This window comes from Gleimia hominis (assembly GCF_002871945.2).
GTDB lineage: Bacteria > Actinomycetota > Actinomycetes > Actinomycetales > Actinomycetaceae > Gleimia > Gleimia hominis_A.
In genome coordinates this window covers 2075872-2133542 of sequence record NZ_CP126963.1, presented here as the reverse complement: position 1 = coordinate 2133542, position 57671 = coordinate 2075872, and the positions used below count along the sequence as shown (strand labels likewise).

Annotated in this window: 47 protein-coding genes (2 of these 47 only partly in view); 14 read left to right on the top strand and 33 right to left on the bottom strand. The window is 54.1% G+C overall.

Going from position 1 to position 57671, the window contains the following annotated elements; translation table 11 throughout:
* From CJ187_RS09275 to CJ187_RS09260, 4 genes are all read right to left on the bottom strand, one after another.
* Positions 1-83, bottom strand: the beginning of a protein-coding gene (locus tag CJ187_RS09275) for a DUF6318 family protein (protein ID WP_146003075.1). Its footprint begins 583 nt before the window's first position; only the first 83 of its 666 coding nucleotides appear in the window; its start codon is at positions 81-83; its stop codon lies beyond the left edge, outside the window.
* A gap of 617 nt (positions 84-700) precedes the next feature.
* Positions 701-1549, bottom strand: a complete 849-nt coding sequence (locus tag CJ187_RS09270) for a sulfite exporter TauE/SafE family protein (RefSeq protein ID WP_102216340.1) — start codon at positions 1547-1549, stop codon at positions 701-703.
* A 206-nt stretch (positions 1550-1755) separates the two neighbouring features.
* Positions 1756-2781, bottom strand: a complete 1026-nt coding sequence (gene fbaA, locus CJ187_RS09265) for a class II fructose-bisphosphate aldolase (protein ID WP_102216341.1) — start codon at positions 2779-2781, stop codon at positions 1756-1758.
* 236 nt (positions 2782-3017) lie between these two features.
* On the bottom strand, positions 3018-3647 hold the full coding sequence (locus tag CJ187_RS09260) for a TrmH family RNA methyltransferase (protein WP_102216342.1): 630 nt from the start codon (positions 3645-3647) through the stop codon (positions 3018-3020).
* 93 nt (positions 3648-3740) lie between these two features.
* Between CJ187_RS09260 and CJ187_RS09255 the strand changes: the two genes are divergently transcribed.
* Positions 3741-4598, top strand: a complete 858-nt coding sequence (locus CJ187_RS09255; protein WP_102216343.1) for an HAD-IIA family hydrolase — start codon at positions 3741-3743, stop codon at positions 4596-4598.
* A 512-nt stretch (positions 4599-5110) separates the two neighbouring features.
* Here the strand turns inward: CJ187_RS09255 and CJ187_RS09250 are convergent.
* Positions 5111-5872, bottom strand: coding sequence for an SDR family NAD(P)-dependent oxidoreductase (locus tag CJ187_RS09250; protein WP_102216344.1), 762 nt, complete (start codon positions 5870-5872; stop codon positions 5111-5113).
* A 47-nt stretch (positions 5873-5919) separates the two neighbouring features.
* Here CJ187_RS09250 and CJ187_RS09245 point away from each other — a divergent pair, with 47 nt between their 5' ends.
* The gene (locus tag CJ187_RS09245) at positions 5920-6690 is read left to right on the top strand and encodes an exodeoxyribonuclease III (protein WP_102216345.1); all 771 of its coding nucleotides are present in this window, start codon (positions 5920-5922) and stop codon (positions 6688-6690) included.
* A 191-nt stretch (positions 6691-6881) separates the two neighbouring features.
* Here the strand turns inward: CJ187_RS09245 and CJ187_RS09240 are convergent, their stop codons facing one another.
* From CJ187_RS09240 to CJ187_RS09220, 5 genes are all read right to left on the bottom strand, one after another.
* Positions 6882-7697, bottom strand: coding sequence for a serine hydrolase domain-containing protein (locus CJ187_RS09240; RefSeq protein WP_102216346.1), 816 nt, complete (start codon positions 7695-7697; stop codon positions 6882-6884).
* A gap of 423 nt (positions 7698-8120) precedes the next feature.
* Complete coding sequence (gene clpB, locus CJ187_RS09235; RefSeq protein ID WP_102216347.1) at positions 8121-10718, bottom strand: ATP-dependent chaperone ClpB; 2598 nt, start codon at positions 10716-10718, stop codon at positions 8121-8123.
* Positions 10719-10980: 262 nt separating this feature from the next.
* Positions 10981-11703, bottom strand: a complete 723-nt coding sequence (locus tag CJ187_RS09230; protein ID WP_102216348.1) for a type 1 glutamine amidotransferase — start codon at positions 11701-11703, stop codon at positions 10981-10983.
* Positions 11703-13016: a MurT ligase domain-containing protein gene (locus CJ187_RS09225; protein ID WP_350223581.1), complete on the bottom strand. Its 1314-nt coding sequence runs from the start codon at positions 13014-13016 to the stop codon at positions 11703-11705. The genes CJ187_RS09230 and CJ187_RS09225 overlap by 1 nt, the downstream gene beginning before the upstream one ends.
* A gap of 173 nt (positions 13017-13189) precedes the next feature.
* Positions 13190-13960 carry a hypothetical protein gene (locus tag CJ187_RS09220; RefSeq protein WP_146003076.1) on the bottom strand — a complete coding sequence of 257 codons (771 nt, stop codon included), beginning with the start codon at positions 13958-13960 and terminating at the stop codon, positions 13190-13192.
* A 641-nt stretch (positions 13961-14601) separates the two neighbouring features.
* Here CJ187_RS09220 and CJ187_RS09215 point away from each other — a divergent pair.
* Positions 14602-15186: a hypothetical protein gene (locus CJ187_RS09215; protein WP_146003077.1), complete on the top strand. Its 585-nt coding sequence runs from the start codon at positions 14602-14604 to the stop codon at positions 15184-15186.
* A 173-nt stretch (positions 15187-15359) separates the two neighbouring features.
* Here CJ187_RS09215 and CJ187_RS09210 read toward each other — a convergent pair whose 3' ends face one another.
* From CJ187_RS09210 to dnaK, 6 genes are all read right to left on the bottom strand, one after another.
* On the bottom strand, positions 15360-17480 hold the full coding sequence (locus tag CJ187_RS09210; protein WP_102216352.1) for a CocE/NonD family hydrolase: 2121 nt from the start codon (positions 17478-17480) through the stop codon (positions 15360-15362).
* 8 nt (positions 17481-17488) lie between these two features.
* Positions 17489-19018, bottom strand: a complete 1530-nt coding sequence (locus CJ187_RS09205) for a peptide MFS transporter (protein WP_102216600.1) — start codon at positions 19016-19018, stop codon at positions 17489-17491.
* Positions 19019-19450: 432 nt separating this feature from the next.
* Entirely contained in the window at positions 19451-19936 is a 486-nt protein-coding gene (locus CJ187_RS09200; RefSeq protein ID WP_102216353.1) for a heat shock protein transcriptional repressor HspR, read from the bottom strand.
* 243 nt (positions 19937-20179) lie between these two features.
* Positions 20180-21202, bottom strand: coding sequence for a DnaJ C-terminal domain-containing protein (locus CJ187_RS09195; RefSeq protein ID WP_102216354.1), 1023 nt, complete (start codon positions 21200-21202; stop codon positions 20180-20182).
* A gap of 36 nt (positions 21203-21238) precedes the next feature.
* Entirely contained in the window at positions 21239-21991 is a 753-nt protein-coding gene (locus CJ187_RS09190) for a nucleotide exchange factor GrpE (RefSeq protein ID WP_233187329.1), read from the bottom strand.
* A complete protein-coding gene (gene dnaK / locus CJ187_RS09185) occupies positions 21988-23868 on the bottom strand; it encodes a molecular chaperone DnaK (protein WP_102216355.1) in 1881 nt (626 codons plus the stop codon). The genes CJ187_RS09190 and dnaK overlap by 4 nt, the downstream gene beginning before the upstream one ends.
* Before the next feature lie 352 nt (positions 23869-24220).
* On the opposite strand from dnaK, the gene wrbA reads away from it, so the two are divergent.
* Positions 24221-24820, top strand: coding sequence for an NAD(P)H:quinone oxidoreductase (gene wrbA / locus CJ187_RS09180; RefSeq protein ID WP_102216356.1), 600 nt, complete (start codon positions 24221-24223; stop codon positions 24818-24820).
* Between the two features lie 108 nt (positions 24821-24928).
* On the opposite strand, the gene thrC is transcribed toward wrbA, so the two are convergent.
* Positions 24929-26362 (bottom strand): threonine synthase, encoded by a 1434-nt coding sequence (gene thrC / locus CJ187_RS09175; RefSeq protein ID WP_102216357.1) that lies wholly within the window; start codon positions 26360-26362, stop codon positions 24929-24931.
* A 222-nt stretch (positions 26363-26584) separates the two neighbouring features.
* On the opposite strand from thrC, the gene CJ187_RS09170 reads away from it, so the two are divergent.
* On the top strand, positions 26585-27016 hold the full coding sequence (locus tag CJ187_RS09170) for a GNAT family N-acetyltransferase (RefSeq protein WP_102216358.1): 432 nt from the start codon (positions 26585-26587) through the stop codon (positions 27014-27016).
* 181 nt (positions 27017-27197) lie between these two features.
* On the opposite strand, the gene CJ187_RS09165 is transcribed toward CJ187_RS09170, so the two are convergent.
* Entirely contained in the window at positions 27198-28049 is an 852-nt protein-coding gene (locus CJ187_RS09165; protein WP_102216359.1) for a hypothetical protein, read from the bottom strand.
* A 296-nt stretch (positions 28050-28345) separates the two neighbouring features.
* Here CJ187_RS09165 and CJ187_RS09160 point away from each other — a divergent pair, with 296 nt between their 5' ends.
* Complete coding sequence (locus CJ187_RS09160; protein WP_284667580.1) at positions 28346-29635, top strand: M18 family aminopeptidase; 1290 nt, start codon at positions 28346-28348, stop codon at positions 29633-29635.
* Between the two features lie 227 nt (positions 29636-29862).
* On the opposite strand, the gene CJ187_RS09155 is transcribed toward CJ187_RS09160, so the two are convergent.
* Entirely contained in the window at positions 29863-31434 is a 1572-nt protein-coding gene (locus CJ187_RS09155; protein ID WP_102216361.1) for an aspartate:alanine exchanger family transporter, read from the bottom strand.
* 52 nt (positions 31435-31486) lie between these two features.
* Between CJ187_RS09155 and CJ187_RS09150 the strand changes: the two genes are divergently transcribed.
* Positions 31487-31879 carry an RNA-binding S4 domain-containing protein gene (locus tag CJ187_RS09150; protein ID WP_102216362.1) on the top strand — a complete coding sequence of 131 codons (393 nt, stop codon included), beginning with the start codon at positions 31487-31489 and terminating at the stop codon, positions 31877-31879.
* Positions 31880-31895: 16 nt separating this feature from the next.
* Here CJ187_RS09150 and CJ187_RS09145 read toward each other — a convergent pair whose 3' ends face one another.
* On the bottom strand, positions 31896-32522 hold the full coding sequence (locus tag CJ187_RS09145; protein ID WP_102216363.1) for a hypothetical protein: 627 nt from the start codon (positions 32520-32522) through the stop codon (positions 31896-31898).
* Between the two features lie 1003 nt (positions 32523-33525).
* Here CJ187_RS09145 and CJ187_RS09140 point away from each other — a divergent pair.
* Entirely contained in the window at positions 33526-34374 is an 849-nt protein-coding gene (locus tag CJ187_RS09140; RefSeq protein ID WP_102216364.1) for an aldo/keto reductase, read from the top strand.
* Between the two features lie 292 nt (positions 34375-34666).
* On the opposite strand, the gene CJ187_RS09135 is transcribed toward CJ187_RS09140, so the two are convergent.
* Positions 34667-35092 carry an Hsp20/alpha crystallin family protein gene (locus CJ187_RS09135; protein ID WP_102216365.1) on the bottom strand — a complete coding sequence of 142 codons (426 nt, stop codon included), beginning with the start codon at positions 35090-35092 and terminating at the stop codon, positions 34667-34669.
* Between the two features lie 460 nt (positions 35093-35552).
* Here CJ187_RS09135 and CJ187_RS09130 point away from each other — a divergent pair, with 460 nt between their 5' ends.
* The 4 genes from CJ187_RS09130 (at position 35553) to CJ187_RS09115 (ending at position 38844) form a co-directional block, all read left to right on the top strand.
* On the top strand, positions 35553-35960 hold the full coding sequence (locus CJ187_RS09130; protein ID WP_102216366.1) for an ACT domain-containing protein: 408 nt from the start codon (positions 35553-35555) through the stop codon (positions 35958-35960).
* Positions 35961-36121: 161 nt separating this feature from the next.
* Entirely contained in the window at positions 36122-37438 is a 1317-nt protein-coding gene (locus CJ187_RS09125) for a DUF4921 family protein (protein WP_102216367.1), read from the top strand.
* Between the two features lie 52 nt (positions 37439-37490).
* Positions 37491-38420, top strand: coding sequence for an EamA family transporter RarD (rarD, locus tag CJ187_RS09120; RefSeq protein WP_102216368.1), 930 nt, complete (start codon positions 37491-37493; stop codon positions 38418-38420).
* A 181-nt stretch (positions 38421-38601) separates the two neighbouring features.
* Positions 38602-38844: a DUF4235 domain-containing protein gene (locus tag CJ187_RS09115; protein ID WP_102216369.1), complete on the top strand. Its 243-nt coding sequence runs from the start codon at positions 38602-38604 to the stop codon at positions 38842-38844.
* A 285-nt stretch (positions 38845-39129) separates the two neighbouring features.
* Here the strand turns inward: CJ187_RS09115 and CJ187_RS09110 are convergent, their stop codons facing one another.
* On the bottom strand, positions 39130-39387 hold the full coding sequence (locus tag CJ187_RS09110; RefSeq protein ID WP_102216370.1) for an HPr family phosphocarrier protein: 258 nt from the start codon (positions 39385-39387) through the stop codon (positions 39130-39132).
* Positions 39388-39551: 164 nt separating this feature from the next.
* Here CJ187_RS09110 and CJ187_RS09105 point away from each other — a divergent pair, with 164 nt between their 5' ends.
* A complete protein-coding gene (locus tag CJ187_RS09105; RefSeq protein WP_233187330.1) occupies positions 39552-41243 on the top strand; it encodes a phosphoenolpyruvate--protein phosphotransferase in 1692 nt (563 codons plus the stop codon).
* Positions 41244-41286: 43 nt separating this feature from the next.
* Here CJ187_RS09105 and CJ187_RS09100 read toward each other — a convergent pair whose 3' ends face one another.
* From CJ187_RS09100 to rlmB, 9 genes are all read right to left on the bottom strand, one after another.
* Positions 41287-41649 carry a sterol carrier family protein gene (locus tag CJ187_RS09100; protein WP_102216371.1) on the bottom strand — a complete coding sequence of 121 codons (363 nt, stop codon included), beginning with the start codon at positions 41647-41649 and terminating at the stop codon, positions 41287-41289.
* Positions 41650-41764: 115 nt separating this feature from the next.
* Positions 41765-43099: an NADP-specific glutamate dehydrogenase gene (gdhA, locus tag CJ187_RS09095; protein ID WP_102216372.1), complete on the bottom strand. Its 1335-nt coding sequence runs from the start codon at positions 43097-43099 to the stop codon at positions 41765-41767.
* Positions 43100-43659: 560 nt separating this feature from the next.
* Positions 43660-44592: a hypothetical protein gene (locus tag CJ187_RS09090; protein ID WP_146003078.1), complete on the bottom strand. Its 933-nt coding sequence runs from the start codon at positions 44590-44592 to the stop codon at positions 43660-43662.
* A 340-nt stretch (positions 44593-44932) separates the two neighbouring features.
* Positions 44933-46786: a phosphoenolpyruvate carboxykinase (GTP) gene (locus CJ187_RS09085; RefSeq protein WP_102216374.1), complete on the bottom strand. Its 1854-nt coding sequence runs from the start codon at positions 46784-46786 to the stop codon at positions 44933-44935.
* A 423-nt stretch (positions 46787-47209) separates the two neighbouring features.
* Entirely contained in the window at positions 47210-48496 is a 1287-nt protein-coding gene (locus CJ187_RS09080; RefSeq protein ID WP_102216375.1) for an adenylosuccinate synthase, read from the bottom strand.
* A 221-nt stretch (positions 48497-48717) separates the two neighbouring features.
* Positions 48718-52326, bottom strand: a complete 3609-nt coding sequence (locus CJ187_RS09075) for a proline dehydrogenase family protein (RefSeq protein ID WP_102216376.1) — start codon at positions 52324-52326, stop codon at positions 48718-48720.
* Between the two features lie 166 nt (positions 52327-52492).
* The gene (locus tag CJ187_RS09070; RefSeq protein ID WP_146003079.1) at positions 52493-52690 is read right to left on the bottom strand and encodes a hypothetical protein; all 198 of its coding nucleotides are present in this window, start codon (positions 52688-52690) and stop codon (positions 52493-52495) included.
* A 74-nt stretch (positions 52691-52764) separates the two neighbouring features.
* Entirely contained in the window at positions 52765-54252 is a 1488-nt protein-coding gene (gene putP / locus CJ187_RS09065; protein ID WP_102216377.1) for a sodium/proline symporter PutP, read from the bottom strand.
* Positions 54253-54526: 274 nt separating this feature from the next.
* Positions 54527-55510 (bottom strand): 23S rRNA (guanosine(2251)-2'-O)-methyltransferase RlmB, encoded by a 984-nt coding sequence (gene rlmB, locus CJ187_RS09060; RefSeq protein WP_102216378.1) that lies wholly within the window; start codon positions 55508-55510, stop codon positions 54527-54529.
* A 311-nt stretch (positions 55511-55821) separates the two neighbouring features.
* Between rlmB and fumC the strand changes: the two genes are divergently transcribed.
* Positions 55822-57231, top strand: coding sequence for a class II fumarate hydratase (gene fumC, locus CJ187_RS09055; RefSeq protein WP_102216379.1), 1410 nt, complete (start codon positions 55822-55824; stop codon positions 57229-57231).
* A gap of 78 nt (positions 57232-57309) precedes the next feature.
* On the opposite strand, the gene CJ187_RS09050 is transcribed toward fumC, so the two are convergent.
* Positions 57310-57531, bottom strand: coding sequence for a hypothetical protein (locus tag CJ187_RS09050; protein WP_102216380.1), 222 nt, complete (start codon positions 57529-57531; stop codon positions 57310-57312).
* A gap of 19 nt (positions 57532-57550) precedes the next feature.
* A protein-coding gene (locus CJ187_RS09045; protein ID WP_158237721.1) for a hypothetical protein crosses the window boundary here: on the bottom strand, positions 57551-57671 show its 3' portion. The gene runs 26 nt beyond the window's last position; the window shows 121 of its 147 coding nt (coding positions 27-147); its start codon lies beyond the right edge, outside the window — the gene reads right to left on this strand; its stop codon occupies positions 57551-57553.

Sequence of the window (57671 nt, the reverse complement as noted above, 5' to 3'; positions counted from 1 at the left end):
TCACCCGAACTCTTACCACCACAGGCAGAAACAGTAAGCACACAAGCCAACAACAAAACCAACACTAAAACTAGCCGAGACACACGATTACCAAAGAGGGTCCGCAACATCGAAAATCCTCAAACTCGCCTACACGAACAAGCCGCCAGCTAACAAAAACCAACCGCTAAAAAGAACAATAAACGAACCCCACAAATAAAACCAGAGCCCAAACCCAACTGTGGAAAACCTTCCTACAATCCGGACAAGACAACGCCGTCAATCCCAGGATTATAGGTATTTCCTAAATCAAAATAAGACGCGCATTCCATAACCAGCAGTTTAATCACCTAACAACAGGGGGCCTCAACACTGGACAGCACCAAGACGCCAGACAGGAATACAACTACATATTTCACATAAACACAAAAATGTTCACATGCAAATACGACATATACTGAACACACCGACTTATAGAGATTTATACAAGTTCACTCCGTTAATATGCTCAGTTAAGCTACTCGCATTCCTTTAAACTTTTAATAAGAGTGGTTCACTCCGCATTTATCTTGAGCCAAGGACCTCACACGAAAGAGGCTCTACTAGGAAAAACAAAATTGAGGGTACCTGGCGTGGTTGTGCCCACATGCTAAATCAAAACACAAAGACACCCAAACGAGTCAGAACGGTTTCTCCCCATATCCGAACATGCAAAACGGAACTACACAACGACCGATGCGAGACTAACTGCGCACACAATAAGAAGTAAGAATCCGAAAATGCGTTGAAGCATCACCGGGCGGATACGCGTCGACAGCGGTCCGCCCACGACCCCACCGACCATGGAACCCACCATGAAGAAAACCACCACGCTCCAGTCAACGTTCAGCGGCTGACCTATCCGAGCAATCAGGCCGAAAACTGAGGCAAGTGACATTACTATGAGCGAGGTCCCAGACGCCTCCCTAATCGGGTAATGCATGAGCAACGTTAAGACCGGCACGATCAAGAACCCGCCACCTACACCGAAGAATCCTGTCAGCAACCCCGTTATCAGCGCGGCAAAGAACAGTTTCCCCCCATTTCGCTTCCAGGTACCCCCAGGTATTTGTACCCCAGTCACATCGGTGGAGGCACTGTTTAGCTGCTGATCAGGACTACTTTCCGCGGGGGTACCTTGGGGGTTTGAAGATGCTTGTTCCGCACCGGCGCTAGACGCACGGGTTTTCACCAGCATCTGCACCCCAACGACCCCCACCATCAAACCGAAGAGCGTGAACAGCAACCAACCCGGCACAAACGCGGAAAGCCTCGCACCTACTACAGACCCAACCGCAGACAATAAGCCGAAGATAACACCTTCCTTAACCCGCGCCTCATGCCGATTAAACCTGTGCGGCAACGCAACTAAAGAAGTGGCAAGAACAATCAACAACGACCCGGCGGCCGCCCCATGCGGAGGCTGTCCCAACAGCAACGTCAACGCAGGTACCGCCAAAATACCACCGCCCGCCCCCAGCACTCCTACTACGAGTCCAACCAGCGCCCCCACCAGCAATGCAACGATCATACGGCTCCTAACTAAGTACCCTCTTCATCCTAAAGCTCCGCAGAATAACTCACAGACGCAGCTTAATTCCCCCTGCCGCTACTCTGCCCACGGCACGCACGCCACCGTTTCAGTCAGCTTCGCCCACAAGAAGTTTCGACCCACAAGAGAGGGTCCCAACTCGCTAAAGTTGGGACCCTGACCAGAAAACAGGTTAACGAAGAACCTTATTTCATCTTGGTACCGGTCGAACCGAGACGCTCACACGCCTCAACAACGCGGGCACGCATACCAGCTTCCGCAGCCTTACCCCATGAACGTGGATCGTAGGACTTCTTCACACCAACCTCACCGTCGATCTTCAGAACCTCGTCGTACTTACGCAGCATCCACTCCGCAACCGGGCGGGTAAACGCGTACTGCGTATCCGTATCAACGTTCATCTTAATAACACCGTTATCCACAGCCGTCTTGATCTCCTCGGCAGAAGACCCAGACCCACCGTGCATAACCAGGTCAAACGGACGATTGCCCTTGTCGAACTTAGCCCCAACCTCTTCCTGGATGGTCCCAAGAATCTCTGGGCGCAGCTTCACGTGACCCGGCTTGTACACACCGTGCACGTTACCGAACGTCAGCGCCGTCATGTAACGACCCTTTTCGCCGAATCCCAGAGCCTCAACCGTCTTAATACCATCTTCAGTGGTGGTGTACAGTTTCTCGTTGATCTCACCAACTACACCGTCTTCTTCACCACCCACAACACCGATCTCAACTTCCAGGATCGTGTTAGCCTTCTGAGAAAGATCCAACATCTTCTGCGCGATCTCGAGGTTCTCCTTCAACGGCACCGCGGAACCATCCCACATGTGCGACTGGAAGAACGGTTCACGCCCAGCCTTAACTTCCTTCTCCTCAAGTTCAAGCAGAGGAATAACCCAGCTGTCCAGATTCTGTTTAGCACAGTGATCCGTATGCAAAGCAACAGTCACGTCGTAATTCTTCGCAACCTCACGAGCATACGCGACCATAGCCAACGAACCTGCAACACGATCCTTGACTGTGGAGCCCGACCAGTACTCGGCACCTCCTACCGAAACCTGAATAATACCGTCGGACTCTGCCTCCGCGAACCCCTGAAGAGCCGCGGTCAGTGTCTGCGACGAAGTTACGTTAATCGCCGGGTAAGCGAACTTACCTTCCTTCGCCCGGTCCAGCATCTCGTTGTAAACTTCTGGAGTTGCAATAGCCACTTTCGATGACTCCTTCGATGTAGACGTCAGTGACCCTCTAATTATCCCACACTAGTACCCCAATATCACCGGGGACTTAGTCCCCCTCCCATCACCTGTTTCCTCACCATCTTTTTCTTGAGGGTACCTGGTGTCTCCATGCTAGGTGCCTGGGTACTCGGGGCGGGGGTACCTGGGTGATCTCAACGCGAGGGTACATGCAGGCTCAACGGCGGGGGTACCTGGGTTAAAGTGTGCTACCAGGAACGATTCTGAACACCCCACGCCCACATTGCGATCGCCGCCGCGTGCCCAACATTAATTGACCGCGTAGACCCAAACTGCGTTATGTGCAGCACCCGATTACACGCCGCCACCATCTCCGCAGATAAACCCGAAGACTCCTCCCCCATCACCAAAACCGTCTCCTTACGCAAGGAGGTACCCTCAAGTGAAACAGACCCCTCAGTATTATCCACACCAACCACTTCAAGCCCCCGGCCAGTCACATCCTCAAGAAACTCTTCAACACTCGGATGATGGACTACCTCAAGATAACGATCAGTCACCATCGCACCCCGCCGATTCCAACGTCGCTTCCCCACAATATGAACCCGACGTACCCCCATCCCATTCGCGGTACGCACAATAGATCCAATGTTGAAATCATGCCCCAGATTCTCAACCGCAACTTCTAACCCCAACGCCTCACGATCAAGCTGCTCCCGGATCGCGCTCATCCGCCAGTACCTAAACCGATCCTCCACGTTGCGCCTATCGCCGTCCCTCAAAAACTCAGGGTCATACCATGGTTCCTCAGGCCAATTCCCTTCACCACCCGGCCAAGGACCAACGCCCTTACGAACCGGCTCCACCTCTTCAGACAACCAGGTACCCCCAAACCATTTTCAGCTAAGTCAATACACAACCGCATCGCAGTTTACTATGCTCACAATAGAAGACACACAAACGGAGGAATAATGACCACCAGCGCATACACGCTCGACGAACTACCCCCAGTAAGATCCTGGCTAACCGACATGGACGGCGTACTCGTACACGAACAACACGCCATTCCAGGGGCCCAAGACTTCATCGACACACTCACCGACCTCGAAGTACCCTTCCTGGTACTCACTAACAACTCAATCTTCACCCCTCGCGACCTATCCGCACGGCTGCAAGACTCCGGGCTGCAAATACCAGAAGAACGCATCTGGACCTCAGCACTATCAACAGCAGCATTCCTATCGCAACAATCCCCGAACTCATCAGCATTCGTAATCGGAGAAGCAGGCTTAACCACAGCGCTACACGAAGCAGGGTACGTAATGACAGAAACGAACCCCGAATACGTGGTTCTAGGCGAAACCAGAAACTACTCATTCAACGCGATCACACAAGCAATCCGCTTCATCGAAAAAGGAGCGAAATTCATCGCCACCAACCCAGACGTGACCGGCCCATCAAAAGAAGGTACCCTCCCCGCAACCGGCTCTGTAGCAGCCATGATCACAAAAGCCACCGGGAAAACCCCCTACTTCGTCGGCAAACCTAACTCAATAATGCTGCGCACCGGACTGAACAAAATCGACGTCCACTCAGAAACCACAGCGCTGATAGGCGATCGGATGGACACGGACGTACAAGCTGGGATTGAAGCCGGACTACGCACCCACCTGGTACTAACCGGTTCAACCTCTGAAGAAGAAATCACAAAGTTCCCCTTCCGGCCGTGGCATGTGCACGACTCGATCGCAGACCTAGTAGACGTTGTCCGCGAGAACGCGCGCGCCTCATTCGAAAGAGACGAAGCTATCCAAGCAATGAAGAACTAACCTAGCGGCCCCGGCCTACCGGCTCACCGGACTGCAGGGCAAACAGGAATCAAAGGCTTGTAGGCCACAAAGCAAACAGGAATCGAAGGCTTCTACGCCTCAAAACAACCAGAGATCCAAGCATTGTACGTAGCAGAACGAACAAGATTCCAAGCCGTTTCAAGAAAATGGGCCTGTAAGCCAGATACTGGAACGACGGGGGCTATAGCCCGCAAGCCGTCTGATACGGCTACGGGGAAGCCCTCTAATTGAGAAAGAAGACCACGTGTTAAGCGTGGTCTTCTTACTATCCCATCAACACAGTGCGAGTAAGGTGCCGCTCAAAGCAACCACAAACTCTCCTCAAACAGGATTTCTTTCCTGAAGGTGATTAAATCTTACGAAACCACTCTGACTAATCCATGACACTGCCCTTGGAAAACGCTGAATGTATTACCGCACCTGCGCAATCTGTGTTGGCGCCTGAGGTACCCTCAGCTAACTCGAGCAGATCGGGGTCGTAAGAACCAGCCCTACACGTGCGGCAAATGCCGGGTCACGTAACGCACCATTCGGCGTGGAGATACCCGGCTGAGCGTGTCAGTGACCTTGTATTTTAATGAGGGTACCACCCACGTTTTTCCCCTACTAACAGCGCGCAAAGACTCCGACACAACCGTTTCTGCGCTCACCCAAACCACCGGGGGTACCTGGGAGGTATCAAGCACAAAATTATCGTGAAAATGCGTCCGAACCATACCGGGTACCACAGCCGTGCAGGTCACGTTAGTACCCTTCAGCTCCTCAGCTAATCCTTCAGAAAACGACCTCACCCAGGCTTTATGCGCCGAATAAGTACCCATTCCCGTTTCAGAAGCCACAGACGATACATTCAATATCGCTCCCCGACCTCGCCCAACCATTTCCCGCGCCGCAGTGTGACACAGCTCCATCACTGCGCGTACCATCACGTCAAGGCCATAGTTCTCGTCCTCCAGAGAGTTTTCAAGAAACGACGACCCCAAACCAAAACCAGCATTATTAACCAGCAGCCCAACGGGGTACCTGGAGGTGCGCAGACGGTGTTGCACTTTTTGGCGATCTTGCTTAGCACAAAGATCAGCCACAATGACCTCCGCGCGCACACCGCATGCCTGCTCGAGTTTATTCGCTAGCTGCTCAAGTTTCTCTCGGCGCCTTGCTACAAGCACCACGTTATGCTTTGCGGTAGCTAACTGCCACGCGAACTCTTCCCCAAGACCACTACTTGCACCTGTGATTAACGCTGTTCCCATACCTCCACATTAGCGAAAGTACCCCCTCAATCCGCTACCATCTAGGCATGAGACTTGTAACCTGGAATATCAACTCAATCCGCGCTCGCATCGACCGCGTGATCGCGTTCTTGGAGCGATCTAACACCGATGTCCTTGCTATGCAAGAACTAAAATGCAAGCCCGACCAATTCCCGTTCGACAGGTTCGAAGATGCCGGTTATGAAGTAAAAATGACTGGCATGAACCAGTGGAACGGTGTCGCTATAGCCTCTCGAGTCGGATTAAAAGACGTGGAAACCAATTTCCCCACGCAACCCACCTTCAAAGACAAGTTGGAGGCGCGTGCAATCAGCGCTGTTTGTGACGGGGTAAGGGTGTGGTCACTCTATATTCCAAACGGGCGGACCCTGCAGGACCCTCATTACCAATACAAGCTGGAATTCTTAAATAATCTCGCGAACTACACTCGAGGGTACCTGGAGAAATCCACTACCCCCCTAGCGTTAGTGGGAGATTGGAACGTAGCTCCTCTGGATGAAGACGTGTGGGATATCAGTGTTTTTGAGGGTGACACGCATGTTTCCGAACCTGAACGAACGGCGTTTAACCAATTCGCCAGCCTGGGGATGAAGGAACTAACCCGCGAATACGTCACAAACTACACGTACTGGGATTACCAAAAACTCCGCTTTCCCAAAAATGAGGGCATGCGAATTGACTTCGTTTACGCTTCTCCAGACCTCGCGGAACGCGCTATCGATGCGGACATCGACAGGAATGAGCGCAAAGGTAAAGGCGCTTCCGATCACGTTCCAGTTATTGTCGACTTCCAATAGCCTCACAAGAATGGCCTAGCGGCCGTAAGCGGTACTAATGCAAGACGCTGCTCTGCCAGCTACCGCATTCCGGCTGCTAGCTACAGGATTCCGGGCATGGTGACCAGCTTTCGGCTTTAGGATTCCGTCCACCAGCTTCCGGCTATAGGCTTCCGGACATGGTGACCATCATATGGGCGGAGTGGGGAAAACTAGTTCGCGCATTGCAGGAGATAATCGCCCAGCTGTTGCCAATGCTGCTGATGCCATTTGCCGAAAGGCTCATCTCCCAAGAACGCGCCCGCTGCACCCCGCGCAGGATCCACCCAAATAAAAGACCCTGATTGGCCAAAATGTCCGAAGGCGTTTTCTGAAGCTTGAGGCGGGAACCAAGTTCGCTGCTTATCCTTCTTTATTTCCACCCCGAGCCCCCACGCATTATCCCGATAGGAACCATACCCGGGAGTTATCCCGCGTATCCCGGGGTAAGTCTCAGTCAACATTTGATCATGCAAGTCAGTGGAAATCAGCGTTGGTTCTAAGAGCTCGTTCGCAAGCGCCATGAGATCTCGAAGCGAACCAGTTCCACTGTAAGCACAGGATCCGGTGATGCTCGTTTCGACCATTCCTAAAGGTTCAAGTACCTCGGTTTCTAACCAGTCGTTAAACGCCGTTCCCACATGTTCTTCGACCGCGTTTGCCATACGTTCAAACCCAAAATTTGAGTATATTCTGCGCGTTTCCGGTTCCGCTTGGCGTTCATTTTTGTCGAATGCTACCCCTGAGGCGTGAGCAAGCAAATGCTTGATGGTGACAGTTTCGCCGGCAACCTCAACGGGAGTACCTAACTCCAGGTGGCCGCGTTCAACTGCCACTAATACGCCAATAGCCGCGAAAACCTTGGTGACCGACATGTAGTCAAACACCTTTGTTTCATCACCAAAAACCATCTGCGCCCCACTCTTTTGCATGCACCCAATGGCACAGTCAAACGGTGGTTGCACCTCATCTGGTATTTCAAGCATCATCTACCTTTCGTTTCTATCTGAATACTAACCTAAACAAATTCGCGAACTACTCAGTGCCATACCGCGGTCTTCACGCCCCCTCAGCCTCGCCCCCTCCAGGTACCCGCTCCGGACTTTTGTGCGCCTCAGGTACCCCCTCCCCTTTCTCCGGGTACCCCTATTTCTTAGGGTGATTAACCCCCCGTCTTCCCCCTCACGGATGCCGCAGGTACCCTCTTTCGCCTTTTCGGCCACCGCGAGCAAGAGCTGATACAGCAACGCCCAACCGGCTACGAGGGGAACTAAGGAACTTATTCAGCGGGGGTACCTACGGTGAAAAGTCGCGAACGCAGCCAGGTATATCTGTAAAAAGAAGTGCGCGCCTTCCCAGTGGAAAAGCACGCACTTCAACAGATTCCCCCAGTTACGGACCGGGGGTACCTTCTACTCGGTTACCGCTAGCGACAAAACATCATCGCCTTCGGCGACCCCAACCTCAACAACACTTCCATCATCAACACCGCCGCTAAGAATCAGCTTCGCCAAGCGGTCCCCAATCTCTCGTTGCACCAGCCGACGAAGCGGACGCGCACCGAAAGCCGGGTCATAACCATGGTCAGCCAACCACGCTTTCGCCTCATCACTTACAACTAGCTCAATGCGGCGCGACGACAAACGTGCAGCCATCCGTGCAACCTGAATATCAACGATCTGAGCCAGCTCCTCACGAGTAAGCGGATCGAAAATCAGGATCTCATCAAGCCGATTCAAAAACTCCGGCTTAAAGGACTGCTTCACCATCGCCATAACTTGATTATGCTTCTGCTCATCACCTGAAGTCGGATCCGTCAAAAACTGCGATCCCAAGTTGGACGTCAACACCAAGATAGTGTTACGGAAATCAACAGTCCGTCCCTGACCATCAGTCAACCTGCCATCATCCAACACCTGCAGCAGAATGTTGAAAACCTCAGGGTGAGCTTTCTCCACCTCATCAAGCAGCACAACCGAGTAAGGCCGACGGCGGACCGCCTCCGTTAACTGACCCCCCTCATCGTACCCAACGTACCCTGGAGGAGCCCCAACCAAACGAGACACAGAGTGCTTCTCTGAATACTCACTCATATCGATGCGCACAATCGCATGCTCATCATCAAAAAGGAAATCAGCCAACGATTTCGCAAGCTCAGTCTTCCCAACCCCGGTAGGGCCAAGGAACAAGAACGAACCCGTAGGACGATTCGGGTCAGACACCCCGGCGCGTGAACGGCGAACAGCATCAGACACCGAAGTCACAGCAGCTCGCTGTCCAATTAGACGCTCACCAATCACATCCTCCATCGAAAGAAGCTTTTCCATCTCCCCCTGCAACAACCGCCCAGTAGGAATACCAGTCCAGGACTCAATCACCTCAGCAATTTCACCTGGCCCCACCTTCTCGGCAATCATCGGTTCGATGTCAGCAGTGTCTTCCTGCGCTTCAGCCTCCTCAATCTGCCTCTCGATCTGCGGGATCTCCCCGTTTTGCAATCGCCCCGCTTCCTCATACCGGCCCTCACGCATCGCAAGTTCTAACTGAGTACGCAACTCATCCAGACGTACCCTCAAATCACCAACGCGGTTACGCCCCGCTTTCTCCTGCTCCCACCGAGCAGTCAGAGCATTCAACTCTTCCTGCCGATCAGCCAGCTCAGAACGCACCTTCTCTAACTGATCCTGACTAGACTCATCCTCATTATTAGGATCCGACTCCGTCAGGTATGACTCCTCCATGCGCAACCGGTTGACCTGCCGCTGAAGCACGTCTATCTCCGTCGGCGACGAATCCAGCTCCATCCGAAGCCTAGACGCCGCCTCGTCAATTAAGTCAATAGCTTTATCCGGTAATTGGCGTCCAGAAATATACCTATCCGACAACTGCGCTGCCGCCAAAATCGCACCGTCAGAAATCGTTACCTTGTGATGGGCCTCGTACTTAGGGGCAATACCGCGCAAAATTGCAACAGTATCATCAACACTAGGTTCTCCCACATAAACCTGCTGGAACCGACGTTCGAGCGCAGGATCCTTCTCAACATGCTCCCGGTATTCGTCAAGAGTTGTTGCCCCCACGAGCCGCAATTCTCCCCTCGCCAACATGGGCTTGAGCATGTTACCCGCATCCATAGCACCGTCAGCACCACCACCAGCACCTACCACTGTGTGGAGCTCATCGATGAAAGTAATTACTTCCCCATCAGAGTTCTTAATCTCATTAAGTACCCCCTTGAAGCGTTCCTCAAATTCACCCCGGTACTTAGCGCCAGCAAGCATTGAAGCAATATCCAAGCTAATGAGCTTCTTATCCTTCAAGCTCTCTGGAACATCACCTGCGACAATACGCTGCGCTAACCCCTCAACAACAGCCGTTTTACCCACGCCAGGCTCACCAATCAGAACCGGGTTATTCTTTGTGCGGCGCGAGAGCACCTGAATAACTCTGCGGATCTCCGCATCACGACCAATGACAGGGTCCATCTGACCTTCCCGAGCCCGTTCCGTTAAATCTTGGCCGTATTTCTTCAACGCTTCGAACGTACCCTCAGGATTCGCTGACGCAACTGGTTCTGGCCGCAGCTCTTTCGTTACTTTCTCGAGGGTACCTGCGTCGGCACCCACGCTTTGAAGAAGCTCGCCAGCATCAGAGTTGGATTCAGCAACCCCCGTCAGCAGGTGCTCAGTCGACACGTACTGGTCGCCCATGCGCGAAGCAATCTCACCCGCTTCAGACAGGACGCCCATTAGTGCACGCGAGGACTGCGGTGTGCTAACAGAGGTACCCTGCGAGCTCGGTAAGGCTGTCAACGCCGCCCGGACCCTTGCCCCAACTGTTTTACGTGAGGCTCCCGTCGCCTCAAGTACCCTCAGCGCTATACCTTCTTCCTGGTTAAGTAGCGCATTCAGGAGGTGCATCGGCTCGACCTGCGGGTTGCCAGCAGCTGCAGCAGTTTGCAACGCGTCCGCCAACGCCTCCTGCGATTTTGTAGTGAAGTTATTGTTCACTTTCGTTTACCCCTTTTCGTTCAGTCTCTAAATGAGTAAACAAAACAAAGGTTGAGTCTATTCCACTCAACCCTCTTTTGTGAGTGTCATACATCACTACTTAGAGTAGTTTGAGTACCCCAAATCACAACAAACACAAACCCGCATCGTCTAATGCTGCAGTCCATTGAGGGGGTACCTGGGGGTACTTACAAAAAACATCCAAACTAATGCATCAAGGCGCCCCATGCTCAAGCGGTTCCGCCAACCTAAAACTTATGGATTAAGCTGCTCCAAGCTGATTTTTCAGCCGTTCTTTTCTAAGTCGATCGACGTGGGGCATTTCTAGCTCAGCACTGCAATCCACCCCGGCCTTAGTAAGAAGGTAATCAGCGAACTGCGGATTACGTGCCAACACGGGCCCATGCATATAAGTTGCAATAACAGAGCCCTGAACAACCCCCTCAACCCGATCTGCAGCTGAGCCACCACCATTGCCTACTCCACTAAGCACTTTGCCAAGAGGGCGTGCGTTCACCCCTATTTCAGTAACTCCCCCGTGGTTTTCAAACCCAGTTAGCGGTTCCGTCAATCCTGGTAGCAAGGGGGTACTAACAAGTTCACCAATGGCGCGTTTCCCACCGGGGAGGGTCACGCAATCAAGTACCCCCGCGCCCTCCACCTCACGCCCCTGCGCATCTGTGTAAGAACGCCCGAGAATCTGCATCCCAGCACAGATTGCTAGCACCGGGATCTTGCTTTCCAACATCTCAAAAAACACATTGTTCTTCCGCAAGTACTCCGCAGCAATCGCCTGAGCCGTGTCTTCACCGCCACCAATCGTAAAAAGATCCACTTCAGTAGGAATTGACTCACCGTGCGAAACTTTGACTATTTCAGCATCCACATTCCGCCATCTCGCCCGCTGAGCCAACACAAGAGCATTCCCACCATCACCGTACGTTCCAAGTACCTCCGGCAATAGGACACATATCCTCAGCCCCATTACTTCTCCTTCTTCCGCCCGGAACCTGCCTCAAGCTGACGTTTGAAATCACGGAAGGCCGTATAATTCGCGATCAGATCCACTCGTCCGCGTTCGCAATTAGCCACCGCAACCTGGGGGGTACCTTCAAGGTCTGAATCGATACCTGCATAATCCAACCGCACCGCCAAGTCAGCTCCTCGCTCTCCACAGGCAACTATCTTCGCTGACTTGGTCCGCAGTCCCTCAAAGTCAACATCCCATAACCAAGACAAATCGGTACCATCAGCTATTTGCCCATTGACAGCTATGACCACCGACTTCGCGTCCGAATCGATCATTGTTAAGGCCTCTTGCCACCCAGCTGGATTCTTCGCCAGCAACAATCTGACCTCACGCCCATTCACAGATACAACAGAGTACCTGCCGGCCACAGATTCAACCCCTCCGACCGCTGAAACAGCAGTGTCAAAATCCGCACCTAGCAGCAGCGCCGCAGAAACCGCTTGCGCAGCATTACCCCGATTTGCCCGCCCAGGAACCTGCAACCGCAAATCCCTGCGCAAAACCGTAGGTACCCCCACGCCTTTTTCGCTCCCCTTCTCCGCCTTGCATAGAGCATCACCATCGAGGTACCACTGGGGATCAGGACGCCTGTAGTCAGTACCAGGAACATACCAACTCCCGTTTTCCCGGACCACGGATTGCCCACCACGCGGAAACGTTGTGGAATCATCAAACCAAGACAACCCCGCAGCTACCCACGTAACATTCCGGCAATCCCAGGCAGCAGAAACAATTAACGGGTCATCACAGTTAGCCACCACCTGCGCCTGAGGGTACTTGGAAAGGGTTTCGCGGATATGCTTCTCAACACTTGCGGTCTCCCCCATCCTGTCAAGTTGATCACGCGACAGGTTCAGCAGAACAAACACATCTGGGGTTACCTGCTCTGAAACACTTCTCAGATACAGCTCATCCACTTCCAACACCGCAAACTCTGCCTGCGGTTTCCGCAACAAAGCTGTCAGCACGCCATCGGTCATATTGTCACCACGTTCATTAGTTGCAACATCCCCCAATGAACTTAACGCTGCACTAACCATCCGCGTCGTGGTTGATTTACCATTAGTGCCCGTAACCAGCACAACTGTCTTATCTTTCGCGGCCTTTCGCAATATATTCTTATCTAGCGATCTAGCGACGCGGCCGCCAATCATCCCTCCGGACCCCAAGCCAGACTTCTTCGAGACCCAGCCAGCAAACTTGCCTGCAACCGCTGCGATATCGCCATGTACCCCTAAGCTGAACGACCGCATTTTCTCCTCACTCAAACGTAGGTACCCTCAAACTAAAAACAGCGTTAGACAACCTCAAGATCTACGGCCTATTCATGACGCTATTATCCAAGCAATCTAACTAACGCGAACTAACACAATGGAAACCCTAACGACACAGCGGGTGTATCGTACCCCTACAAAACCGCTGACCGTCGGGTCGGGCATTATTACCAACCACGAGACGACTGAATCATTATTTCCCTGCGGCGCCGGTTCACTTTAACAAGTTTCACGATGCCCCAAATCAACACCGCCAAACCAATAATCTCAAGCACCACAAAGATGATGGCCGCCGACCCAAGGCCTTTGAACGCGTCATTTACCGATAGCTCTCGAAGCTTCGCATCATTGGGCAACCCATCACATTTCAAAGTGTACTTACCCGACAAGTCTGATCCGGAGAAAAAAGCGGCCTTATTGTCAGTCTCTGTGGATGTGGTTTTCTCGAGTTCATACTCAGTGCGGTCATTAACCAGCATGCACGTGGTTTCGTCGGACGCAGGCGTTACAGACAAGGCAAAAGATCCTAGATTTCCCGGCTCTACAGTCGAGCCGTTCTGCACATCCGAGCGCGACATGCCCGCACTATTAGAAACGACTGAAATCCCTGCGCCGACAAGCCCCGCTATCGGTGCAACCAACAACATCAACACTGCTCCAACTACAGTAAGTGTGATTGCTAGCCCCCTACTAGGAAGAGGCTGGGGCGCGTTCGGAGTGAAGCTACCATTTGGCGCTCCGGGATTCTGGCCCCGCCCCTGCCCGCTCTGATACTGCTGTTCGTAGGTACCCCACTCTTGCGAGGCACCGTAATTATTCTCCCCGAGGGGCTCGTCATTTTCTGGGCGTCGGCTTGGAGGCGTAAAACCCGGTTCATCTGCGGCACGGCGGCCATACCTGGGCTGTCCACTGTTCTGGGCGTCCGAAGGCGTCGTCACATTCTCTCCTTAAGAAGTAATAGACAAGCTACGTACACAAGTTTAAACTCATTCTTTCTGAACGCGCACCACCCATTCTCAGCCGGTCGGTGGGGGTACCTTGGTGGAATTCGCATTAACGCTGGCTATAGGAGGTGTTTACTCGCTGTGCACACAGGCAAAGTTATCAACAACCACGCGTTCCACCTTGGATCCCCGTTGCCTGTCACATAGAGAATCTAGGCATGTTGAACATTCTTCCGAAAATCGATAGTTCCTGGCTCATCCCCACGGTCCCATTCTGCGCGAGTCGTCATAGTTACAAAAGACAGCAGCCCAACATTACGCCGATCTCGCGAAATAAAGCGATCGAATCATCCGACCGTTTCCCACTTTGGGATATTGAGAAACGAATCCACCTGGTTCGCGCGCTAGAAAGTCAATCCAGATCAGCTCCGGACACCTACCTCACGGGGGTAACTGCGGCTCTTTGGTATGGGTTTTCGGTGTTGACTGCACGCACAGACATAGAGTTTCTAGTGACTTGTAAGCACCACCGCCGCAGCACTACAGCGGGGTCACACTGCCGATATTTCAAGGGGTGCTCCGTACATCGGCGGCGCCACCGTCTTCCCCGCGAGGCATACTCACAAGTCAAAGGCGTGCGGATTATAACTCCGAAATTCCTTCTTTTTGAGGTTCTGCAAGCCCCGAACGTATACAGTGCACTCGTCACGGGTGACTCCATTTTCCGCTTCCTGCTTAGGAAATATGGGGACCCTCGCACGCTGCTGGACAGCACGATAGAAAGGCTACGCAATTCGCTCTTGAGAGTTGCGCAGAGCCTCCCTCATAATGTGGATAAGAAACGCATTCTATCCCGTATTCACTTGCTGTCAGCGAAGTCTGAATCACCACTCGAAACGATTACGCGTTTGCGTCTTCGCGAAGCTGGTGTTCCAAAACCAAGGCAGCAGCGTTTCGTACGTGCAAATGGGCAGACATACTACGCAGACTTCGCTTGGGACCGCCAGAAAACCGTTCTGGAGGTAGATGGTAAAAGCAAGTACCGAGATAATCCTCAGCGGAAGATTACCCAGCAAAATGCGCGTGAGGAACAGATGACGGCAAAATACCCGTATCTGTACCGGTCCGGATGGCACGAGGTACTGAGCGATAGCTTTATTCAGCTCGTCAGGTCGTGGTTTCCCCAACGAGCACTCCGACCTCCTCGTGCCATCGAATGATCCACTGCAGCATACCTTTCCGCTACTTGACAGAGCGTTTTAGCATCCACCGGTAGCAGTTCGTCTCTGGCCTTTGTCGGGAACGCACGTTTCGAGTGTTGCAAAACGAGGCGTTCCTGTCGCCACCCCGAAGCGATACTTTCCCGACACCGGTTGGGCACGCTAGGGGCCGATCACGAGGCGTACCTAGGTATAGTTTCTTCCCAAGTCCTAGCGAAAATCTCTTCTGCACCTTCGTAGCAAGTGACACTAGATTTGGTGTAGAAATTTTCTTCATCGCAAGAAATCCACGTGTCGGCTTCCAAACTCGCGTCCCATTCCATGTCGGGTCGCGAGAGCCCCACTCGCCAAATAGATTCTGTTCGCGCGGACGTTGGATCGTCCCACTTTATCCAGTATCGTTCAACAGAGTCTTCATCAAAGTGAAGCCCATCAGGATACACGCGGGTACCTCCGTACGCCGGGTCCACCTGCAGCATCGTTTCCCGAGCAACCACATCAGTCGTAGTTAGTCGTTCAGGCCGCCTAGACCCAGCCTTCCCCTCCTGAGGGTACTTGACGGGCAACGCAGGAGGCTGCACGGGGTCACCAAACGTTACAGACTCATCTAACTGCCGCGCAGGTACCCCCTCTGGCGCAATCCGCCTCTCCGGCAGCGTAATCTCACAGGCTCCAACATCTAGTTTGAACCCCTCACCACCAGGTTGAGGCCAGATCCAAGGCCAATAGGCAGAAGAAATCGACACACGTACCCGGTGGCCTCGTGCGAAATGATAACCAGCGCCTGTCAACTGTAGGTGCACGTCAACCCACTCTCCGGTAGGCATGAGGACTCGTTTATCCCGCCCCTCGCGAGCAGAAAAGTTCAGGTTCCCACGCGTCACCAGCGTCGCCGCTCCATCAGGGGCTACATCCACCAGTCGAACGTACACCTGACCTTTGGGGGTACCTGATTGGATGCGTAGCTTAAGCTCCGCGTTCCCCAAAATCTCCAGCGGCTGCTCAACGGGGAAATCAAAAGTAACACTCCTCCCATCATCGGCACGCTGATCAGTAGGCAGATCAGCATCATTTCCGAAAGGAAAGTACCGCCCAGCATTCTGCCCAGTATCCTGCGGGGAATTCACGCTCAACACACCCCAAGAATCATTAGGTACCGCCGCAGAGTCTTCCGCAATGCATTCCTCTGCTTCCCCACAGCACCTCTCGTTTTCAACGCTGTAACCTTTAGCGTCAGTTAACTTCCACGTCGTAGGAGTGATATTCGGTGACGGCCATGACTCTTCCGCAACCCACCTGCCCGGTAACTCCACATAAACCGACGACGGTGGGATCGGATCCGTAATCCACGTTCGGAGCAAGGGCTCATTCATAACCCCGGTCTCCTCATCCTTAAGCCACTTATCCCACCAACGCAGTGTTTCACCCAGAAAATCTATGTGTGGACCGGGTTTGAGGTCTCGATCGGGGTACTGATGAGCCCACGGACCCAAGATACCCCTCACATTTTTCCCTAAGCTTGAAAGGTTCTTAACTAAACGCAGCACCGTGTCCCGGTAGGGGTCGTTCCAGCCACCAACCGCCATAACCGCCGCATTTATTTGCGAGTAATCCTCGCACACTGACCCGTGCTTCCAATACTCATCGCGAACCTGATGTTTCATCCAAGTATTCAAATACGGGTCCATCCGCTCCAAACGGTACAACCACTGGTCTCGCCATTTATCGCCCCACACCCGTTTGTCGGGCGGGCGAGACTCAAACGCAAGCATTGTCGCAGCCCAAGCATGCATGTCGACTGCCAGCATGGAACCACCGAAGTAGTGCACATCGTTGTCGTAGCGATCATCAGTTGAACACGTGGTGACAATTGCTTTCAATGGTTCGGGACTTAAAGCAGCTAGTTGTAACGAATTAAAACCTCCCCAGCTGATCCCAAACATACCGACTTTGCCCGTCGACCACGGTTGAGCTGCGAGCCAGTTGATTACTTCTACTCCGTCAGCGTGTTCTTGTTCAGAGTATTCATCCCCAGGTACCCCCTCAGAGTTACCGTGACCCCGAATGTCTACACGCACAGAAGCGTAACCGTGGCCTGCATAGTAAGGATGACGCTCATGATCACGAGGAGCTGTCCAATCCCCCGCCCGGTAAGGCAAGTACTCCAGGATTACCGGCACTTTCTCTGTTGTTACCGGCATCCAAGCTTTCATCCAAAGCTGGGTTCCGTCACTGAGGGGTACCCAGCCTTCGTTAACTTTCACCTCATAGGGGAACTTTGTTTGTATTCGCACCTACACTCCTAACCTACGATATTCATTTGCTTGTTCATCCAAGGGGTTAAAACCACTAGAAAAAGCCCGTAACCAGCGATAATGAGCCCTTGGATCCCGAAGTACTCTCCCGCGTTGGCAAGGTCAAAATACTTCACAATTTGTGCTTGAATGCCCTGAGATAGTGCCATCGCGGCGAACCAAAGTGCCATGGTTTGGGACGCGAACGCCCTTGGAGCCAGTTTTGTTGTGGCCGACATGCCAGATGTTTGCAAGATCAGATCTCCCAACCCCAAGCACACGTAGCACAAGATCATCCAACCAGCGGAAAGTAAACCACCATTCGGCGTTAGCGTTACTCCAAGTGCAACGGTTAGAAATGCCAGGCCACCGAGCATCGCCCCGATGCCCACTTTTGCAGATACATGCGGTTGCCGCTTACCGAGTTTTACCCAAAGCCACGCGAGCGCCGGCCCCATGACGATTTCAACTATCGCGGTTAAAGATATGTACCAGGTTGAGGGGTACGTGAAGCTACCGATTGAATTATTAGTTTTATCTAAGGCAAGGAAGTTCAGCGTGTTGCCCGTTTGGAAGTACGTGAGGTTATACATGACGAGAGCCACGAGCAGCAAAGAATAAGGAAACAAGTTCTTTTTCTCGGCTTGGGTGACTTGAGAAGATCGGCTCATCATCACTAGGTAAAAGAACGGCACGAGTATCGTCACAATAGTCACGAGGTTCACGAGGGTACCTAAGGAATCGCGTGAGGATACTGCGAAAACCACGGCTACTACCACCGCTGCGGCCACCAACCCGACAGTAGTAAAGAAGTGTTTATCCGCTCTGAAGGCAGCGCGGATTTCTTCTCCCTTTTTGCGCCCCGCTAGGTACTTACCTCCTGCGATGAACTGGATTACGCCTGCGATCATTCCTACTGCGGCAGCAGCAAATCCGTAGTGCCAGTTGTAGGTTTGGCCCAACCAACCGGCAATGAGTGGTCCTAAGAAAGCTCCGATGTTTATACCGGAGTAGTAGATGGAGAACCCCGCATCTCGGCGTTGATCACCTTTCTCGTAAAGCTCCCCCACCATTGTTGACACGTTCGGTTTAAGCAGGCCTGTTCCCACGATTATTAAAGCCAGCCCCACCCAGGTGAAAACTTCTGTAGGTACCCCCATCGCGATGTGTCCAGCTGCGATGATTATCCCGCCCCACAAAACGGCATGATGGGTACCGGACACTCGGTCTGCTATCCAGGCGCCTGCGATCGATAGTAAATACACCAGCGCCCCGTAGGCGGCGACGATTGATGAGGCCGTGGATTCTTCATATCCCAATCCACCCTGAGATATTGCGGACGCAAAGTAGAGCGCCAAAATTGCTTGAAACCCTAGGTAGGAGAAACGCTCCCACAGTTCTAGGTTGAAAAGTGTCGCTAAGCCGCGTGGATGGCCGAGAAACGCTCTGTCCGCGCGCGCTTGCGTATCCTTATTTTCGGCTCTGGTAGCTGAGCTGCTCGGTGAAATTGTTCTTCCTTCCGGTTTGGTTGCGTTCATCGGCGCTTGTTCGCCGCGAACCATTCACGGTCTCTCACCTGTTGGTTCTTCAGTGGGTATCTGCATCAGTTGATCTGTGTCTTAGAACTACCCACATGAAATCCTGCTGAATTTCTTACGCAGTCTTTACCTTAACCTCATGCAGCGGCTATCCGCGAACGCTACTTCATAACCGCACCGTAGCAACCAGCCAGTAAAACGTTCCAAGTACCCCACCTGATGCACCTTCTGATCGTCGAAGGTACCGCGTGGATATTAGAGTCATCGAAATCGATGGGGGTACCTGTGGGACAGCTGTTCAAAACAGTGGGGGCTGTTCAAAACAGTTGGGGAGGCAGATCACCAAAGTCTGTCAGAAAAATGGGGGTACGTACATTACTGCAACAAGCCTCCGGTAGATCACGCGTTAGATAACTACCGTCATAAACTTCGTCACGGTAGCCGTTCGTCGTTGAACCGTATAAGTGCTTTGTACCCTCGTTTCGGCACGTGCACCAGAGCTCCGGTTGCGGGTACTAAGGCACCTGCCTGTGCTCGTGGCCGTTTGCCACGCCGACTTTGAAAAACGTCGCCGCGCGGTGATGCCGTAAACACGCGATCGCGCCTAGCCTCAAAAGCGGAAAGCTTATTGCGCACGTTTTCCGCAACTGTCTGCAAGCGTTGCAGTTTCTCTTGAGTTTCGAGCAGCTCTTCACGCAACTGCAGGATCTGGCGCACGCCCTCAAGATTCACGCCTTCTTCTTGGGATAGGCGTTGTATTTCACGGAGTTTCTCAACATCCTGGTATGTGTATCTGCGTCCTCGTCCCTTGGTTCTTGCCGGGGTCACGAGTCCTAACCGGTCGTATTGGCGCAAGGTTTGTGGATGCATTCCAGCTAGTTCTGCCGCAACAGAAATAACAAACGTTGTTACTGCCATTTCCCTCCTCCTTTCCGCCAATTTATCGTTCCACCCGCGAGCGTTTATCAATGCGCACAGAGGCCCGACTGACAGCGCACTGATGCGTCACCGTTAAACACCTTCGCAGCTAAACAACCGTCATCGTTAGACACCTTCGCTGTTCAATACGAGGGGGTACCTTGATCATCAGGAACTGATGCAACCAAAGTACCCCCAAGTGGTTCACGTTCGCCAGCGAACCCGCGTTTCGCCTAGGCCAACTTAGCTTTGCCACACGTGGGCGTTAAGGTCCGCGCGCGGATCCCACCCTTGTGTCGCTTCGGAGAGTTTACGCACGGAGTCCTTGAATGCCTTCGAGGTTACGCTGGGGACAGCGATTTCCACCTCAATAATGAGGTCACCGCGCCGTTTACCGTCATCCACACCGCGTCGACGTACCCGCAGATGGGTGCCTCCCGAGGTACCCGGGGGTACTTTCACGGTTACGGTGGAACCATCCAGTAGCGGCACCTCAACTTTAGAGCCGAGCACTGCCTCAGGGTAAGAAACCGGCAATTTCATGTGCAGGTTCTTGCCACTAAGGGAAAATACGGGATCTTTCCGAACTCCGATTGTGACAACCAAGTCACCGGAAGCTCCGCCGTTAACGCCTGGACGGCCTTTCCCACGGATCCGGATTTTCTGCCCATCATTCACCCCAGCAGGTACCCGCACCGTCAGGGAACGTCCCTCAACGGTCATTTTCAACGTCGCCCCTTGCACGGCTTGTCGCAATGAAATCGTGGTGGATGCGGCTAAGTCAGCGCCCTTTGAGGGAGATTGGTAGTCCTGGTAAGAGTGTTGACCAAAACCACCGAACCCGCCCCTACCGGCGCCGCCGCCACCGTTGAAAATCCCGGATAAGATGTCGTCTAAGCCGCCGCCGGCGCCGCCTGAAGTGGAAAACCGTACTCGATGCCCGTTTCCGGAGCCTCCGAACATGGATCCGAATACGTCTTCGAAACCGGCGCCGGCCCCTCCAGGGCCCGCGGAAAATCTCGCCCCTCCGCCCGCCATGGCTCTGATCGCATCATATTGTTTCCGCTGTTCAGGGTCTGACAGAACGTTGTAGGCCTCACCGACCTCTTTGAACCGGCTTTCCGCTTTCTTGTCGCCCGGGTTCTTATCTGGGTGAAGTTTACGCGCGAGAGAACGGTATGCTTTCTTAATTTCACTTGCGCTCGCGTCTTTCGTAACGCCTAACACTTTGTAGAAATCTTTGTCCATCCAATCTTGGCCAGCCATGTTCCCTCACCTCCCTTCAACGTATTTTTCAGTCATTTATTGAGGGTTCGCCACGATTACTTTTGCCGGTCGGAGCACGCGCTCACCCACTCGGTAGCCTTTCTGCACGACCTGCTGAATCGTTGGGTGTTCCACACCTTCAGTTGGCACAGCCATGACTGCTTCATGGTGGGCGGGGTCAAATTCTTCCCCTTCCTCCCCGAACCGCGTTAGTTCGTAGCGGTTTTGCAGCGTAGTTTCCAGCTTCGTGACGATCGCGGTGAAGGGGGTACCTTCCTCCAGAGCACCGGCAGTTCGGGCTGCATCAATGTCGTCAAGTACTGGCATTAATGCTTCCACCACTTCCCCATGCCCGAGTTTGCGCGCGTCCGAAATGTCCTGCTTAGACCGCCGCACGTAGTTATTGTGCTGCTGCTGCAGGTTGTAGTGGTCCGCGCGGGCACGAGCGAGATCGTCACCGAGCTGAGCCATCTGCTCGCGCGCTGCGTCCAATTCGTTCGCGTCCGCACTCGTGTCAACGTCGGCGAGCTGTTCTTCCAGGTGTGAGATGTCCTCCGGGTCCACGGTTTCCTCGGTGCCATCAGTTTCTTCTTGAGGTTGTGCACCGGTTTCCGGGTTATCCCCCGCGGGGGTAGCTGCGGGTTCCGAAGGGGTGGGGCGGGGGGATTCCTCCGAGGTACCCCCCACTTCACCATCGGTTTGCGCGGATTCGGGGTTCACGCCCTGCTCACGCGTAACCTCCTCACGATCCTGGTTTTCAGGGTCATGATTCAGTTCTTCGTTACTCACTTATCTTCCTCATCATCAACGATTTCAGCATCTATGACGTCGTCATCGTCACCCGAGTTGGATTCCTGCTTCGGCTGCTCACCAGCCTCAGAAGCACCTGCTGCCTCTTCTTGCTGGCTGGCTGCGTAAACTTCCTGACCGATCTTCATGCTGGATTCGTTCAGTTTGTCCAAAGCAGTTTTGACCGCGTCTGAGTCATCTCCCTCAAGGGCTTTCTTAAGGGCATCCACATCCTCGCGAACGGTGTTAGCCGTTTCGTCTGAGATCTTCTCCGACTCGTCTTTCAGGATTTTCTCCATCGAGTACACGGTCTGCTCCGCAGTGTTGCGAACCTCCGCGTCTTCACGACGTTTCTTATCTTCCTCCGCGTGCGCTTCCGCTTCTTTCACCATCCGGTCGATCTCATCTTTAGGTAGTGCTGAACCACCCGTGATGGTCATCGATTGTTCCTTACCCGTACCGCGGTCCTTCGCAGAAACGTGGACGATACCGTTTGCGTCGATATCGAACGTCACTTCGATTTGAGGGACGCCGCGCGGTGCGGGAGCAATTCCGGTGAGTTCAAACGTTCCCAGTGGTTTGTTGTCGCGCGCGAACTCGCGTTCCCCTTGGAAAACCTGGATCAGCACGGATGGCTGGTTGTCTTCCGCGGTGGAGAACACTTCCGTGGACTTCGTGGGAATCGCCGTGTTGCGGTCGATTAGTTTCGTCATGAACCCACCCTTGGTTTCAATCCCGAGGGACAGGGGTGTCACGTCGATTAGCAGAACGTCTTTACGATCACCCTGCATTACACCGGCCTGCAGCGCGGCCCCCATGGCCACGACTTCGTCGGGGTTCACTGACTTCGAGGGTTCCTTACCACCGGTCAGTTTCTTAACAACTTCACCTACGGCGGGCATACGCGTTGAACCACCGACGAGAATCACGTGGTCAATGTCTTTAATGTCAACACCGGCGTCTCGGATTACTGCCTCAAACGGAGCCTTCGTACGTTCCAACAAGTCGGAAGTCATATCTTCGAAGTGTGCGCGCGTCAGCGTTTCGTCCAAGTGAACAGGTACCCCATCAACCATAGTTAGGTACTGCAGAGAAATGTTCGTTGACGTGGAGGACGACAGTTCCTTCTTCGCCTGCTCAGCAGCATCACGCAGACGCTGCATAGCAACCGGGTCCTTCGACAGGTCATTACCCGTCTTCGTCTTCACCTGCTCAACCAGCCATTTGACGATCGCGTTATCCCAGTCGTCACCGCCAAGGTGGTTGTCACCTGAGGTGGCGCGCACCTCGATGGTAGAGAACGTGTCTCCGTCGTCTGAATCTTTACCGATTTCCAGCAGTGAAACGTCGAAGGTACCCCCACCCAAGTCGAACACTAGGATGAGTTCATCTTCTTTACCTTTAGCTAAGCCGTACGCCAGAGCCGCTGCCGTTGGTTCGTTAACAATCCGCGACACGTTCAAACCCGCGATCTTACCCGCATCTTTAGTTGCCTGACGCTGCGCGTCGTTGAAGTATGCGGGAACAGTAATAACTGCGTCGGTTACGGATTCACCCAGGTACTCTTCCGCGTCTCGTTTCAGTTTCCCGAGGATCCGAGCGGAGATTTCCTGCGCCGTGTATTTCTTGTCATCAACAGCTACGTCCCAGTCGCTGCCCATGTGACGCTTGACCGACATGATTGTGCGATCAACGTTGGTCACTGCCTGGCGTTTTGCGATTTCACCTACCAGGACCTCTCCATTTTTGGAGAACGCAACTACGGAAGGGGTAGTGCGCGCACCTTCCGCGTTAGCGATAATAGTGGGCTCGCCGCCTTCGAGCGTGGCGATAGCCGAGTTTGTAGTGCCAAGGTCAATACCTACTGCACGTGCCATTGTGGCCTCCTTAAAAATCAATATTGAGTCTCTTGCACTCAAGTTTACTTTCACGCATCCACGTGTCAACTCGAATGCCTCAAACTTGAGTCTACTTAACTCAACGTTAGGGCCTTCATTTATATTCCAAACCCACCGCGAACCTCATGTGCATTACCTCACTTCCGTACGGTAAAGGTACCCTCAAGCGAAAAACAGGCGAACTAGAACACCAAAAGGCGAGTTTTATTCCCAAGTTGTTAGTGAGAATTAGCGCCCCGGGCCCTGTTGCAAACTGAAAACTTGCGTGCAATCGTTAAAGCAATCGACGAAAACGCAACGCTAAAAAGCGAGCCGACGAAAGGCATTCAAAATGACGAAACTTGCAGTTATTTACTACTCAGCAACAGGACATGGCACCAAAATGGCTAAAATCGTGGAAGAAGCCGCGAAAGAAGCCGGTGCGGACGTACGCGTGCGGCACATTAAAGAAACAGTGGACCCCGAGGTATTTGCCAACAACCCAGCGTGGACGGCGAACTACAACGCCACCAAGGATCTCCCACCCGCATCCGGAGAGGACATAGAGTGGGCAGACGCGGTAATCTTCGGCTCCCCCACCCGGTTCTCAAACGTGACCGGCCAGTTCCAATCTTTCTTGGATACGCTCGGCGGCTTGTGGGCAGAGGGAAAGCTGGCGGACAAGGTGTACGCAGCATTTACCTCATCGAGCACGCTGCACGGAGGCCAAGAAACCACCCTGATGAAAATGTACCAAAGCATTATTCACATGGGCGGCTACATTGTGGCACCAGGGTACACGGATCCGCTCAAGTTCACCGATGGAAACCCGTACGGCGTGGGGCACGTTACCGGAGTCAACAACGACAAAGATCTGCCAGAGTCCACGAAGGCAGCTCTCAAGCACATGGCCAAACGAGTTCTTAAGGTCGCCAACAAACTCGCACAGTAACCGCTACGCGCCCGAAAGGCGAGCGACGTGCCCGCTACAGGCCGGGCAAACTAGCAAGGTGACCTTCGAGGTCAGACGAGTTAGCGAAGTTATCGCTTAGGGGCGCCGCTACACGTCGACTATCTTCCGAATCAGATTCTTCACAGAATCAACACTTTTCGGCAGGTGAGTCACGTGTCGCGGCGCTTTTTCAATACCGACAAATCGACGGGGTACCTTTGGGGTGAATCCAACGGCTTGCTCAATGGTGTCCGCGAACTTCACGGGTAAGGCGGTTTCTAGCACAATCATTGGTTCCTCACCGAGGTGCTTCCTGCTGACGTTCCAAGCGTCCGCCGTGTGAGGGTCCATAAGTACCCCATGCTGGCGATGCACCTCCGCGATCCCCCTCAGCCGATCAGCATGCGTGGAGGAACCCGAGTAGAAACCAAACTCCTCCCGCGCACGCTCCACAGCCTCGTGGGCAGACAAATCGAAGTACCCCCTAGTGTTCAACTGGCTTCCAAACAGTTCCCGAACCTGGCCAGTATCGCGCCCAAGCAGATCGAACACGAAACGCTCAAAGTTCGACGCCTTGGAAATGTCCATTGAGGGACTAGACGTCTCTAAAGTCTCTGCGGATGAACGTACCCGGTACACTCCAGTGCGGAAAAACTCGTCCAGCACATCATTTTCGTTAGTTGCCACCACGAGTTTTTCAATAGGTACCCCCATGCTTCGCGCCACATGACCGGCACAGACATCACCAAAATTGCCCGTGGGGACAGAAAAAGACACCGGCTGCTTAGGGTCGCCGCTAACCTGAATCCACGCAGCAACGTAGTAAACCACTTGTGCGAGAAGCCGAGCCCAGTTAATCGAGTTCACAGCACCAATCGAGTATCTGCGTTTGAACCGCGCATCCGCCGATACCGCTTTAACTACATCCTGACAATCATCAAAAACACCATCTAAAGACACATTTATGATTCTCGGGTCGTCGATTCCAAACATTTGCGCTTGTTGAAAAGGCGTCATTCTCCCAGCAGGGGTGAGCATAAAAACACGGATATTTTTCTTCCCAAGCATGGCGTATTCAGCTGAAGACCCCGTGTCACCCGAGGTAGCACCAAGGATATTTAGCTCAGTCTCGTTTGCTGCCAGCACGTACTCAAATAACTGGCCCAGCATCTGCATTGCCATGTCTTTGAACGCTGCAGTTGGACCGTTCGACAGGTGGAGCATCCAGGTACCCTCATCAATTTTCGACACCGGAGCCACTTTTGCCGTCGAAAACTTCGCTTCCGAGTACGCCCTTACGCATAGACGCTGCAGTGCCTCATGTGGAATATCGTCAATGTACAACGACATTACTGCACAAGCCAGACCCGGGTACCCCCTGCGTTCAAAAACCGTTTTCAACGCAAGAAGGTCTTCTTCTGACAGATGCGGGTAGTGCTCCGGCATGTAAAGGCCGCCGTCGGGCGCAAGACCAGCCAACAGTATTTCCGTAAACGACAAAGAAGGGTCCTGGGGTTCACCACGGGTAGAACGGTATCTCATGGCTTAAGCCTACAGTTTTGCAAAAAAGTAGCATGAGGGTACTTAGCAAACAAGGGTGATTGCGGTACCCCCGCGAGCCAACGCTAGAAACAAACCGGCATCCCCCAAGTGTTTTTCCTTGAAAACCACATAATTTGGGTTGAGAACAGGTTTATTCGCACACTATTAACTGCTTAACGCGTACACTGAGGTGGAATTAGTCGTCCATTAAGGGGGGTACATATGCCCATTGAGCGAATCAAAACACCGACCGACGAGCTAAAACAAGCGATGGATCGTTTGATCCCCCAGCTTTCACGCTCATCAAAACCACTGGAAGCGGACGGACTCAAGCGTTTCCTAGATCAAGAGTGCGTCCATTTTCTTGTCTACCGCTCACCCGACACTGGAAATATTGAGGGGATGTTAACTCTCGTAATATTCGACATTCCCACCGGTAGGCGAGCCTGGATCGAAGATGTAGTTGTCTTAGATTCCACGCGTGGCAAAGGCGCAGGTCAGGGGCTGGTCGAAGCGGCGATTAAGGAAGCGGAAGAAAGCCAGTGCCGGACGATCGACCTGACGTCACGCCCTACCCGTGAAGCCGCTAACCGGCTTTACAAACGGTGCGGATTTGAGTTACGCGAAACCAACGTTTACCGGTATCGCGCATAGCAACTCGGCAAACCTCTCACAGCCCCGTCAGTTCTCTTTCACATAACCTCACATCAGTGGCACACAACCTAATAACAGTGGGCCGCGCAATGACGCGGTAACAAGGAGGGTACCTGCAGGTGCTGTCCTTGTTATCGCACCTACACTCCGCGCAGTTGGGTGGCAATACCGTCGGGGGTACTTAGACGGTGAGCCACGTCGCGTAAAAATGTGCCGCAACGTATGCCGTTGCTAAAGCGGTTATTAAGCACAGCGCCCATCCCGAAAGCCGTGCGTGCTTCAAAGTGATACTGGCGATGATGCTCATAGATTCTTTGAATCCCTTTTTTCGCGCCAGCACTGAGGTTACTAGCGCGGGCAGGTTTACACACGCACCGAAAACGAGAGCTCCCAGGATGCTCATGAAAAACGTCTGCGTGGAGAGCGATGCTGTGGCGGCTAAGAAGGATGGGTCCACGACTAGGATGCACGCGACCAGCAAGCATGCCAGCGGGGATACCCACGTTGAATTGGTGACAGCTCGTCCAATCGCGGTAACTGCACTACCCACTATGTCTTTAAGAATTCCTGAGGTTTTGGTTGCGTTGGCACTTGTTGCTTCGTCACCGCTTTCACCCACTTCTGTGCCGCTGTGGATGGGGGTACCTTGAGCGTGGGTCTGCTCCGACCCGCAGGTACCCCCGCCACTTTGGCCCTCAAAATCGCTGCTTACGCGTACGAGTCTACGAATGGTTCTGCCCGGGTACCTCAGTAAAATAAGCGTCGCGACCATCAAAAATGCAAATACCCCCGCCTCTAAAAACCCCACCCAGACTGGGGTTTCGTCACTTTCAGCAGAAATGTTCAAATGCCCAGCTATGAGTACGGCACGCAAACTGAGCATCACAAAAGCAGTGGCTGGGACCATTCCCCAAGCCAAGAAATGTAGCTTTCCATTTGATGCATTCGCATGCATACCCGCAACTATGACCAGCAGTATCGTTGCATCCACTTGCGACATGCCAAAAACCAGCATTTTAAACAACTCGTGCATGTACCTTAACGCCCTCCTCACGAGTTGTAGTAACAAGCACCGTTTTTACGATAGCGGATTCTTCCAACACTATTCGGCACTACTTCCAACTTCAGGCGACCTGATTGTCTCCGTTGTCACACAACGACAGTGCTCGTCTCGGCTTTCGAAGGAAGCTTCCGTATAACCTAATTTTCTAGTAACGGCACTACTTAAGCTAGGTTTCAGAAACCTATTCCCCGCATTCCCACGCCCACATCACTTCGCATGGCTATAACTACCCGTTTATGCTGTAGCGCCAAGGTACGATCGGAGTTATGAGTAATGATCAAACCCTTATTGACAAGAATGCAGCAGATTTTGCGCGATTTGTTGAGGACTCGCCATCTTCCTACCACGCGGCTAACGCGCTCGTTAATCGTTTCAAACAAGGTGGTTTCACTGAGGTAACTGAAGTTGAATCGTGGCAGTCCGAGCCCGGTAGTTACGTATTTTCCCGCGACGGCGCAGTATTGGCATGGCAGATTCCGGATACAACCAAGAAACCTCAGGGTTTCAGAATCGTTGGCTCACACACTGACTCCCCCACTTTTAAAGTGAAACCGTCGGGGTCTTCTGTAACTACTGACGGATGGGGGCAGATTGACGTCGAGGTTTACGGCGGGATGCTTACTAACTCTTGGCTTGATCGTGAGCTAGGGTTTGCCGGCCGGGTTGTTTCTGATGAGGGTACCCAGGTTCTGGTTCGCACCGATGCGGTGGCGCGCATTCCTCAATTGGCGATACATCTTGACCGGGGCGTTAATACCAATGGGTTGAAGTTAGACAATCAACGGCACCTGCATCCTGTTTGGACTCTCGATAAGGATCTGAATTTCTTAGACTATGTAGCTGACCAGGCAGGTTTGGGATCTCAAAAACAAATTCTGGGGCACGATTTAGTTGCGTATGTGACTCAGAAACCTGAGCGGTTCGGTAACGATAAACAGTTTTTGGCTTCAGGTCGGTTGGACAATCTCAGTTCTGTTCACCCTGCTTTGGTGGCGTTCCTTGATTTGGATATGTCACGGCACGAAGACATTTGTGTTTTTGTTGCTTTTGATCATGAGGAAATTGGTTCGGCCTCACGTTCGGGTGCTGCTGGCCCAATTCTTGAGGGTACTTTGCGGAGGTTGGCATCGCTTTTTGACGACTCCACACAGTATTATCAGCAGATGATTGCCCGCTCTTCGTGTGTTAGTGCAGATGCTTCACATGGGGTACATCCTAACTACTCGGAGTATCATGATCCTCAAACGCATCCAATCTTGGGTAAAGGCCCTGTGCTGAAGCTTAATGCGAATCAGCGTTACGCCACAGATGCGGTGGGGAGTGCTTTGTGGAACCGTGCGTGCGCGAGTGCCGAGGTACCTTCGCAGGCTTTTGTTTCTAATAACGCGATTCCGTGCGGCTCCACCATAGGCCCCATTACCGCTACTCGGCTGGGGATAACGACTGTGGATGTTGGGATCCCAATTCTTTCTATGCATTCCGCTAGAGAAATGTGTCATCTGGCAGATCTTCACTACCTGTCGCGCGGATTGCGTAGCTACTGGGAAGCTGCCTAGCGCCCGTTGCTTAACACCCCGAGTGCCCTAGGTACCCCCACCCAAAAACACCCCACCACGCCCAGGTACCCTCGCGCGAAGACTATGCGATTGCCCGCGGGCACCTTGGCAAGGAAGGGGAAACCGTCTAGACGTGCAAGGAACTGTTTCGACGTGCAAGGAAGCGTTTAGACGTGCGAGGAACTGTTTCGACGTGCGAGGAACTGTTTCGACGTGCGAGGCGCTGTTTAGAACGGTATCGCCATGGCGGGGACGAGCAGGATTTTCGTGATTATAGAAAACGCGAACAAACCAGCGTACGCAGCTTCAACGCGTTCGTCCGAAACTTTGGCACTCGCTTCTTGGTACACGGCGGGCTGGCCAAGGAACCCTGCTACCGCCCCAGCCGTGCGCGGCGCTGAAAGCTTTAGGAACCACCCGGCGAATACGATCAGGATCAATGAAGCCGCTACGGTTACGACCGCCAGGAGCACGGCCCGCCACCCCAAGGGGCTGGTGAGGATACCCCAGAATTCTGACCCAGCTCCAAGCCCTAGGGCTCCTAAGAAGAACAGTAGTCCTAGCTGACGGATGGTCAGATTCGCCGCTTCCGGCATGGACCACACCAGCACCCCGGTGCGGCGTAAACCGCCGAGCACCATCCCAACGATTAGTGGACCCGCAGCGGCCCCCAGACTGAAAGTACCCCCACCGGGCATCGGGAATGTCACCAGGCCTAGGAACATCCCTAAGACAAGTCCGAGGCCTAAAGCTAGCGCATCCACCTCACTAACTCGTTTTTCCGAGTCCCCTAGATAAGCGGACACGGCCCGTAATTCTGCGCTAGGTACCGCCACTGAAACCTGGTCTCCGGGCTGTAGTTGGAGCTCATCGGTAGCAAGTATTTCCAAGTCACCTCTACGTACCCTTGTGATAACCGCCCCAAATTTTACGGGCAAGTTTAAGTGAGCAATGGACCTACCGGCAACGTCGGGGTTTGAAACGGTGATGCGTTCAAAGTCAACATGGCGCCGGTCGTCAGCCAGGTGCTGCGCCGCCTCTTCCCCCACTTCCCGTATTGCAGCTTCCACTGCTTGAGGCGGGCCTACAATAACGATTTTATCGTCAGGTAGCAGATCTTCCCCTGGGACGACGACGCGCGTGCGGTCCGCGCGACGCAGGTATGACATGCGCACTCTGCCTTGTTTCCACGCGTTAACATCGCGGACGTTGACCTGTTGTTTGACGTGTGCCGTACGCGCTTCCAGCCTAGTCCCAGCCATTGAGGGGGTGTCTTTTTCACCTTTCCACTTAGCTACAGCTACCATGCTGACTGCTATGAGTCCGACGAGGACTCCGAAGGGGTACCCAACTGCGTATCCGGCGCTGGGAGCGGCTGTGTCAGTTAGTTGTAATGCCGTGTCTAACGCGGGCGCGGCGGTCAACGCTCCGGTGTAGAGCCCTGCAGTTAAATCAAATGGCACATTCAGGCTGAGAGCCACTAAGACCGCAACTACCGCACCTAATATCGAAGCCAGCGCCGCAGCTACCATAAGTGGTGTTTGCTGGCGAAGCTGCGACATGAATGTGGACCCAGCTGAAATTCCTACGGTGTAGACGAATAGTGCAAGCCCCATGCTTTGCAGCAGCGCCATGTTTTCCCCGAGTGCGGGATGTGCAGCCGACAGTGCGAGACCCACAAAAAGTGCTCCCGCGGCCCCAAACCGAAGCGGCCCAAACCGCACTTGCCCCAACGTGGCGCCAAGTGCGACAACCAGAAAGAACGTGAGCAGCGGGTGCTCGGTAAGTAGTTGAAACAATATTTCTCCCTCGCGGTGGTTACGGCTACGATTGCGCGGGTAGCATTGCGCTATGAGCGATGATACCGCGAGAGTAGATACGTGGCTGTGGAGTGTGCGCCAGGTCAAGTCTAGATCTAAGGCCTCTGCCGAGTGCCGTGCGGGACACGTTAAAGTCAATGGCAAGACCGCTAAACCGAGCCAGAAGGTTGCGGTGGGTGATACCGTGACGTACCGCGTTCAGGGATTTGACCGGGTTCTTGAGGTTCTTCAGGTACTAAAAACCCGAGTGGGAGCTCCGTTGGCGGTGCAGGCTTACGCGGATCACTCAGAGCCGCGACCGGAGCCGATGCGGTTGTTTATGCCTGTGCGTAGGTTACCGGGTAGTGGACGTCCGACGAAGCGGGAACGTCGTCAGCTTGACGCTCTGCGTGGTCGGGACACTAATGAGGGAAGGTTCCGCTAGCGTTCCCGGAGTGGTTTTACTCGTTTTCTCCGTAAGCTACCTCTAGCGCGTGTTTCCACGTGCCATAGATTTGGCGCATGGATGCGCCTGATGGTACCCGGTTATCGGATTCTCGGGCCCACTCGGTGTAGGCCGCGTAGGAGGCTACCTGATTCTGTTCTTCGCATTCATTGATGAAGGTTCTAAGAGCCTTGACGCGGTCTTCTGGTGAGAATGTGACGTTTGCACGGCCGAGTTTTCCGTCGGAGCCTGCGTCTAAACCGACTTGCTCGAGCGCTAGCGACCAGCGCCCGCCTAGACGAGCGATGATCGTCTGCGACGTTGGTGGCCACAGTTGTTTTCCTTTGGCAGATTGTAGCCGCAGGTCGCGCAGGACTAGTCGACGGACGGCATCGTAACGCGTTACGGAGAGTTTTCCACCTTCGGTTTGGATCATCGCGTAGGAGCGGTTAGCACGTTCGGTGATTTTGCCGGCTATCTCTTCGGCGTCGTTTACCCTCAGACGTTTCAGAACTTTAGTGAGCTCTTCTCCGTCGAACTTGTTTGAAGATGATGCGAGCTCGTCAGAGTTAACGCCATTTGCGTAGATGTAGCAAAGCGTTAGCAGTAGCAGCTCTTGCGAAAACGCCTGTTTTTGTATCATGGTCGATTTGATAGCTCCTGCATTCTAGTACGTCACGTGACCTAGAGGCTTACCTTACAGTCACGGGCCAACTTGTGTTATTTGAACCGATCGAATGTTAGCGGCCTGTTATGAAGAAGTGGAGCGAAAGATTCCCAGTCTTGCGTCTGTAGTTTCTCTAATACGGCTTTCAAAGCTGCCCTAAAAATTCTTTTGCCAGTAACCAGATGTTTCCAAATGTTTACCGGATATTAAAGATCACTTCACAAATTCGCAATCACTTTCTTTCTACCAAATAGGCCTCGTACATTCTTTCTATTTGCTTATAGTAGATCATTTTACGCAACGTTATGTTCCGAGTTTTAGCACCACTAACATTACGCATCAATGACGCCGAACAGAGCTGCTTTTCTCAGCACTTCCCACCCCACAAGAGCGTTCGCTTTTGAGAAAAGATTTCCATTCGCTGGCTCTAAGTTACCATATTGGCGAGCCACATCACACCCTACTTGAGTGCATTAACCCGGGTTTTTCAGCAAATTCCCAGGTTTGCATATTGGTGCTGCATTCACCGCCTCCTAACGTTATACCGTGGCTAATATTATGGACAGCACCATAGCGCTATTTAGGATTAATTGCGAGACATTTCTTGAAGCTGGGCATAGATTCTTTAAAAATGCTCGTTAGTGCGCAAAGAATTGTGTTAGCGCATTTACTTTTCAGCATTGCGGTTGACCGCTCACTATGGGTGGTGTTCACATTCAGAACAACCCATATGTTTGCGTTCGTAACAATCCCGGATAGGCTTCATGCCCGTTTGGTATCGTTGCGGTTTTCCGACCGCCTGAATCCGCTCACCGCTTGTTATCTAGACGCGGCTTGCCAACCACACGCCGCTTGCCGACCACCTACGCTCCCCCACTACTCCTTATCTCAACGCTGTTTGGCCGCAGTTTTCGCTTCTGAATAGGGATTGGGAGCTGTATAGACTAGGGGGTACTTAGAGATTGTCAAGGAGGCATCAATGACTGGACTGAATGTACCAACAATTACGCTGAATGATGGCCATAGGATTCCCCAGCTTGGTTTGGGTACGTATAAAGTTACGCCTGAGGATGCTGCACGTGTGGTTCGTGAGGGTGCTGGCCTCGGTTACCGTCATTTCGACACCGCCCAGATGTATCACAATGAGAAAGAGGTTGGTGAGGGTCTGAGGGCCGCCGGGCTTGAGCGTTCCGAGTTTTTTCTGACGACTAAGCTGAACAATAATAACCACGAACCCGATGACGCCCGTCGGAGTTTTGACCAGTCTTTGAAGGACTTGGGGGTGGACTATGTGGACTTGTTCCTCATTCACTGGCCACTTCCTACGCTTTATGATGGGGACTTCGTCAGCACTTGGAAGGTGTTGGAGGAATTCCACGCCGATGGCCGAGCGAAGTCGATAGGCGTGTCGAATTTCCAGGTTGACCACCTGCAAAAGGTTCTGGATGAGGGCAGCGTTAAGCCTGCGATTAACCAGATTGAGGTACATCCTTTCTTGCCGAACAACGAGGTGCGGGAGTTCTGCCAAAGTCACGATATTGCGATTGAGGCGTGGTCGCCTCTGGCACGTGGAAAAGTGATTGACGATCCGGTACTCACAGAGGTTGGGAAGGCGCACGGTAAGACAGCTGGGCAGGTGGCGTTGCGTTGGGCTATTGAGCGTGGCGACATCGTGTTCCCCAAATCCCTCAGGAAAGAGAGGATGGCGGAAAATGCGGACATTTTCGATTTCAAACTCACGGACAAGGACAAGCACATCATTGAAGGCTTGGACTTAGGTGAGGAGGGCCGGACAGGCTCACACCCGGACACGATGGATCGCCTGTAAGCCGGAACACGGTGAGTGCTCATAGCCAGAACCGTCAAGGTCCAATCGAGCAATGAGCTAGTACGTAGCAGGTAGGTACCACCTTAGTTGCAGACAAAAAAGGGGTCGCCCACGTTTTCTGTGGACGGCCCCTTTTGCTGAAAACAAGCTGTTTCTTATTCAAAAACAAGTTGTTCAAGAACAGGTTTCATAAGAAACCAGTTGTTCACAAACAGTTTCCTTAAGAGACAGGTTGTTCCAAATCGGGTTTGAGGCAGATGTGCGCCTCGTGACACTGTCTGACGCAATCGCGTTACTGATCGATAACTTTGTTATCGCCAGCGTTGTGCTGCACCTGGATCTTGCGAGGCTTTGCCTCCTCAGCAACCGGAATGGTCAGCGTCAATACGCCATCTTCGTACTTAGCACCGATCGCATCGAGCGCAACCCCGTAACCGAGTGTCAGTTGACGAGCAAACGTGCCGACCGGGCGCTCGCGAGTGAGCCACTCAACCTTCTCACCCTCAACTTCGGAACGTTCAGCACGCACAGTCAGCGTGCGGTCCTCAACATCAATATCAATGGACTTTGGATCCACACCTGGCAGATCCATCTGCGCATAGTACTTATCGCCATCGCGGTAAAGGTCGAGTGGCATTGCCGGCGACGTCGGCGTCTGGCGCAGCATCGCATCCATCATGCGGTTCATGTCGCGGAACGGTTCGTAATACCTAGCCATTTTTCTTCCTTTCTGTCTTGCAACACCTCCATTCTGGCACTCTTCCCCTTTGAGTGCCAAGCAAAGTTGAGTGCAATTCACTCAAGGCTGAACAAAACGCTTAAATTGGCACTCAACAAACCAAATAAGACTCATCGAGACCGCAGAACTGAAAAACGTAAGCAAGCTGAAAAACCGTAAGCGACCTGAAGCAGGCGTAAGCAAGCTGGAGAAAACATGAGCAAACTGCACCACGTTCAAAAAGCAATACCCGCAAACTTAAACAAGACACATCGACCAACACCAACAGCCTGAATAACGCGCGTGACGCAAGACCGCAGAACCTAAATAACGCGCGTGAAGCAAGACCGCAGAACCTGAATAACACGCGGCAATTCACTGACGGCTTAACCGGGCGTACGTTGGCTTCTACACGTGAGACAGTATAAAAACTTTCAGGTAACTCGGGTATTTTCTAAGTATGGATAACACGCAATCACTCGACGAGATGCTCGCGAACATGGACATCCAATCGCAGGGCATCTATGTTTTCGCTAATCTTGACGAGATTCCAGAGGGGGTTGAACCCTTCGCTACCGTGCGCGAAAAAGAAGGGACCACGATCGTCATTTCGGAGGATCGAGCCGAAAAAGCTGGGCTTCCAACCGATAACCGTTTTGCACGAATAACCTTAGAGCTGCCCTCTTCCCTGCTTTCGATTGGCCTTGCCGCCACCATCGGCCAGACTCTGGCAGCGCGTTCTATTACCTGCAACCAGCTAGCTGGTTTCCACCATGAACACCTTTTTGTTCAGGTCGATAAAGCCGATGAGGCACTGTCAATCATGCGGGACCTCAAAGAGCAAGCCAAAGGTTGGTTACCTCGTTAACAGACACCGTTTTTATTCGATAACCCGTTACAATACACCGTTTTTGCCTGAGGGCCGGCACTGCAGAGTTCAACAATGCGTAAGCGTCGGCCCTAAGGGAAAGGATCTTCTTACCCAAAGGTTCCGCAAAATCGTGCGCTAGACGTTATAGGCTGGTGGATATGGCAAGAGAGCGCACAAAGATGCATTCAATAGACCGCCTCGCAGATGGGACTGTGAAGCAAAAGAACCTACTTACAGGCACAGAGGTGTGGACGGTACCTGGGCGTGACCACCGCCCTCTCGCGCCTCTTGACCCTAGTATCGAACCCATCGACCAAGCTCAGGCAGGGCGTTACTGCGCGTTCTGCGAAGACCGGTACATAGAAACCCCTCCGGAGAAAGCCCGCGTAATCCGCGACGCAGCGGGTAGTTGGCAAACCCTCACAGAGCTCTCAGCTTCCGAACTCAATCAGACGGTAGCTGAGTTCCGCCGGATCCCGAACCTCTTTGAGATCGTCTCTTACAACTACTGGCACCTAAACCACGGCCACGTACCCTCAGAAACTGAACACCGCCGAATGGCTGACTACCTCGCCCACCCGCAAGGGTACGACCACGTGATGCGCGTGGTTAAAGCCAGGTTGAAAGCGTCCGGAATGTCCGAAGAAGATTACGCAAGCTTGGACGACGCCCAACTGTTAGCGCACGCCAACGGTTTCTTCTCGGGCGGACACGACCTCATCGTCGCCCGCCGCCACTACACGGACGACGCTAAAACAAACGTTGAACTCGCATCGTCAGGTACCCTCACGGAAGACGAACACTACCAGTACATGCAGTTCACCGCTCAAACCATGGAGGATCTATACGGACTCGACCCCGCGGTCCGATACGTCGCGTGCTTCCAAAACTGGTTGAAACCCGCGGGAGCCTCGTTCGACCACCTCCACAAACAGCTGGTGGCTATCGACGCGCATTCCGTGCAAACCGCGGCGGAACTACGCCGTATCCGCAAAGATCCACAGATCTACGAGCAGATCCTGTCCGTTGGAGTAACCGGGGACCTCATACTAGCCCAAAACGAACACGCAATTGCCATGGCGGGGTGGGGACATCGCTACCCTACTATCGCAATCTGGCCATTGGGGCCGGCGCGTAATCCGTGGGAAGTCTCGCCCGAAACGATGCGTGGCGTGTCAGACATTGTGCACGCCGCACACGCCGCAACAGGCAGCCAAGTACCCTGCAACGAAGAGTGGTACCACCGCCCCCCAGACATCAACACGCCCATGCGTTGGCGGATGCTGCTTAAATGGCGTATCTCCACTCTTGCGGGTTTTGAAGGGGGGACGAGAATCTACCTCAACACGATCGACCCGTGGGGTGTTCGCGACCGCGTCCTGCCACAACTACACCAACTTCGTGACGAAGGAAAAATAAGTTCAGATATCGCTCTTGGAAGCGAATGCCACGTTTCAGCCGACTTACTATCCTAGGTCAACGAACTAGTTTTCTGCTGGCCTAGACCAGCGTGCTAACTTTACATATATGCGCGAACTGAAACTGAACTCTCAGAAGAACTTTCTGCTCGGACTTTCCGTATACGTTCTCTGGGGGTTCTTTCCACTCTACTTTTCGCGCCTCGCCCCCGCAGGAGCATTCGAAGTTATTGCGCACCGAGCCATCTGGGGCCTCATTTTCTGCCTTTCATTAATGGCATGTACCGGACGCTTGAGGCAGTTGCTGACCCTGTGGAAAGACAAACGCACCTTCTGGTTTCTCGTGCTAGCCGGGCACGCCATTGTTATCAACTGGGGCGTGTACGTTTGGGCCATCTTGCACGGCCACACCGTGGATGCTGCGTTGGGGTACTTCATCAACCCCCTTGTTACCGTGTTTCTGGCGGCAACCGTGCGGCACGAACGGTTGAATGCTCTGCAAGCATCGTCACTGGCGTTAGGCGCCATCGCGATTATTGTGATGATCGCCGGGCTGGGGTACGTACCCTGGGTTTCGATCGGCCTGCCCGTAACGTTTGGGGTTTACTCCCTCATAAAGAAACAGGTTTCTACCACTGCACCCGTAGTGACCGGCATGGCGTTGGAGACCATGGCGGTCGCGCCGCTATTGATTGCGTATTTTGTTTACCTCGTGTGCACCAGGGGTACCTCGTTTCATAAACTGGCGCGTCACGGGGCGGGAGCAGAAGCCATGGTTGGGCACTTCGCGCTTTTAGTGGGTGCCGGACTGGTGACAGTTATTCCGCTGATTATGTTCGCCATGGCCGCTAGAGGCCTGTCACTCACCGTGCTTGGACTGTTGCAATACACCTCTCCGATTATGCAACTGCTAATCGGTGTGTTCATCTTTCACGAACCGATGGAACCTGCTCGCTGGGTAGGTACCCTCATCATTTGGCTTGGATTAATGCTCCTCACCTGGGATTCACTGCGGTCAAAACGACACCCACACGCTTAGCAGCATGCGACATCTGGTAGACGGGGTACTTTGAATAAGCCGGAGGTACTTTGGACACACGAGGGTACTTTGAGCAGGCAAGGGTTGTTGGACTCTTCCGCAGTGCATTCGCACCCCCGGTCTCAATTGGGCATGATAGAAGTAGATAGCGAACCACGTTCATCTTATTGAGGAGGAACTAATGAACGTCCCATACAAACTTGCTACAGCCGGCGCACTCGCAGCTGCGGGCTTTGCGGCAAACCAGATTGTCAACCAAGGCTGGAAGGTATTCACCGGGCACGAATCCCCTCAAAACGAAGATGAAGACCAGGTTGAACTAGTTGAACTACTCGTTTTCGCCGCAATTTCTGGCGTACTAGCAACAATGGCGCGCCGGTACGTGCTGCGTGGTACCAAGAAGGCCTTCGCTAAATCCATCTAGTTTCCTGCTTAGCTCGCTGAGAATCTAGAAAATAAAGTGCGCCTTAGTTATACAACTGGCGCGCTTTTGTTTTAGATACGTAGTCGACTGTTAGTAAAACAGAAGGGTTCAACCTCGCTTTAACCGACATTTTCTTTGGGCTCTGTCGACAAACCAGACATCCCCGACCGACATCTCGGAAGGATCCAACCAAGTACTTACGCTCCCCCAACCAAGTGCTCGCGCCCGCAGCCACGTGGCCGAACAGACCCCGACGGGGCGTTAACGCTGATCTTAACCAAGCGCTCAGACTGAACTCATGGGGGATGCGATGAGTTCGCAAACTGCTTCAACAGCCTTCTCATCGTCCGAGGTAACAGTTACCTCATCGCCATATTGCGCACCTAAAGTCATGATCATCAGGCCGGACTGTGCCTCGACAGTTTCTTCTCCCAACGAAATATAAACCGGGCTGGTAGCCCGTTTCGCTTCTCGCGCAATAATCGCTGCTGGGCGGGCATGTAACCCCACTTCGGAGGCTACGGTGGCACTCCGTTTAACCACGGGAACCTCCTTGTTTTAGTAATATTCGCTCCTCCCATAGGTTTCCACATTTTCCTTATCTTTACTAACCCCTTTTTCGTGCTTTTCATTACAAATACTCAAACCCTATTAAGAAAACACGTATCTTTGTTCTAGGTACCCAAGTACCCCCTTGCAGAAAGGACGTGGCTAAGGTGGCACAGGAAAAGCCTGAACAAACAGTTCTATACGGCACTCCAGTGGTAGACGGGATCGCGTACGCACCAGTCGTTTGGACACGCCGGCCCCCTATTCCAGATTTAACAGCACCGGACCTGCCTGAGGAAAGACGCGGCGAGGAAGCCAAGAAATTCACGCAGGCTGCCGATGAGGTCACTGCGAAACTCCAAGAAAGAGCGGATTCCACCACGGGGCACGCGGCCGCGCTCCTATCGGTAACCGCGTCGATCGCATCCGACCCAGCTTGGCGTAAAGAAGTAACCAGAATGATCCGCCGCGGCACTCCAGCGGTACAGGCCACAATGCATGCAACCGACCGGTTTGTTACCAAGTTCGAAAAAGCCGGTGGGATCCTCGCTGAACGCACCACTGACCTGCGCGACGTGCGCGACCGCGTGATTGCGAAGCTTCTTGGTCGTGAGGAACCGGGTATCCCAACCCCATCTGAACGGGTCGTACTATTCGCTGACGAACTCACTCCCGCTGACACCGCCGACCTAGACCCAACCCTGTTCGTCGCCATCGTCACCCAACTTGGCGGGCCCACTTCCCACACCTCCATCATTGCCCGCCAACTCGGGTTACCTTGCATCGTTGCGGCCCGTGACATTTCTGATATTGATGAGGGTACCTACGTTCTGGTGGACGGTCAGCGCGGCACCATCCGCACGGACGCAACCCCTGAGGAAGCGCAGCGACGCGTCGACGCAGACCGTGAGCGCGTAGAACTCATCCAGAAATGGTCGGGGCCAGCGCAGCTAGCTGATGGTACCCCCGTGGAGCTACTAACAAATGTGCGCGATGGTGATACGGCCCGCGACGGCCGGTCAGTTGGCGCACAAGGCGTGGGCCTGCTCCGCACTGAGCTGTGCTTTCTGGGAGCAAGTGCAGAACCAACCGTTGAGCAGCAGCGCGCACTGTACCAGCCTGCGTTCGAGGCGTTCCCTCATTCTAAAATCGTTTTTCGAACCCTAGACGCCGGTTCGGACAAGCCCGTTCCCTACGCGACCCTAACGGATGAGGCGAATCCAGCACTGGGGGTACGTGGGTTGCGCACATCGGGGCATAATCCCGGGTTGCTGCTCCACCAGCTAGATGCGATCGCCCAGTGCGCTCACGCGGCAAACCATGAGGACACGTGGGTTATGGCCCCCATGATTTCTACGATTCCTGAGGCCGAATGGTTCACAAAGCTCGTTCACGAACGCGGGTTGAAAGCCGGCATCATGGTTGAGGTACCCTCCGTGGCAGTGCTGATTGACCAGTTCATGGAAATCGTTGACTTCGTGTCCGTCGGCACAAACGATTTGACGCAATACGTAATGGCTGCTGACCGTCTGTCCGCAGATTTAGCGGAGTACTCAGACCCGTGGCAGCCTGCCGCGCTTGCACTCATCTCGAATGTGGCGCGCGCCGGTATCCGTTCAGGTACCCCCGTCGGGGTGTGTGGTGAAGCCGCAGCTGACCCACTACTTTCTTGCGTGCTAGTAGGCATGGGGGTGACGTCGCTGTCCGTGGCTCCTCCGGCACTTAAAGCAGTTGGCGCGCAACTGAGCCAGTTCACGTTGGAGCAATGTCAAGAAGCTGCTCGCGCAGTTCGGGCCGCGCGCGACCAGGGGGATGCGCGGCACCGGGCTCGGCGTGTATTTGAAATCTAACCCTTCTTTTGGCGGCGCAATCTGGTGACTAATCTGCCGAGCGTTATTTCTGCTCGGGTACGAGAGGGAAATATGCCGATAAGTCTGTTCGTTCCCCGGACGCCTGTACCTCACCGTTTTCCACCAGGTACCCCCACTGCTGAACTCCAGTAATGAGCCCCAACCAGGCGTCCGCACGCATTTCCACAACTGCAGGTGGGGTACCTCGCCGGTGCGTGGTACCCCCTAGGATCTGCACCGCACCATACGGAGGTACCCTCACCTCCACTGAACGACCCGGCACAGTCGCCGCGAGCTCCTCTAAACTCCACCGCACGGCCGTGGCGACCGTAGGGCGCGATCGCTCGCCCGCCCGCCAACTCGCCACCGCGTTTAAACCCTGCGAGTCACTTATCCGCCGTTTCATACTTCCTCAGGTACCCCCTACATATTGGGCGAAAATATCTCACCTTCAATATTGTAGGAAGAATTCAGACGGGCTGGTTAGATAACAGCTGGTCGGCCAGCTACGCGGTGACTGGTTAGATAACTCCGTGGGCGAGCATGGCATCAGCAACCCGTTCAAAGCCCGCAATATTGGCACCCAGAACGTAGTCTCCGGGCCGACCGTATTCTTGCGCGGTCGCAACACAGTCGTCGTGGATCTGCTGCATGATCTTCGACAGTTGCGCTTCCGCCACGTCGAACGACCAGTGTGCCCGCGACGCATTTTGCTGCATTTCTAGCGCAGAAGTCGCAACCCCACCAGCATTCGCCGCTTTACCCGGACCAAACAGTACGTGCGAGGACTGCAGAAGCTCTATCGCCTGCGGTGTAGTTGGCATATTCGCACCTTCTGCTACCACGTGACAACCGTTCTTAAGTAAAGATTGGGCGTCGCACTCATTCAACTCGTTCTGCGTGGCACACGGCAGAGCTACATCACAGGGTACCTGCCACACGTTTCCAGATTCGAAGAACTGCGCACCGGCTTTACGCTCCGCGTAGTCAGAAACGCGCCCGCGTTCAACTTCCTTCACTTGTTTCAGCAGGTCCACGTCTACCCCCTCTGGATCATGTACCCACCCCGATGAGTCCGATAGGGTTATTGGCTTCGCCCCTAACTGGAGGGCTTTCTCAATCGCGTAAGTAGCAACATTGCCGGAACCAGAAATAGCTATCCGCTTACCCTCAATCGACTCGTTCTTTACCGCAAGCATGGATTGCGCAAACATAACTACGCCGTAGCCAGTTGCTTCCGTGCGCACCAGCGAACCACCGTACCCAAGCCCTTTACCGGTAAGTACCCCCGCCTCAAATCGGTTCGTTAAACGCTTATACTGCCCAAAGAGGTATCCAATCTCGCGTCCACCCACACCGATATCTCCCGCGGGTACGTCCGTGGCCTCACCGATGTGGCGGTACAACTCGGTCATAAATGATTGGCAAAACCGCATTACTTCGTTATTAGACTTTCCATGTGGGTCAAAATCAGAACCACCTTTTCCACCCCCGAGGCCCTGGCCTGTCAACGCGTTCTTGAAGATCTGTTCGAACCCGAGGAACTTAACGATGTTGCGGTTGACCGTTTTATGGAAACGCAAACCGCCCTTGTACGGCCCAAGAGCGGAGTTGAACTCTATGCGGTACCCTCGGTTAACCCGCACTTTCCCCGCATCATCGATCCACGGAACGCGGAAGATAATTTGCCGTTCTGGTTCCACCAGGCGCTCCAGAAGTGCATAGTCAGCGTAGTGTGAATGCCGGTTAATTGCCGGCTCTAAGCTCTCCAGCACTTCCCGTACCGCTTGGTGGAACTCTGGTTCAGCGGGATTGCGACGCTGAACTTCTTCGAATACCTCTTCGACTCGGCTCATATATCAATTCCTCCTTAAGACCGACTCTCGCCAGCCGCCTTACGTTTACTCATGCGTCTTCCCTCCTGCGGGCCCTCAAGATCGTGTCTTTCGACAGGGGGTACCTACAGGTGTTTACAACACCTAGGCATTACCTCATAGAGGGTACTTTCAAATAGGAAAGTAATAGTCACTAAAGAGTAAACCGCAGCCAACGTAGTTAGCGATAGTTTTAATTCGGAGTTTTCCACATTTACACCTGTGAGTACCACCACGCGAAGCACAGATTTCTGCCACTGACACCGGTTCCCGCAGAGGAGATACACAGGTGTGTACACAATTTCACATTTCTTCCGCAGCGGGGAAAATGCTGTAGTTGACGCGCTTTACTAAGGGGGTACCTGAAGGAAATGGGTGTATTCACACAGTTATCCACCGGTTTTTCCACAGGTGTGAGGATAAGTCCACAAACTATTTACACAGTTGTGGAAACGCCTGTGGATAACTTAGTAAGGCAGGTTGTCAAATTACAGTTTCACACCAAATTTGAATCCCAAACGTGTAAGACTCGGTCGGCCGGTTCACAGCTGCATGCGCGCGACCGCGTCTTCAACTATCAGCTGCCACAAGTGCGGTGTGGACGGCGCACCATCCACCAGGCCCACCGACACCCCCAGGTTTAGTCCCTGCCCGGGTTTGCGGGCGTCCCACGCATGCGTGAGCGCGACCGCATCTGCGTTAACCTGCCCCGGTAGGTCCGTCACAGCTTTTTCCAATGCAGCCTTTTGCATTAACGCGTCAACACAGACCCACACTTGCGCAAAATCCACAGACGCCGCGATTCTACTGGCGATCCGGTGATGCGTTGCAATTTTAGAGTTAATTAACGTCAGAACAATTGCTTTTTGAGGTACTTGCGCTCTCAATTGTTCAAATTCTTCTGCGCTACGCACGCGGCGTTGCTCACCGGGCAGCACGGTTCGTGCGCCCCCTAGCACGACTTCTGTGTCTACTCCGCGTCCTTCTAAGCGTCCTCGTAACCGCACGGCCACGTCAACAGCGGTTTCACTAGCACCTTGCTGACCCACTACCAGCAACACGTCGCCGGCAGCAGCGTCAACCACGCGGACACCACCGGTGGGTAGTCCCTCGGGAAATCCTAATGTGCGCAGAACTTTCTCATATTCTGAGGAAGCGGGGTCCAGCGTCCACTGCGAAACTACGGGGGTAGACGCCGAATCTGCGGGCGGTTCGGGCGGTTCCGCGTTGATACGTCGAGCAGCGTCGGCGAACGGAAGCGGGGTGTCTGAACTAGCAAGTTTCGCCACTGCACGCCGGTGGTCAAGTTCGGCGGCACGCAACCCGCCTTGAACTCGCCTTTCTAAAGCTTCTGCCTCACTATTTGGAAGCGCTGTATCCGCTTCAAACGGGTCGGAAGCAGTATTTGCGGCCGTTGCATAAAGACGCCGGCGGGTTTCGCGCAATAACCGTTCTAGTTCTACTGCTTCGCTCACACCCACACCTCAACTAACTCGCACCTATCGCGGGAAATGCCTACAACGCCCATTCTTTCACGGTCTACCGCAATGGCCAATATTCAGAAAGTAGCCGCTAAAAACCCAGCTTCCCTCCAAAAACCAAGCCCCCACAAAAAAGCAAGCCGCAAAAACCAACCCCCCACAAAACCAAGTCCTACAAAGGCAATCCCCGCACCGGAATAGTCGCAGATAAAGCGAGGGCCTGCACCGGGTGGGTGCAGGCCCTCCAGGGTATGGATAACTACTTAACCCTGCGTTACCGCTTCAGAGCAGCCTACTTTTGAGCAGTAAGCTACTTCAAAGCAGCGGTTATGTGCTACTTCTTCGCAGCGGCGATGCGATCGCGGAACTTCTTGAGCTGTTCGCGGATCTCTTCCGGTACCTTGTCGCCGAACTGTTCGAAGTATTCCTCGGTGGAGTCCATCTCGGCTGCCCAAGCGTCTGGGTCGATGTCGTACATCTTGTCCCAAACAGTCTTGTCGATGTCGAGGCCGTCGAGGTTGAAGTCCTCAAACTTCGGGTAAAGGCCGGTGACGCCTTCAATCGCCTCTACCTCGCCAGCTGCGCGGCGAACGATCCAGTCGAGTACGCGGGAGTTGTCACCGTATCCGGGCCACAAGAACTTCCCGTTCTCGTCTTTGCGGAACCAGTTAACCTGGTAGACCTTCGGGAACTTGTCGCCGAGCTTCTTCTGCATCTCGAGCCAGTGACCCCAGTAGTCTGCCATGTTGTAGCCGCAGAACGGCAGCATCGCAAACGGGTCGTGACGCAGTGAACCAGCTTTAACGTCGGTCGCTGCGGCAGTGACCTCGGACGCCACCGATGCGCCGATGAATACCCCGTGAGCCGGTTCGTACTGCTCAGCTACGAGAGGTACGTTCGTGGCGCGACGGCCACCGAACAGGATCGCGTCTACCGGCACACCCTCAGGTGCTTCCCAATCGTCACAGATGATTGGGCACTGCGAAGCCGGGACTGTGAAGCGCGAGTTCGGGTGAGCCGCAACTTTACCTTCCTTCGCGTCAGCTGGCGTGAAGTCGTTTCCGCGCCAGTCAATCAAGTGTTCAGGCATCTCACCGTCGATGCCTTCCCACCACACGTCCCCGTCGTCCGTCAACGCCACGTTAGTGAAGATGGAGTTCGCCTTTGCGGTCTCCATTGCCATCGGGTTCGTGTTGTAGCTCGTGCCGGGTGCAACACCGAAGAAACCTGCTTCGGGGTTGATTGCGCGCAGGCGTCCGTCTGGTCCTGGACGCATCCACGCGATGTCGTCCCCAACCGTTTCCACTTTGTAGCCAGGGATGGTGGGCTGCAACATCGCGAGGTTGGTTTTACCACAAGCGGACGGGAAGGCAGCGGTTACGTGGTACTGCTTACCGGTCTTTTCGCTGGTTAGACGCAGGATGAGCATGTGTTCCGCCATCCAGCCATCACGGCGAGCCATCGTCGAAGCGATGCGGAGTGCGTAGCACTTCTTGCCGAGCAGCGCGTTACCGCCGTAACCGGAGCCGTAAGACCAGATCTCGTTGGTTTCGGGGAAGTGGGTAATGTACTTCTCGTCGTTGCATGGCCAAGCGGTGTCTTTCTCACCTGGCTCCAGCGGCGCACCCACTGAGTGAACTGCAGGTACCCAAGGACGACCCTCGTTGATGAGGTCCATCGCTTTAGCACCCATGCGGGTCATGATCCGCATGTTAACCACTACGTAAGGTGAGTCAGTGATCTCGATTCCCAGTTGAGAAATCGGGCCGCCCAGCGGACCCATTGAGAATGGCACCACGTACATGGTGCGGCCCTTCATGGCGCCGCGGAATACACCGTTTTCGCCGATGAGGGTTTCTTTCATCTCTTTCGGATCGGCCCAGTGGTTCGTGGGGCCAGCATCTTCTTCTTTCTCAGAGCAAATGAAAGTACGCGACTCTACACGCGCCACGTCTGAAGGTAGTGAACGGGCGAGGAAAGAGTTTGGACGCTTCTCCTCGTTCAGTTTTGTGAACATTCCGGATTCGACCATTTCGCTGGTCAACCGGTCCCATTCTTCCTGCGTACCGTCAGAGAACTCCACCTTTTCCGGTGTGGTTAGTTCCGCAATCTTCGCTACCCATTCAACAACTTCTTCGGGTGCGTTAGACGGAGCGGCAGCTTTAACGTCCTGCAATGTAACGGTCATACTTAGCCTCCTGGGCATTTGTACTTCCTGGATGCGATTTGCATCCATTGGCTAGGTTCCAAACCGATTTTGGAACGGTTCGGATCACATGTTCAATCATCTCCCATTCACCGTTTTTTTTGCGGGCCGGGAGTCCCAAAAACACGTGTGTCCAAGTCCACAGTACAGGTTAAAAGCGCAGATTTCATTGTTGCGTTGAGATTTATACCTTTTGCGTCGTTCCCCGTTTTTTCCCTACCCGACCTGAGGCGCCCGCCCGGCCCGTAGGTACCCTCACCGAACGCCACGGCCTGCTTGCAACGTGAGGGTACCTAGCCTGCGTAGGCGGCTCTACGAGCGAGGGTACCTAGCGTCCTAAGTGGCTCTACGAGCGAGGGCACCTAGCGTCTTAAGCGGCTTTACGAGCGAGGGTACCTGGGGGGCTCAGAGGTCGAATTGGTGTCGGACAATCACTTCGTCACGCCCTGGCCCGACGCCGATTACGGATACGCGGCACTTCGAAAGCTCTTCTAGGCGCTCGATGTAGTGGCGCGCAGCTTCAGGTAGGTCGTTGAAAGACCGCACACCGGTGATGTCCTCGCTCCAGCCGGGGAGCATTTCATAAATGGGTTTGGCGTGGTGGAACGCAGTTTGGTCTAACGGCATTTCATCTACGCGCTGTCCGTCCACCTCGTAGGCGACGCACACAGGAATCTGCTGGTACCCGGTGAGCACATCCAGTTTGGTGATCACCAAGTCCGTTAGCCCGTTGATGCGCGACGCGTACCGGCTGACCACTGCGTCGAACCAACCGCAGCGGCGCGGACGCCCGGTGGTGACTCCGAACTCACCGCCGCGTTCACGCAGCTCATCACCTTCGGCCCCAAATAGTTCTGTTGGGAACGGTCCTTCCCCCACGCGCGTGGTGTATGCCTTTGACACACCAACAACCGCGTCGATCCGCGTTGGTCCCACACCCGAACCGGTGCAGGCTCCTCCGGCGGTGGGGTTTGAGGAAGTCACGAACGGGTACGTGCCGTGATCAATATCGAGCATGGTGGCTTGCCCCGCTTCAAACAGCACGGTTTTACCCTCGTCTAATGCATTGTTTGCCAGCAGGGAACCGTCAACCACCATGGGTTTGACGCGGTCTGCGTACGACAGTAGCTCACGCGTCACCTCATCCACATCCACTTTCGGCTTGTTGAACACCTTGGTGAACAGGTGGTTCTTGTTCAGCAGCGCCCCTTCAACCTTCTGCCGCAAGATGGATTCGTCAAACAGGTCTTGCACGCGAATACCGATTCGGTTCATCTTATCCGCGTACGTTGGGCCAATTCCCCTACCGGTGGTCCCCAGTTGCCTTTTCCCAAGGAACTTCTCACTCGTCCGGTCCAGGAGCCGATTGTATGAGGGGATGATGTGCGCATCTGCCGAGATTTTCAGCGAAGACGTGTCCATGCCTCGGGCTTCAAGTGCGTCAATCTCTTCAAACAAGACTTCCAAGTCGACTACTACGCCATTGCCAATAATTGGGGTGACGTCTTCTGAAAGGATCCCGGCGGGCAGTAGGTGGAGCGCATATTTTTCACCATCCACCACCACGGTGTGTCCTGCATTGTTACCGCCGTTAAACTTTACAACAATGTCCACATCGGATCCGAGGTGATCCGTTGCCTTACCTTTACCTTCGTCGCCCCATTGGGTTCCGACGACAACCACCGCTGGCATTATTTGCCTCCAAAGCTAGCCCTCACGGGCATCTATTCCCGCAAGATGTGTCCTTGCGAGGTAGAAACTTCGGTTCTACCTCCAAGAGTTTACCCGAAAACAAATGCGGGGCCGGCATCTACAGGCACTCCCATGGGAGTCCCGCAGATCCAGCCCCGCACAGAGCGTTAAAAACGCTTGCTATATTTCAGGCACTTACTGCACAGTGAACCTACCTGGCGTTAGTCCGCCATCACCTCGTCGGTGAGTGGGGTGCGGTTACCGAACCGGTGGTTCGTAATCGACACGGCCTGTTCGTGGACGAACGGGAGGATTTCAATGCGCCCACAGCTCGTGACCGGCTCGTCGTAAACCGCCACGTCAATGGCCCCGTTCACTGCTTTACGCAGCGCGTCGCCGTCCTCACCCACCACTCGTACACGTTCGTCAAGCGCGTAGGATTTATGCGACATGCGCGCGTGGAACGCAGTTTCTGCTTCCACTTTGTATTCAATCCCGTAGTCCGCCAGCAGGGTTTGCACTTCTTGAGGGAGCGCCCGCGCAGACGATACCTCAAGCCCTATAGGGGCCACGCCTCCTCCGGCGAACACTCGTACGGGTTCGCCGGCGTAATCGACAGAAACCTCACCAACAATCCGCTTCGGATCCACAATGTGCCCCGCGGATAGGGACGCAGACAGAATGCGGAACACTTCGTACTGCGAGGCGTCCGCACCCAACCGGACCGTCACTGGTGTGGGAATGTAACGCAAAATGTTGCGTTCCACTTCTACCTGTGAGGGGTCGTGCTGGGCATCGAACTCGGTGTCTGCGGCGTGTTGGTCCGACTCGATGGCTTTAACGAGTGTTTCGTAATCGCGGTCCGACAAGATTGGTTCCGCCGCGTTCAACAGGGAGCGCAACGCTGGTTTACGCACGTGCGCATCGTGTTTAACCGCTGGTGGGAACGGTGAATGTTCGCGTTCTTTCGCGGTTGCGACGGGCACGGGTTCGAAAGATCCGAAACCGAACAGGTAGTTCGGCCCACCCGCTTTCGTGCCTTCACCAACCACACTGCGTTTCCACCCACCGAATGGTTGCCGACGCACGATCGCGCCCGTGATACCGCGGTTCACGTACACGTTCCCAGCTTGGACGTTATCTAACCAGTAGTTGATCTCGTCTGCATCCAGCGAATGCAACCCGGCGGTCAACCCGTAGTCAGTCATGTTCTGAGCGTCGATTGCTTCCTCAAGCGTGTCGACCCGCATAACTCCCAACACCGGGCCAAAGTACTCAACCATGTGGTACTCGGACCCCACTTCAACTCCGGAACGCAGCCCTGGGCTCCACAGGCGGTTCGTGTTGTCGAGCCGGCGGGGTTGCAGTTCCCACCGCTGCCCGGGTTCCAGCTGAGTTAGCCCGCGCATCAGTTTCTCTCCAGGCTCGTCCGACAGCGGCCCCATTTCGGCAGCAAGATCGTTGCCCCACCCAATGTGCAGTGATTCAACCGCATCTATGAGCTGGTCGTGCACTCGCTTAGAGAACCCGGTGGATCCCACCAAGATCACGTACGAGCATGCGGAGCACTTCTGCCCGGCGTGTCCGAACGCGGATGCGACCACGTCTTTCACCGCCAGGTCGAGGTCCGCTGATGGGGTAATGATGATCGCGTTCTTACCTGAGGTTTCCGCCATGATCCGCATGGTCGGGTCCCAGCTGCGGAACTTCTGCGCGGTTTCGGAACCACCCGTTAGCACTACGCGGCCAACGCGTTCGTCTGTGACGAGTTGTTTTCCAAGGTCGCGCTCCGACAGCTCCACAAGTGTCAGCACGTCCTTGGGCACCCCAGCTTTCCACAAGCATTCTGCAAGTAGTGCACCACAACGTTTTGCGATCCGCGCGGGTTTCAGCACCACGGTTGAACCTGCGGCCAGCGCAGCGGCCGTGCCTCCAAAGGGAATTGCAAGCGGGAAGTTCCACGGCGGAGTGACCACTGTTATCGGCACGGGGCTGAACCGCGCGCCCTGCAGTTTCTCTAACTCCAGGGACTGCTGGGCGTAGTAGTGGGCGAAGTCGATTGCTTCCGACACTTCCACGTCCGCTTGCTGTAGTGATTTACCAAGTTCAGAACCCGCGACCTCAATCAGTTCACCGCGACGCAACCCCAGTTCCACACCCGCACGGTGCAAAATGTCAGCGCGTTCACGTGCCGGCCGGGCCGCCCAAGCTTTCGATGCCTGGTAGGCGCGTGCCAGTTTGTCATCGAGTTCTTTAGAGGTCTTAACGAGTGCTTTTTCAATCGTGTCCTCCCCCAGTTTGGAAGAGGGTACTTTCGAAGCGATCTCGCGTGCCCACTGCAGGTTCGCAGGTAGGGATGGGTCAGAGTCTGGCGTGTTTTCGAACGTCCAGTCTCCCGATGGGGTTTTCACGGGTTTCGAAACTTGTTCCGCGTTTTCCATCAGCCGGTTCTGGTGCCGGTTTGCACCAACCCGGGAGGTACCTTCACGTTCCATCTGTTCCACGGCAGCTAAGAAGCGTTGCTTCTCTTTTTCGAACGCTGCGGCTGAGGTGCCAATGTCGAAAATGGATGCCATGAAGTTGTCGTCCGCCGAGTTCTCTTCCAACCTGCGCACCAGGTAGGAGATCGCCACGTCGTACTCTTCGGGCCGCACCACCGGCACGTACAGCAGTAGGTTCCCCACGTCTTCCCGCACCGCGGACGCCTGCTGGGTCGCCATCCCAGACAGCATCTCTACTTCCACGTTGTCTGTAACCCCGCGGGCGTTCGCCAGTTCCCACGCGGCCGCGATGGTGAATAGGTTGTGGCCAGCCACCCCAAGATGCACGTTGCGAGTGCGTTCAGGCGTCATCGCCCAGTTGAGGATCCGCAGGTAGTTCGCGTCCGTTGCCTGCTTGGATTCCCACGTGGTGAGCGGCCAGTTCATCATCTTCGCGTCCACGCGTTCCATCGCTAGGTTCGCGCCTTTCACCACCCGGACTTTGATGGGCGCTCCTCCGCGGGCCCGCCGATCCGCCGCCCACTTCTGCAGGTCTTTCATAGCGTTGAGGGTGTCGGGAATATACGCTTGCAGCACGATTCCCGCTTCGAGCCCCAGAAGTTCCTCACGCCCTAAAATCTTCTTAAACACGTCGATCGTGAGGTGTAGGTCGCGGTATTCTTCCATGTCCAAGTTAATGAACTTGCGACCTGGCGCCTTAGCTGCGTACTGGTACAGCGGGAGAAGCTGCTTAGTTGCGTGTTCCACCACCTGGTCGTAGCCCCAGGGGTTATGTGGGCCGGTAACCGCGGAAACTTTGAGGGACACGTAGTCCACGTCGTCGCGCTCAAGAAGTTCACGCGTGTCCCGCAGGCGTTTCTGCGCTTCCTTATCGCCCAGTACCGCTTCGCCAAGCAGGTTCATGTTGAGGCGTGATCCCTCTTGCTTGAGGCGTTTAATGGCTGGCCCGAGTTTGCCTTCGCTGACGTCTACAACCAGGTCACCAACCAGGTGCGCGAACACTTTGCGTGCTGCCGGGACAACAGCTTCAGGTAAGACCTTGCCTGCCAGTCCACCAACGAGAGCTGGGGTACTTAGGTACCACGGCAGAAAATCAGGGTTTTTCGCACCGATTTCCGCCATGTGTTGCGCCGCGACCTCTTGGTCTTCTGGGCGAACAACACCGTCGACGAACTGCACTGTGTAATCCAGGCCCTCTGGGTCTTCAAGCACATCGGCCAGAAGCTTCGCTGCTTTATCAACCGGGTATTTGGTGGATTCGTCAGCCCAACGCTGGGCTCTGGTGAGGGCGCGATCCGCTATTTGCCGCATTTCGCCTACTTCAGTCATAACTCCCCTTCTTAATTTCATATGTGTGTTGCACTAGGATTGCCAATTTGTTGCTTTCCCGGTCGCTCAGATATCTCTCAGTGTACTGCCTACACGCGTTTTTAGTGCCCTAAGTCCCAGCTTTACTCAACAAACCTAAGGCACAATAGCTCACTCATTTTTGAAGTCAACCAGCAGGTACCAGCCCGGGAACCGGTAAGGCCCCCGCGGGCGCCAGCCGGTCTACTCCTGGGAACCGGTAAGCCCAAGCCCGGGAAACAACAGGTACCCCCGCCGCATAGACGTGCGTGTTTACGGCCCCGTTCGCGGCCAGTCCCTCAAGAAATAATTCCTGAGGGACGCGAACGAAAAACTGTAGCTGCACAGTAACCGCGAAAGTAAAATACTTCGCCCACAACTTAGTGTGTGCTTACGTAGTGTGCGCTACGCACAGAATGGTTAGCTGGCGTCGAGAGCTTCGAGGTGCTCGTCAAACTCCTTGTCGATCTGCTCGTTCGGTTTGTAAGTGGCCTTCGAAACTGCCCAAGCTACCAGTAGGTTGCCGAGGAAGCCGGGGACGATCTCATAAACATCGAAGATGCCGCCGGAAATATTACCCCACACGCCTACGATGATGGCACCCGTGACCATGCCGGCAATGGCGCCTTTAGCGGTGAATCGCCTCCAGTACAGTGACAGGATGATGGTGGGGCCGAACGAAGAACCGAAACCGGCCCACGCGAACGCGACCAGCCCCAAAATCGTGTCTGACCTGGGCCATGCGAGCAATGCCGCCAAGATGGAAACCCCAGCAACCGCGATTCGGCCGAGTAGTACCCCGTCGTTACTCGAGAGTTTCCGTTTGGTAAACGCCTTGTACAGGTCCTCAACGATGGCGGAGGACGTCACCAGCAGCTGCGCAGAAATCGTCGACATGATTGCCGCCAGAATAGCTGCGAGCATGAAACCAGCGATCAGGGGGTGGAACAGCAGTTGCCCCATGGTGATGAAAATACCTTCTGCGTTCGGGAGTTTACCGGTGTCGTGCTGGTAGATTGCAGCACCACAAAGGGCGGTGAACGTGGCCCCTAAGAACGCCAGTAACAACCAGGTTATGCCCACGCGGCGGGCGCTTTTAGCTTCGCGAGCACTGCGCAGCGCCATGAACCTCACGATAATGTGCGGCTGCCCGAAGTACCCCAGCCCCCAGGCGATACCACCAATAATGGTGATGACGGCGGCGCGGCTGCCATCGCCAGTGAAACGCAGCATCGTGGGGTCGAGTTGTTGCACAGCGCTGAACATTTCAGAGAAACCACCGAGGTGCCAGAGTGCAACCACGGGAATCGCGACCAGTGCGGTAACCATCATCAGGCCCTGCACTACGTCCGTCCACGACACTGCGAGGAACCCACCGATCAGCGTGTAGAGAACTACGATGGCGGACACTATGATCATGCCGACGTGGTAGTTCATGCCGAAAGATGCTTCGAAGAATGTTCCGCCAGCAACCATGCCGCTCGACACGTAGAACGTGAAGAAGACCATGATGATTACGCCCGAGACCACGCGGATAATATTCGACTTATCGCGCAGGCGCGAGTGCAAGAAGGAGGGCACTGTGATCGAGTTGGAAGAAACTTCCGTGTAGGCACGCAGCCGTGGGGCCACGAACTTCCAGTTCAGCCAAGTCCCCACCGTTAGGCCCACTGCCATCCAGGCGTCAATGAATCCGTTTAAGTAGATTGCGCCAGGTAGTCCCATTAGGAGCCAGCCGGACATATCTGACGCCCCGGCTGAGAGCGCCGCTACGAACGGGTTTAAGGTACGTCCACCCAGCATGTAGTCGTCAAGATCATTTGTCCGGTTGTATGCAAACAAGCCCAGCATGATCATGACAACGAAATAAATGATCATCGCTATGGCTTGGTAGTTGCTGATATTCACAGCGCCTCCTTGCAATTCTCTATCTTTAGGCATCGTTGCTCGGTTAGTTCAACGTACCAGAATCTTGACGTCAACATACTTAAGGTCGAACATTGTTACGCACTTGTTATTTCCCGCACCCGGGTTTCCATTACCCTCCGACCCTATTTTCCTCCGAAGACCTGTTCTGCCTTTCTTGGTCCCGTTCTGCCCTCCGGGGGTACTTAAGGCTGTTTTCCCCTTAGGTACTAGGGATTCTCCTGAGGTACTTGCAGCTGTTTTCCGTTGAGGGTACCTACGCTGTTTGGGCTGTGCGGCGTTTGCGAGCTACCTCGTACAGGGTGATCCCTGTAGCTACGGCTGCGTTGAGGGATTCGACTGCGGACGCGATAGGAATGGATACGATTTGGTCGCAGGTTTCGCGCACCAGGCGGGATAGGCCGCGCCCTTCCGCACCCGTTACTAGCACCAGCGGCTGGGTTGCCAGATCCAGCTCACCAATCGGTAGGTCCGCGTTCCCATCGAGCCCAACCACAAAGCAGCCGGCGGTTTTCAGTTCTTTTAGAGCATTCACTAGATTTGTTTCACGTGCCACGGGGACGCGTGCGACCGCGCCGGCTGACACTTTCCACACGGTGGCGTTGACTGCTGCGGATCGCCGCACGGTCGTAAGTACCCCCGTCGCTCCGAACGCCCCACCGGAGCGTAGCACTGCCCCGAGGTTGTGCGGATCCGTCACCTGGTCCAGAGCCATAATTAACGCAGGTACCCCCTTTCGATCCGCCCGATCCAGTAGGTCTTGCGCAGTGCAGTAACTGTATTCCTCAGCTTCAACTCCCACTCCCTGGTGGGCTGGCTGGCCAGACGCGTTCTCGAGGTCCCGTTTCGTCACCTCGACAACGGGAGCTCCCTGCGCGGTGGCGGCTCGAACCACGGACATGACCCGCTCATCGTTCATCCCGGATGCTACGAATACGCGGGTAATCCCAATACCTGCATCCACGGCCTCAAAAACCGGGTTGCGCCCAACTATAAGTTCATTTCCCGGCGTGATCTTAATGGACGTGCGGTTGCGGTAAGCTTCCCGCTGAGCCTGTTTCGCTTCTTCTTGTTCCCGCTGGAGTTTGCGCTGGTGCGCGGGGTGGTACACGCGGTCTTCCGCTTTTGGTGTAGGCCCCTTACCTCGCAGGCCGCGGCGGGAATGGCCTCCCGTTCCTTTCCTCGCACGCCTGTTTGAGCCCTTCCCCCCAGCGCCTTTACGCGCTCCTTTTGCTGCCATGACTTCCCTTTCCGGTAGCGCATCCGCCACACCGTTTGCCACGGGCGTACGGGCCAAACCACGTAAGTACCCCCGCGCTAATCAACACTGGTTCACAGTTTACCGGCACCTCAGTTGCGAGTTCACCATGCGGAACTTTAACCCGTAAGATCTGGGTTTACACTGGCCCGTACCGTGACGGTCATTACTGTGCTGCCGATAACGAGGTGAGTGAAAGTGCTTGAGGGTACCTGGTATCAGACTTTTTACCCGCATTGGCTGCTGCGCCTGGGCTAACCTTGGAAATGGTATTAAACACAATTTCTTAGGAGCTGATTGTGACTACTCGCACTGAGTCCGATTCTATGGGCAAGATCGAGGTTCCGGCTGAACACCACTGGGGTGCGCAAACGGAACGTAGTTTGCATAACTTCGACATTGGACGGTCCACTTTCGTGTGGAACCGCCCCATGATCCGCGCGCTGGGGGTACTTAAGAAAAGCGCGGCACTTGCGAACGCACAGTTGGGTGAACTGCCACAAGATGTGGCGGACCTGATTGCGCAGGCTGCTGATGAAGTTATTGAAGGTAAGCTCGACGCAGATTTCCCACTGGTCGTATTCCAGACGGGTTCCGGTACGCAGTCTAATATGAACTCGAATGAGGTCATTTCTAACCGTGCTATTGAACTTGCTGGTGGGCAGATGGGAACTAAGTCGCCCGTTCACCCGAATGACCATGTTAACCGCGGACAGTCTTCAAACGACACGTTCCCCACTGCGATGCATATTGCGGTTGTGTCAGAGCTTAACCGTCATTTCTACGGTTCAGTGCAGAAACTGCGGGACACGTTGGCGAAGAAATCAGAGGAGTATGCGGATGTGGTGATGGTTGGTCGCACTCACCTGCAGGACGCGACACCTATTACATTGGGTCAGGTTATTTCTGGTTGGGTCGCGCAGATCGACTTTGCGATTAAGTGCGTTAAAGATGCTGAGGAAGGGGTCCGCGAGCTTGCAATCGGTGGTACCGCGGTAGGTACTGGGCTGAACGCTCACCCGGATTTCGGTGCGTTGTGTGCGAAGAAGATATCTGCGGAAACGGGGATTGAGTTTAAGCAGGCTGATAATTTGTTTGCTTCTCTGTCAGCTCACGATGCACTAGTCCACTTGTCTGGGGCACTGCGTGTTATGGCGGATGCTCTGATGAAGATCGCGAATGATGTGCGCTGGTACGCGTCGGGGCCTCGGAATGGTTTTGGCGAGCTGAATATTCCAGAGAACGAGCCGGGTTCTTCTATTATGCCGGGCAAAGTGAACCCCACTCAATGTGAAGCGATGACCATGGTAGCGGCGAAAGTTTTCGGTAACGACGCGACCGTAGGGTTCGCGGGTTCACAAGGTAACTTCCAGTTGAACGTGTTTAAGCCAGTTATGGCATGGGCGGTACTTGAGTCTATTGAGCTACTTGCGGACACGTGCGTGTCGTTTAACGATCATTGCGCTGTTGGGATTGAACCTAACCGGCAGAAGATTGACCATAACCTGGAGATCAACCTGATGCAGGTGACCGCACTTAACCGCCACATTGGTTACGATAAAGCGTCGCAGATCGCAAAGAACGCGCATAAGAAAGGAATTTCTCTGCGTGAGTCTGCGTTAGAGCTTGGGTTCTTGACTGATGAGGAGTTTGACAAGTGGGTTGTGCCGGCGGACATGACCCACCCATCGGCGGCTGACTAACGCGTAAACCATTTACGTACCCCCGTGGATCTTCACTGATCAAACAGTTCACCTTCCACGGGGGTACCTATAATTTAGTTAGTGATCCTTACGATTTTTGAACTCCTTGATTATGATCCCCACAATTCCAACCGCTAAACCAACCCCCACCCAGATGGCGAATCCCGTTAACGAGAAATGGTCATCCAGAAGACCATTTGATGTCGTGGGATGGAGATCAATTCCGAGACCAGCTTCAATGGCATAAGTCAAACCGCCGAACGCACCGCAAGCAATAACGATACCTATTTTCTTCCCCATGGTTCACCATTCCTCGTAATCATTCCTCTTTGAAACAGCTCTCATATACATCCTCAACCGCGAACACCTTCTTTAAAAACTCACCCAGTTCTTTACCAACAACTTTTATAAACACGTCTTCCGCTTCTGATTTCAAATAG

What these genes read in the sequence shown, in the direction of transcription:
- CJ187_RS09270 (WP_102216340.1), bottom strand. Translation starts at nt 1,549, where the DNA reads ATGATCGTTGCATTGCTGGTGGGGGCGCTGGTTGGACTCGTAGTAGGA.
- CJ187_RS09255 (WP_102216343.1), top strand. Translation starts at nt 3,741, where the DNA reads ATGACCACCAGCGCATACACGCTCGACGAACTACCCCCAGTAAGATCC.
- CJ187_RS09250 (WP_102216344.1), bottom strand. Translation starts at nt 5,872, where the DNA reads ATGGGAACAGCGTTAATCACAGGTGCAAGTAGTGGTCTTGGGGAAGAG.
- CJ187_RS09245 (WP_102216345.1), top strand. Translation starts at nt 5,920, where the DNA reads ATGAGACTTGTAACCTGGAATATCAACTCAATCCGCGCTCGCATCGAC.
- CJ187_RS09240 (WP_102216346.1), bottom strand. Translation starts at nt 7,697, where the DNA reads ATGATGCTTGAAATACCAGATGAGGTGCAACCACCGTTTGACTGTGCC.
- CJ187_RS09230 (WP_102216348.1), bottom strand. Translation starts at nt 11,703, where the DNA reads ATGGGGCTGAGGATATGTGTCCTATTGCCGGAGGTACTTGGAACGTAC.
- CJ187_RS09205 (WP_102216600.1), bottom strand. Translation starts at nt 19,018, where the DNA reads ATGAACGCAACCAAACCGGAAGGAAGAACAATTTCACCGAGCAGCTCA.
- CJ187_RS09200 (WP_102216353.1), bottom strand. Translation starts at nt 19,936, where the DNA reads ATGGCAGTAACAACGTTTGTTATTTCTGTTGCGGCAGAACTAGCTGGA.
- CJ187_RS09195 (WP_102216354.1), bottom strand. Translation starts at nt 21,202, where the DNA reads ATGGCTGGCCAAGATTGGATGGACAAAGATTTCTACAAAGTGTTAGGC.
- dnaK (WP_102216355.1), bottom strand. Translation starts at nt 23,868, where the DNA reads ATGGCACGTGCAGTAGGTATTGACCTTGGCACTACAAACTCGGCTATC.
- wrbA (WP_102216356.1), top strand. Translation starts at nt 24,221, where the DNA reads ATGACGAAACTTGCAGTTATTTACTACTCAGCAACAGGACATGGCACC.
- thrC (WP_102216357.1), bottom strand. Translation starts at nt 26,362, where the DNA reads ATGAGATACCGTTCTACCCGTGGTGAACCCCAGGACCCTTCTTTGTCG.
- CJ187_RS09170 (WP_102216358.1), top strand. Translation starts at nt 26,585, where the DNA reads ATGCCCATTGAGCGAATCAAAACACCGACCGACGAGCTAAAACAAGCG.
- CJ187_RS09165 (WP_102216359.1), bottom strand. Translation starts at nt 28,049, where the DNA reads ATGCACGAGTTGTTTAAAATGCTGGTTTTTGGCATGTCGCAAGTGGAT.
- CJ187_RS09160 (WP_284667580.1), top strand. Translation starts at nt 28,346, where the DNA reads ATGAGTAATGATCAAACCCTTATTGACAAGAATGCAGCAGATTTTGCG.
- CJ187_RS09150 (WP_102216362.1), top strand. Translation starts at nt 31,487, where the DNA reads ATGAGCGATGATACCGCGAGAGTAGATACGTGGCTGTGGAGTGTGCGC.
- CJ187_RS09145 (WP_102216363.1), bottom strand. Translation starts at nt 32,522, where the DNA reads ATGATACAAAAACAGGCGTTTTCGCAAGAGCTGCTACTGCTAACGCTT.
- CJ187_RS09140 (WP_102216364.1), top strand. Translation starts at nt 33,526, where the DNA reads ATGACTGGACTGAATGTACCAACAATTACGCTGAATGATGGCCATAGG.
- CJ187_RS09135 (WP_102216365.1), bottom strand. Translation starts at nt 35,092, where the DNA reads ATGGCTAGGTATTACGAACCGTTCCGCGACATGAACCGCATGATGGAT.
- CJ187_RS09130 (WP_102216366.1), top strand. Translation starts at nt 35,553, where the DNA reads ATGGATAACACGCAATCACTCGACGAGATGCTCGCGAACATGGACATC.
- CJ187_RS09125 (WP_102216367.1), top strand. Translation starts at nt 36,122, where the DNA reads ATGGCAAGAGAGCGCACAAAGATGCATTCAATAGACCGCCTCGCAGAT.
- rarD (WP_102216368.1), top strand. Translation starts at nt 37,491, where the DNA reads ATGCGCGAACTGAAACTGAACTCTCAGAAGAACTTTCTGCTCGGACTT.
- CJ187_RS09115 (WP_102216369.1), top strand. Translation starts at nt 38,602, where the DNA reads ATGAACGTCCCATACAAACTTGCTACAGCCGGCGCACTCGCAGCTGCG.
- CJ187_RS09100 (WP_102216371.1), bottom strand. Translation starts at nt 41,649, where the DNA reads ATGAAACGGCGGATAAGTGACTCGCAGGGTTTAAACGCGGTGGCGAGT.
- gdhA (WP_102216372.1), bottom strand. Translation starts at nt 43,099, where the DNA reads ATGAGCCGAGTCGAAGAGGTATTCGAAGAAGTTCAGCGTCGCAATCCC.
- CJ187_RS09085 (WP_102216374.1), bottom strand. Translation starts at nt 46,786, where the DNA reads ATGACCGTTACATTGCAGGACGTTAAAGCTGCCGCTCCGTCTAACGCA.
- CJ187_RS09080 (WP_102216375.1), bottom strand. Translation starts at nt 48,496, where the DNA reads ATGCCAGCGGTGGTTGTCGTCGGAACCCAATGGGGCGACGAAGGTAAA.
- CJ187_RS09075 (WP_102216376.1), bottom strand. Translation starts at nt 52,326, where the DNA reads ATGACTGAAGTAGGCGAAATGCGGCAAATAGCGGATCGCGCCCTCACC.
- rlmB (WP_102216378.1), bottom strand. Translation starts at nt 55,510, where the DNA reads ATGGCAGCAAAAGGAGCGCGTAAAGGCGCTGGGGGGAAGGGCTCAAAC.
- CJ187_RS09050 (WP_102216380.1), bottom strand. Translation starts at nt 57,531, where the DNA reads ATGGGGAAGAAAATAGGTATCGTTATTGCTTGCGGTGCGTTCGGCGGT.